The organism is Sphingomonas kyeonggiensis, assembly GCF_014196745.1.
Taxonomy (GTDB): Bacteria; Pseudomonadota; Alphaproteobacteria; order Sphingomonadales; family Sphingomonadaceae; genus Sphingomonas; species Sphingomonas kyeonggiensis.
On record NZ_JACIEH010000002.1, the window covers coordinates 1,381,593 to 1,439,263 of the forward strand.

49 protein-coding genes (1 of these 49 only partly in view) are annotated in these 57,671 nt (G+C 62.7%); 34 read left to right on the forward strand and 15 right to left on the reverse strand.

Annotated features, from left to right (window positions below; genetic code table 11):
- Nucleotides 1–141: 141 nt before the first annotated feature.
- A complete protein-coding gene (locus GGR46_RS14720; RefSeq protein ID WP_183998670.1) occupies nucleotides 142–471 on the reverse strand; it encodes a hypothetical protein in 330 nt (109 codons plus the stop codon).
- Between the two features lie 333 nt (nucleotides 472–804).
- On the opposite strand from GGR46_RS14720, the gene GGR46_RS14725 reads away from it, so the two are divergent.
- The 3 genes from GGR46_RS14725 (at nucleotide 805) to GGR46_RS14735 (ending at nucleotide 3,980) form a co-directional block, all read left to right on the forward strand.
- Entirely contained in the window at nucleotides 805–2,064 is a 1,260-nt protein-coding gene (locus tag GGR46_RS14725; RefSeq protein ID WP_183998671.1) for a ferritin-like domain-containing protein, read from the forward strand.
- A gap of 337 nt (nucleotides 2,065–2,401) precedes the next feature.
- The gene (gene pyrF, locus GGR46_RS14730) at nucleotides 2,402–3,295 is read left to right on the forward strand and encodes an orotidine-5'-phosphate decarboxylase (protein WP_183998672.1); all 894 of its coding nucleotides are present in this window, start codon (nucleotides 2,402–2,404) and stop codon (nucleotides 3,293–3,295) included.
- Between the two features lie 214 nt (nucleotides 3,296–3,509).
- Nucleotides 3,510–3,980, forward strand: coding sequence for a hypothetical protein (locus tag GGR46_RS14735; protein WP_183998673.1), 471 nt, complete (start codon nucleotides 3,510–3,512; stop codon nucleotides 3,978–3,980).
- A gap of 199 nt (nucleotides 3,981–4,179) precedes the next feature.
- On the opposite strand, the gene GGR46_RS14740 is transcribed toward GGR46_RS14735, so the two are convergent.
- Nucleotides 4,180–7,032: a TonB-dependent receptor domain-containing protein gene (locus GGR46_RS14740; RefSeq protein ID WP_183998674.1), complete on the reverse strand. Its 2,853-nt coding sequence runs from the start codon at nucleotides 7,030–7,032 to the stop codon at nucleotides 4,180–4,182.
- 667 nt (nucleotides 7,033–7,699) lie between these two features.
- Here GGR46_RS14740 and GGR46_RS14745 point away from each other — a divergent pair.
- The 11 genes from GGR46_RS14745 (at nucleotide 7,700) to GGR46_RS14795 (ending at nucleotide 23,207) form a co-directional block, all read left to right on the forward strand.
- Nucleotides 7,700–8,191: an RNA polymerase sigma factor gene (locus tag GGR46_RS14745; RefSeq protein WP_221262818.1), complete on the forward strand. Its 492-nt coding sequence runs from the start codon at nucleotides 7,700–7,702 to the stop codon at nucleotides 8,189–8,191.
- Nucleotides 8,188–9,147, forward strand: coding sequence for a FecR family protein (locus GGR46_RS14750; RefSeq protein ID WP_183998675.1), 960 nt, complete (start codon nucleotides 8,188–8,190; stop codon nucleotides 9,145–9,147). The genes GGR46_RS14745 and GGR46_RS14750 overlap by 4 nt, the downstream gene beginning before the upstream one ends.
- Before the next feature lie 131 nt (nucleotides 9,148–9,278).
- On the forward strand, nucleotides 9,279–12,284 hold the full coding sequence (locus GGR46_RS14755; protein WP_343058179.1) for a TonB-dependent receptor: 3,006 nt from the start codon (nucleotides 9,279–9,281) through the stop codon (nucleotides 12,282–12,284).
- 66 nt (nucleotides 12,285–12,350) lie between these two features.
- Nucleotides 12,351–13,325, forward strand: coding sequence for an alpha/beta hydrolase (locus GGR46_RS14760; protein WP_183998677.1), 975 nt, complete (start codon nucleotides 12,351–12,353; stop codon nucleotides 13,323–13,325).
- Entirely contained in the window at nucleotides 13,322–14,431 is a 1,110-nt protein-coding gene (locus GGR46_RS14765) for a pectinesterase family protein (RefSeq protein WP_343058180.1), read from the forward strand. The genes GGR46_RS14760 and GGR46_RS14765 overlap by 4 nt, the downstream gene beginning before the upstream one ends.
- Before the next feature lie 448 nt (nucleotides 14,432–14,879).
- Nucleotides 14,880–16,112: a diguanylate cyclase gene (locus GGR46_RS25845; protein ID WP_183998678.1), complete on the forward strand. Its 1,233-nt coding sequence runs from the start codon at nucleotides 14,880–14,882 to the stop codon at nucleotides 16,110–16,112.
- 304 nt (nucleotides 16,113–16,416) lie between these two features.
- Nucleotides 16,417–16,755 carry a hypothetical protein gene (locus GGR46_RS14775; protein ID WP_183998679.1) on the forward strand — a complete coding sequence of 113 codons (339 nt, stop codon included), beginning with the start codon at nucleotides 16,417–16,419 and terminating at the stop codon, nucleotides 16,753–16,755.
- A 205-nt stretch (nucleotides 16,756–16,960) separates the two neighbouring features.
- Nucleotides 16,961–17,557, forward strand: a complete 597-nt coding sequence (locus GGR46_RS14780) for an RNA polymerase sigma factor (protein WP_307120497.1) — start codon at nucleotides 16,961–16,963, stop codon at nucleotides 17,555–17,557.
- Nucleotides 17,554–18,564, forward strand: coding sequence for a FecR domain-containing protein (locus GGR46_RS14785; RefSeq protein WP_183998681.1), 1,011 nt, complete (start codon nucleotides 17,554–17,556; stop codon nucleotides 18,562–18,564). Before GGR46_RS14780 ends, GGR46_RS14785 begins: the two co-directional genes overlap by 4 nt.
- A 58-nt stretch (nucleotides 18,565–18,622) precedes the next feature.
- The gene (locus GGR46_RS14790; RefSeq protein WP_183998682.1) at nucleotides 18,623–21,541 is read left to right on the forward strand and encodes a TonB-dependent receptor; all 2,919 of its coding nucleotides are present in this window, start codon (nucleotides 18,623–18,625) and stop codon (nucleotides 21,539–21,541) included.
- Nucleotides 21,542–21,560: 19 nt separating this feature from the next.
- Nucleotides 21,561–23,207 (forward strand): FAD-dependent oxidoreductase, encoded by a 1,647-nt coding sequence (locus GGR46_RS14795; protein WP_183998683.1) that lies wholly within the window; start codon nucleotides 21,561–21,563, stop codon nucleotides 23,205–23,207.
- Nucleotides 23,208–23,537: 330 nt separating this feature from the next.
- Here the strand turns inward: GGR46_RS14795 and GGR46_RS25460 are convergent, their stop codons facing one another.
- The 3 genes from GGR46_RS25460 to GGR46_RS25850 form a co-directional block, all read right to left on the reverse strand.
- Nucleotides 23,538–23,681: a hypothetical protein gene (locus GGR46_RS25460; RefSeq protein ID WP_246426095.1), complete on the reverse strand. Its 144-nt coding sequence runs from the start codon at nucleotides 23,679–23,681 to the stop codon at nucleotides 23,538–23,540.
- A gap of 102 nt (nucleotides 23,682–23,783) precedes the next feature.
- Nucleotides 23,784–24,113: a LysR substrate-binding domain-containing protein gene (locus tag GGR46_RS25465; RefSeq protein WP_246426096.1), complete on the reverse strand. Its 330-nt coding sequence runs from the start codon at nucleotides 24,111–24,113 to the stop codon at nucleotides 23,784–23,786.
- Nucleotides 24,013–24,324, reverse strand: a complete 312-nt coding sequence (locus GGR46_RS25850; protein ID WP_343058182.1) for a hypothetical protein — start codon at nucleotides 24,322–24,324, stop codon at nucleotides 24,013–24,015. Before GGR46_RS25850 ends, GGR46_RS25465 begins: the two co-directional genes overlap by 101 nt.
- Between GGR46_RS25850 and GGR46_RS25470 the strand changes: the two genes are divergently transcribed.
- Nucleotides 24,235–24,432, forward strand: a complete 198-nt coding sequence (locus tag GGR46_RS25470; protein WP_246426097.1) for a hypothetical protein — start codon at nucleotides 24,235–24,237, stop codon at nucleotides 24,430–24,432. The genes GGR46_RS25850 and GGR46_RS25470 overlap by 90 nt on opposite strands.
- A 103-nt stretch (nucleotides 24,433–24,535) precedes the next feature.
- Here GGR46_RS25470 and GGR46_RS14805 read toward each other — a convergent pair whose 3' ends face one another.
- The 7 genes from GGR46_RS14805 to GGR46_RS14835 all read right to left on the reverse strand — a co-directional run bounded on the left by GGR46_RS14805 (nucleotide 24,536) and on the right by GGR46_RS14835 (nucleotide 33,115).
- Nucleotides 24,536–24,874, reverse strand: coding sequence for a DUF6481 family protein (locus GGR46_RS14805; protein ID WP_183998684.1), 339 nt, complete (start codon nucleotides 24,872–24,874; stop codon nucleotides 24,536–24,538).
- Between the two features lie 17 nt (nucleotides 24,875–24,891).
- Nucleotides 24,892–25,110 (reverse strand): hypothetical protein, encoded by a 219-nt coding sequence (locus tag GGR46_RS14810; RefSeq protein WP_183998685.1) that lies wholly within the window; start codon nucleotides 25,108–25,110, stop codon nucleotides 24,892–24,894.
- Between the two features lie 79 nt (nucleotides 25,111–25,189).
- Complete coding sequence (locus GGR46_RS14815) at nucleotides 25,190–25,396, reverse strand: cold-shock protein (protein ID WP_183998686.1); 207 nt, start codon at nucleotides 25,394–25,396, stop codon at nucleotides 25,190–25,192.
- A gap of 510 nt (nucleotides 25,397–25,906) precedes the next feature.
- The gene (locus tag GGR46_RS14820) at nucleotides 25,907–28,351 is read right to left on the reverse strand and encodes a S9 family peptidase (RefSeq protein WP_183998687.1); all 2,445 of its coding nucleotides are present in this window, start codon (nucleotides 28,349–28,351) and stop codon (nucleotides 25,907–25,909) included.
- A 52-nt stretch (nucleotides 28,352–28,403) separates the two neighbouring features.
- Complete coding sequence (locus tag GGR46_RS14825; RefSeq protein WP_183998688.1) at nucleotides 28,404–31,454, reverse strand: TonB-dependent receptor domain-containing protein; 3,051 nt, start codon at nucleotides 31,452–31,454, stop codon at nucleotides 28,404–28,406.
- Nucleotides 31,455–31,593: 139 nt separating this feature from the next.
- Nucleotides 31,594–32,568, reverse strand: coding sequence for a FecR family protein (locus tag GGR46_RS14830; protein WP_183998689.1), 975 nt, complete (start codon nucleotides 32,566–32,568; stop codon nucleotides 31,594–31,596).
- A 13-nt stretch (nucleotides 32,569–32,581) separates the two neighbouring features.
- Nucleotides 32,582–33,115 carry an RNA polymerase sigma factor gene (locus GGR46_RS14835; RefSeq protein ID WP_183998690.1) on the reverse strand — a complete coding sequence of 178 codons (534 nt, stop codon included), beginning with the start codon at nucleotides 33,113–33,115 and terminating at the stop codon, nucleotides 32,582–32,584.
- Nucleotides 33,116–33,895: 780 nt separating this feature from the next.
- On the opposite strand from GGR46_RS14835, the gene GGR46_RS25190 reads away from it, so the two are divergent.
- The 4 genes from GGR46_RS25190 (at nucleotide 33,896) to GGR46_RS14850 (ending at nucleotide 35,485) form a co-directional block, all read left to right on the forward strand.
- A complete protein-coding gene (locus GGR46_RS25190; protein WP_221262819.1) occupies nucleotides 33,896–34,162 on the forward strand; it encodes a transcriptional regulator domain-containing protein in 267 nt (88 codons plus the stop codon).
- Nucleotides 34,050–34,691 (forward strand): DUF2285 domain-containing protein, encoded by a 642-nt coding sequence (locus GGR46_RS14840; protein ID WP_183998691.1) that lies wholly within the window; start codon nucleotides 34,050–34,052, stop codon nucleotides 34,689–34,691. The genes GGR46_RS25190 and GGR46_RS14840 overlap by 113 nt, the downstream gene beginning before the upstream one ends.
- Nucleotides 34,692–34,862: 171 nt before the next feature.
- On the forward strand, nucleotides 34,863–35,081 hold the full coding sequence (locus GGR46_RS14845; RefSeq protein ID WP_221262753.1) for a hypothetical protein: 219 nt from the start codon (nucleotides 34,863–34,865) through the stop codon (nucleotides 35,079–35,081).
- Between the two features lie 200 nt (nucleotides 35,082–35,281).
- Nucleotides 35,282–35,485 carry a hypothetical protein gene (locus tag GGR46_RS14850; RefSeq protein ID WP_184162724.1) on the forward strand — a complete coding sequence of 68 codons (204 nt, stop codon included), beginning with the start codon at nucleotides 35,282–35,284 and terminating at the stop codon, nucleotides 35,483–35,485.
- A gap of 136 nt (nucleotides 35,486–35,621) precedes the next feature.
- On the opposite strand, the gene GGR46_RS14855 is transcribed toward GGR46_RS14850, so the two are convergent.
- Nucleotides 35,622–35,813, reverse strand: a complete 192-nt coding sequence (locus tag GGR46_RS14855; RefSeq protein ID WP_183998694.1) for a hypothetical protein — start codon at nucleotides 35,811–35,813, stop codon at nucleotides 35,622–35,624.
- 340 nt (nucleotides 35,814–36,153) lie between these two features.
- Between GGR46_RS14855 and GGR46_RS14860 the strand changes: the two genes are divergently transcribed.
- The 14 genes from GGR46_RS14860 (at nucleotide 36,154) to GGR46_RS25920 (ending at nucleotide 55,851) form a co-directional block, all read left to right on the forward strand.
- Nucleotides 36,154–38,061, forward strand: coding sequence for a hypothetical protein (locus GGR46_RS14860; protein WP_183998695.1), 1,908 nt, complete (start codon nucleotides 36,154–36,156; stop codon nucleotides 38,059–38,061).
- A gap of 264 nt (nucleotides 38,062–38,325) precedes the next feature.
- Nucleotides 38,326–38,649 (forward strand): hypothetical protein, encoded by a 324-nt coding sequence (locus tag GGR46_RS14865; RefSeq protein ID WP_183998696.1) that lies wholly within the window; start codon nucleotides 38,326–38,328, stop codon nucleotides 38,647–38,649.
- Nucleotides 38,650–38,847: 198 nt separating this feature from the next.
- Nucleotides 38,848–39,060: a hypothetical protein gene (locus GGR46_RS14870; RefSeq protein ID WP_183998697.1), complete on the forward strand. Its 213-nt coding sequence runs from the start codon at nucleotides 38,848–38,850 to the stop codon at nucleotides 39,058–39,060.
- 275 nt (nucleotides 39,061–39,335) lie between these two features.
- The gene (locus GGR46_RS14875; protein ID WP_183998698.1) at nucleotides 39,336–41,639 is read left to right on the forward strand and encodes an MHYT domain-containing protein; all 2,304 of its coding nucleotides are present in this window, start codon (nucleotides 39,336–39,338) and stop codon (nucleotides 41,637–41,639) included.
- A gap of 718 nt (nucleotides 41,640–42,357) precedes the next feature.
- Nucleotides 42,358–42,564 (forward strand): hypothetical protein, encoded by a 207-nt coding sequence (locus tag GGR46_RS14880; RefSeq protein ID WP_183998699.1) that lies wholly within the window; start codon nucleotides 42,358–42,360, stop codon nucleotides 42,562–42,564.
- 48 nt (nucleotides 42,565–42,612) lie between these two features.
- Nucleotides 42,613–46,638 carry an RHS repeat domain-containing protein gene (locus tag GGR46_RS14885; RefSeq protein ID WP_183998700.1) on the forward strand — a complete coding sequence of 1,342 codons (4,026 nt, stop codon included), beginning with the start codon at nucleotides 42,613–42,615 and terminating at the stop codon, nucleotides 46,636–46,638.
- A 940-nt stretch (nucleotides 46,639–47,578) separates the two neighbouring features.
- Nucleotides 47,579–49,141, forward strand: a complete 1,563-nt coding sequence (locus GGR46_RS14890) for a PAS domain S-box protein (protein WP_183998701.1) — start codon at nucleotides 47,579–47,581, stop codon at nucleotides 49,139–49,141.
- A complete protein-coding gene (locus GGR46_RS14895) occupies nucleotides 49,138–49,767 on the forward strand; it encodes a response regulator transcription factor (RefSeq protein ID WP_183998702.1) in 630 nt (209 codons plus the stop codon). The genes GGR46_RS14890 and GGR46_RS14895 overlap by 4 nt, the downstream gene beginning before the upstream one ends.
- A gap of 95 nt (nucleotides 49,768–49,862) precedes the next feature.
- Nucleotides 49,863–50,264: a response regulator transcription factor FixJ gene (locus GGR46_RS14900; RefSeq protein WP_183998703.1), complete on the forward strand. Its 402-nt coding sequence runs from the start codon at nucleotides 49,863–49,865 to the stop codon at nucleotides 50,262–50,264.
- Between the two features lie 421 nt (nucleotides 50,265–50,685).
- On the forward strand, nucleotides 50,686–51,144 hold the full coding sequence (locus tag GGR46_RS14905; protein ID WP_183998704.1) for a response regulator: 459 nt from the start codon (nucleotides 50,686–50,688) through the stop codon (nucleotides 51,142–51,144).
- Between the two features lie 105 nt (nucleotides 51,145–51,249).
- Nucleotides 51,250–52,641, forward strand: a complete 1,392-nt coding sequence (locus tag GGR46_RS14910) for a methyl-accepting chemotaxis protein (RefSeq protein ID WP_183998705.1) — start codon at nucleotides 51,250–51,252, stop codon at nucleotides 52,639–52,641.
- Nucleotides 52,642–52,966: 325 nt separating this feature from the next.
- Nucleotides 52,967–53,980, forward strand: coding sequence for a DUF6976 family protein (locus tag GGR46_RS14915; protein ID WP_183998706.1), 1,014 nt, complete (start codon nucleotides 52,967–52,969; stop codon nucleotides 53,978–53,980).
- On the forward strand, nucleotides 53,964–54,431 hold the full coding sequence (locus GGR46_RS14920; protein ID WP_183998707.1) for a hypothetical protein: 468 nt from the start codon (nucleotides 53,964–53,966) through the stop codon (nucleotides 54,429–54,431). Before GGR46_RS14915 ends, GGR46_RS14920 begins: the two co-directional genes overlap by 17 nt.
- Before the next feature lie 964 nt (nucleotides 54,432–55,395).
- The gene (locus GGR46_RS25920) at nucleotides 55,396–55,851 is read left to right on the forward strand and encodes a zinc-finger domain-containing protein (RefSeq protein ID WP_183998708.1); all 456 of its coding nucleotides are present in this window, start codon (nucleotides 55,396–55,398) and stop codon (nucleotides 55,849–55,851) included.
- A 459-nt stretch (nucleotides 55,852–56,310) separates the two neighbouring features.
- Here GGR46_RS25920 and GGR46_RS14930 read toward each other — a convergent pair whose 3' ends face one another.
- Nucleotides 56,311–57,126 carry an NAD-dependent epimerase/dehydratase family protein gene (locus tag GGR46_RS14930; RefSeq protein ID WP_183998709.1) on the reverse strand — a complete coding sequence of 272 codons (816 nt, stop codon included), beginning with the start codon at nucleotides 57,124–57,126 and terminating at the stop codon, nucleotides 56,311–56,313.
- Nucleotides 57,123–57,587, reverse strand: a complete 465-nt coding sequence (locus tag GGR46_RS14935) for a MarR family winged helix-turn-helix transcriptional regulator (RefSeq protein WP_183998710.1) — start codon at nucleotides 57,585–57,587, stop codon at nucleotides 57,123–57,125. The genes GGR46_RS14930 and GGR46_RS14935 overlap by 4 nt, the downstream gene beginning before the upstream one ends.
- Before the next feature lie 49 nt (nucleotides 57,588–57,636).
- On the opposite strand from GGR46_RS14935, the gene GGR46_RS14940 reads away from it, so the two are divergent.
- On the forward strand, nucleotides 57,637–57,671 hold the 5' end (the start) of the coding sequence (locus GGR46_RS14940; protein WP_183998711.1) for a hypothetical protein. Its footprint extends 232 nt past the window's final position; 35 of the gene's 267 nt are visible here — the first part of the coding sequence; it begins with the start codon at nucleotides 57,637–57,639; its stop codon lies beyond the right edge, outside the window.

Genomic DNA, 57,671 nt, shown 5'->3' on the forward strand with positions numbered 1-57,671 from the left:
GAGGGCGGGGGACGTAGAGGATTGCGGAAGGCGGCTTTGCGTCCCAAATCTCGGCCATTCAGCGTGCTCGTGATCCAGCTCAGAAGCAGAAGTTGTTCAATGCATCGGGCGAACGACCGCAAACGCCCCAGTTGCGGACGTTCAGCAAACCGGATCGAGCACCTCAAGGATTGTGCCCACCGCCACCAACTTACCGCCTTCTTGAATGCGCCACTGCTTACCGGCTTTGATCTCCGGCTTCACGGCGGGGTAAATCAGTAAGTCGAGATCGGCCTGAATGGTTTCGCCCGGAGTGACTTGCTGGCCTGCGGGGAGTTCGATGAAGCCCATGCACATATCTCGGTCGTTTGGGCCGAAGAAGTTATGATTGGGCCTGTAGCTGCCTCCGCCTGCAAGCGGCGAAGCCCGACCACCCTCTTCTGCGGAGAGGAAACGGATGCTTGCTCTCACGCGAACCTGATCGTCCATCATCCCAACATTCTGTATGTGAAGGCCGCAGGAAGCAATGGCAGCTAACCACCCACTAGCCGCCGTCCACCCACCGCTTGAGTGAACGACGGCTTTGGTGATAGCTCGCGGATAGTTCGAACGGAAATTGGGGCGCTTTGCCGCCTGACCGCCTTGAATTGCCTCTATCGGGTATGAATGGCAGCGTTTGTCCCGAGGTTCAGTCAACCTGTCGAAAGGGCATAGGGAGCCTGCCGCGTCTGACGAGGAAAACCACTTCCTGGAAGAGCTACAGGCTTCTGGCATGGTGGCCTACCGGTCGCCCGATCGGAGCGGTTGCTCCGGCGAGGAGCGATGATGACCAAAAAATCCGACCATCCGGTAACCCGAGAAGGTCTGCTGCACGCGCTGTACGAAGCGGCGGAGCTCGAGCAGGATCTGATGTGCACCTATCTTTATGCCGCCTTCAGCCTGAAGGATGGCGAGGAGGAGGAGGGATTGCTGCCGCAAGAGGCAGAAGCCGTCACCCGATGGCGGCGCGCGATCATAGCGGTTGCCGTCGATGAGATGAGTCATTTGGCGGCGGTTTGGAACATCACTTCCTCGCTGGGCGGGGCGCCCCGCTTCGGGCGAACGAATTTTCCGCTCGAACCGGGCTATCTTCCGGCAAACATGGTGGTGAAGCTCGCCCCGTTCAGCGAAGAGGTGCTTCAACACTTCATCTATCTGGAGCGGCCGGACGGCTCCGATGAACCGGATGGCGAAAGCTTCGCACCTCCCGAAATAGCGGTGCGCACGCCCGTTCCACTTCGTCTGACTCCCACGGGCTATGACTATGCGACGATCGGCGATTTCTACCAGCGCGTAGAAACCGATCTGCGTTCGCTGGTCGATCGGCTTGGCGAGCGCGAAGTCTTTTGTGGCGATCCGGCACTCCAGCTCAGCCGCACCGAAACCTGGCTGAGGGGCGCAACCGAGGTTGTCGATCTCGACAGCGCACTCGCCGCGCTCACCGAGATCGTGGTCGAAGGCGAAGGTGCTCCTGAGCACCGCGAGAATTCCCACTTCGCCCAGTTCCTCACGATCCGCGACGAATTCCGGGAGCTCAAGGCTGCGAACTCCGATTTCGCGCCGGCGCATCCAGCTGCGGTCAATCCGGTATTGCGCAAGCCGCCGCATCCCGAAGGGAAGGTGTGGCTCGAGAATCCTGAAGCGGTCGCGACCGTGGATGTGGCGAATGCGATCTATGTGCTCGCCCTGCGTCTCCTGGCCGGAGCCTACGCCGTACCGCGGCCGGACGCACGCAAGGCGTTATATACCGGTTGTGCCATTGCGCTGATGCACGCCATCGATGCGATGGGTACGCGCGCTGCGCGGCTTCCCGCCGGGCCTTCGAACCCCGGCTGCAATGCAGGCGTGTCGTTTACGGCGCTGCGGGAAGCATCCGCGCTTCCGCAGGGGCCGAGCGCTCACAAGCTATATGTGGAGCGGATGGACGAGCTCTACGCTGCAGTCGATGCGATGGATGTAGCGGACCCCAAATGCGCCCATGTCGGGCAGATCCTGCAGAGCCAGGCGGCACGCCTGCGCTCCACGCCGGACGATTCGGTCGCCTAACGTCGAGGCGTCAACTTGGACCTGCCCCGTTCCCCCAGTGGGCGTGAGCGGGAGCGATGGGTTCTGGCACTCTCGCCCGGCTCGTGTACGTTCGCGAATTCCGCAGTCAGCACCTACGTTACGATGTCGGCTTTCGGGATCGGCGCACTGCCTCGGCTATGACCGGCTCTGGGGCGCTTTGCTGGCGGAAGGCTTATCGCGGGCCAAGCCAAGCTTCCAGGCCGATCGCCACAAGAGCATCCCTTGCGGCTGTAGGGACGTCAGGCGTAGCACGGCCTATTCGCTGGGCATCTGCCTTCAACCAACGCAGCCTGATAGTCTTAGACAGGGAGCCACAATGGAAAATCGGAGATGGGTTGAAATCGTTGAAGAGAATATTCAACGATTTGGCGACCTCGTTGTCGGCATCGATCCATTCCTTCCAGATATTCCACATGTTCTGCGTCAGGCTGGCGATGCTGAGAGCTGGATTTCGGGCTATGTCGACTTCATCCTCGATACCGTCGAAGGAAGTGTTGGGTTCGTAAAGTTTCAGTCGGCCTATTTCGAATCGCACGGACTCGTCGGATTAGCAGCGCTTTCCGCTGGAATGAAAAGGGCGAAGGCGGCGGGAATGGGCGTCATCTTGGACGCAAAACGTGGAGACATTGGCGCTACCGCTGCAGCATATGCTCGTGCCTATCTGGCGCCGGGTTCTGAGGGCGGTAGCGGAGACTTCGAAGCGGACTGCCTGACAATTAACCCCTTGATGGGGCCCGACAGCCTCGATCCGTTTGTCGAATGCGCAAACCGGTTCGGGAAAGGTCTCTTTGTGTTGTGTCGCACTTCCAATCCGGGCGCGGGCTGGCTCCAGGACAAGATGGCGGGGAACAGGCTGATTTCCGATCGGGTCGCCGATTTGATCGGAGCCCTCTCTTCCCCAGAAACCGGTTCCCTAAGTCCTTTCGGAGCTGTGATCGGAGCAACCGTACCGCAGGAGGGGCGTCGCCTGCGGCAGCTTTTGCCTCGCTCGATTATTCTTGCCCCTGGCCTCGGGGCTCAGGGAGGCGATGCCGCAAGCATCCATTCTCTTCGTGGCAATCGCTCTGGCGATCTACTTGTGCCCGTTTCGCGAGGATTGACCCGCATCGAGGATCGGGATGTTTCGCTGGAGCGCTACCGCGCCGTCATCCAGGAAAGGGTCGATCAGTTCAAAGCGGCGATCGTGTACGATTACCACATGACGGCCTGAACAAGCCACCAGCCTAGGAAGGCCTTAGTCAACGTCCGCCTTCGCGATCGGTTGACCGAAAGCAGCCTGACTGTTTTCCACCCATTCTCCGCCATTCCGGCCCAAATCTTATATGCGAACGGGCGCCGCCGCCCCCCCCCCCCGAAGAGATCAGCACCGCGTCAGAAGTGGTAGGACCGCCAATTCGCGTAATGCTCATTATGGGAGGGTAGTCATGAGTAAGCTCGCAATGTTCAGTGCGCTGGGCATGATGCTCACAGGTGCATTACCGGCGGCAGCGCAAAGCTGGACTCCGCCAGGACCAGTCACACTCGCTGGCAACGTCACCGTTCAGGAACCGTCTTTGACGCTCAATTGCCGCATTGTCGGCACGGGCGCCATAAGTACGAGCGGCACCTTCCGGCTAAACACGCTCGCCTTGCAGCCGGGCAGCTCCCCCTTGTGCCCAGCGATTCTTCTGAGCGGCAACCCATTGCAGGTGATTTCCAGCACGGACGGCATCATCTTCACCAACCTGCAATGGACCGGCATAACCGCCAACTGCGTGGGGAACATGACAGCGGCATATAATTCAAATAGCGGGTTCATCACCTTCAACCTTTACAGTTCTATTCCCGCAACGTCTGGACCTGGGTTTTGTCGTCTGCAGGGCCCAGCTTGGTTCACGCCCGTCGCCCACCCCTGATGAGGTCGGGCGCAACCTGGGGACCGATGCCGGGTAAAGTTCTGAACGACCGCTTTCCACCCTAGTCGGCCGTTCAGCGAGCGCTAGGCCGGATCCGAAGGCGCAGGGCCGCCAACGCCGATAAGCCGCCGTTTTGCGTGCAGTTCAAATAGGAGGTCCGAGCGCGCGGTGCGCCCGGACCCTATTGCCTGCGCCGACGTCAGAACCCGTACGAGAGACGCAGGTAGCCGAACTGGCCCGGCAGGTCATAGGTGGTTGGATCGAAATTTGCGCTGTCGCACGTGAAGCATTGCGGCGGATCCCGGTCGAACACGTTGTTCACCCCGGCCGTGAGCCGGAGGCGATGATCCATCCAACCCGGCGAAAAATAGAGCTGAACGTCCCCATAGAAGACATTGCCCATGCGGTGCACGCCGTCACGCTCATCGACCGCTGAGATGTATCGTCCGGTGAATGAAATGCCATAGGCCGGCGCCGACCAGTCGATCGTGCCGTTCAGCTTGAACTTCGGATAGGCCTGATCCGGGCTGCCCCGTTCGGTGCCGGCATATTCTTGCGTCGGCGCATTGAGGTCCGAAGGCGGCACGATGTTGTATTTGATCAGATGTGCCGCGTTGACGTTTAGCCCGACCGATCCACCGCCGAACTGGGCCGAACGAAAGGCCAGGGTCCAGTCGATGCCCGAGGTCTCGATCGCGTTGAGGTTGAGCAACCGTGCATTGATCGAGGCCACCGCACCGCTACCGGTTCGAGTGATCGCAGCACAGCTGACCGGATCGGCGTTGAACGCACAGCGCGAGAGCGTAAGCGTCGCTGGGACAGAGTCGATCGCATTGCGCAATTTGATGCTGTACCAATTGACCTCGAGGCTCAGCGCGCTGGCAAAGCCGCCGCGCGCCCAGCTTGGGCTATACACGCCGCCCGCGGTCCAGGTCTCCGCGGTTTCCGGCTTCAACGCGGTGTTACCTTGCGAAAAGACGCCGAGCTGGCCGCCCGTGGGTTCGGCATAGCTTCCATTGGCCGGAACGCCGTTGGCAATGCAATTGGAGCGGACCGTTGCGTTTGTCTGGAAAGAACCTCCCGGTGCGCTGGTACACGGATCGTCGATCGTCGCGTCGAAGCGTGAGGGTCCGGCATAGAGCTCGCCGATGCTAGGCGCGCGCAGACTTTCGGCATAGCCGCCACGGAAGAGCAGGTCCGGCACCGGCTTCCAGAGCCCCGAAGCCGTGAAGGTGGTGTTGCTACCGAACGATGAATAGTCGGAATAGCGCACCGCACCGCTCAGTTCGAGCGAATGAAAGAAGGGCGTGTTCGCGAGCAGCGGCACGCGGAGCTCGCCATAGACTTCGTCGACATTGAACCCACCCCGCGCCGGGCTGGTCGGCACGTCCGCGCCAAGCCCCGCGACGATGATCGGATCGGGATCGTAGCTGGCGTGCTGGTCCCGATGCTCATAGCCGAGCGCGATGCCCACCGGACCGGCCGGCAGGTTGAATAGCTCGCCCGACAGATTGGCCGTGAAGTCCCATAGCCGCTGGCTGCTCTTGTCCCGCTCGTCGAAGGTGACGTAGTCGAGCATCGCCTGAGTGACCGATCCAGCACCACCAAAGATGTTGAACGGTACGCAGCTGCCAGTGCAGGCTGCCACCGGCCCGAGCGCGCGGGCGAGGTTCGCCGCGTTGACGTTGCCAGTGAACAGCTGGTGCGCGTCGTTGATCCCGTAGACGCCATTGACGTCCCAATACCATTTATGGTCGCCGAGGTCGAAGGAGCCGTCGAACGTGAGCGTGGCGGAGAGCGTGTCGACGGTTTGGCTGAACACGCGCTGCCCGGCCTCGACGAAGCGGCGGCGCACCGTCGAATAATTGGCGGGCGTCCCGTTGGTGCCCGAGGAGAGCGTGACTCCGAAGGGATTGTAGGGATTGGTCACGTCGATCGAGATTGTGTCGAGCAAATTGCCGTTGCCGGCGTCGGGCCCGACGAACAAGGGAAGGAACGCTGCCTTGGTGGTCGACTGGCGGTGGTTGGCCACCAGCTTGGCGCGCATGTTGATGTTCTCGCCAATCTCCTGCTTGAAGTTGACGAAGCCGCCGTAGCGCTCAGATGGTGTCAGCAAATAATTGAACGGGGCGAAGTTGAAGGAGTCGGTCGCCGAGGAATAGGCCCTGAAATCGGCGGGATAGACCGGCGTCCGCCCGATGACCGGGGCTTTCAGCGTCAGGCTTTGGCCGAGCACGTCGAAGCGGCCGTTGGGGATCGCGCTTGAGCAGCCTCCCGCGGCGCAACTGGTCGCCCCCGGCGTGGGGAATTGGGAGATCGAGCGATCGGCCGTGCTGACGGCTTCCTGCTTGGTATAATAGCCACCAAATACCAACGATGTCCCGGTATCGAGGGACTGGATGCCGTAGCTCGCTTCGTAGTTCTGGGTGTGGCCGTCGCCCTGGCGGTAGGTCCCGAACTGCGCCGAGGCGCGCAGGCCCTGCTGCGCCTGCTTGGTGATGATGTTGACCACGCCCGCCACTGCATCGGTGCCGTAGAGCGGAGAGGCCCCGGACTGGAGCACTTCCACGCGCTCGATCATGCTGGTGGGCAACGCGTTGAGATCGACGGAGGCGGGAATGCCGCCTGCCGCCGTACCGTTGACATAGCGCAACCCATCGACGAGCACGAGGGTGCGCTTGGCAGCGAGATAGCGCAGGTCAATTTCCGCCGAGCCAGAGCTCACGCCAGTTCCATCGGGCGGACCGCCGATATTGCCCGCGTTGTTTACCTTGGTGTTCAACCCCCCGCCGGCACTTGGCAGGCGCTGAAGCACGTCGGCAACCGAACTAAGGCCGGTGCGGGCGATAGAAGCTTCATCGACTGTGGTCACCGGCTTCGCCTGATCAAGCGGACTTCGTCGGATGCGCGAACCGGTGACGACAATTTCCTGATCGGTCACCTGTACATCATCGGTCTGTGTCGTCTGTGCCTGGGCGGGCATCGCCGCCAAGGCGGTCGCAAGCGCCGCAGTTGCGATGCCGGCATTCTTCCACAACTTGATATCGCGCATGGTCGATCCTCCACTGAGCCTTGGCGAGACATCCTCTTTTTGTCGTTGGTCACAGGAGAGAAACAAACCCTCGGCGTTTGCGCAATGGCAACGGGGGCACGTGCCGCGATCAATCGCGCAGTGTGGCTTTGGCGTGACAGCGGCGAGGGAAGCTCGGGAAGAGGCGGCGCGGAGCGAACCGACCGGGATTGGGTCGGAAGACGAATGGCTGCTGGCTGCTTCTGCTATGACCGGACTTGAAGCCGACAGTCGCCTATCGGCCCAAAAACCGCTGGCCTGCTCTCGTCCAACCTGCCGGTCGGGAGTGCGCCCGATTTCGCCCGCTTCCGAAACGAGGTTTGAGCACATAAGCTGGCCGTTCGTTCGAGACGCTCGCGACGGCCGCATGAATGCCGGAGTTTGCAAACGCCCAGCCTGTCAGCCTTAGCCTACAAATCGCCAAACTCCGCGCCGGCTAGTGGTCATGATATTTTGCAACCAAACAAACTATCTTTTCCTAGGGGGGAAATTCTCTTCCCATGTCTCATAGATTGCAGAACGGGAGTTAATCTCGGCAGGGGAGGGGTTTACGCAAGGGGCAGCGGACAAGCAGCTCGCGCAGCGGCGCCGGATTGCGACCTGGGTCGCACGCGAGATCGTTCCCCATGCGGGGCGAATTCGTCGATGGCTGGCGCGCTCGCGCCTTTCGCCTGAGGATGTCGACGAAGTTATGCAGGAAGCCTATTGCCGCATCGCCATGCTGCCCTCGGTCGATCATATCGATCAGCCGCTCGCCTATATGTTTGCGACTTGCCGCAACCTGCTAGTGCGCCGCCTCAAGCGCCAGCAGGTCGTCGTGCTCGAGGCGCTGAGCGAGATCGAATCCTGGGAAGACGAAACCAGCCCCTCGCCCGAAGAGCAGGCGGCGCGTCGGCTGAGCTATGAGCGCGTACTGGCAATTATCGGGGCGCTACCCGAGCGCTGCCGCAAGGTCATTGAACTGCGCAAGATCGAGGGATGGTCGCAGAAGGAAATCGCCATGCATCTGGGCATGACCGAAAAGGCCGTCGAGAAGCAGGTCTGGGTCGGTGTCCGCGCGATCAGGAGCGCCTGGGTTAGGGCCGAGACGCGGAGTGAGGACCTCATGCTGAGCATCGAGCGCAAGGAGGCGCGGCGATGACGGCATCCTCCATGGCCGAGGCTCGCGACATCGCGGCGCATTTTATAGCGCGCATGGATTCCGGCACGTGGAGCGAGTCCGACGAGGCCAAGCTTCAGGCGTGGCTTTCAGAAGATCTGAAGCGCCACGGGTTGTTGCTCGAGATGCAGGCCGAGTGGTTGGCGCTCACGCCCGCTGTGGAAACGTCAGCCCTGACAGCTCCGGAAGATCTAGGCGAGCCGGAGGCGGGGTCGCGACGATGGGCGCGGCGCGGCATCCTCGGCGGGATCGCGGCTTCCGCCGCAATCGTGTTCGGTGGCACGCGATGGGCGGAGGGGCCGTCCGAATTCTCCACGCGTCTGGGCGAGATCCGCCGCCTGCCCCTCTCCGATGGATCGGTGATGACCATCAACTCGGGCAGCAATCTCAGTGTCGCCATGGAGAAGCGGTCGCGTCAGGTGGAGCTGGCCCAGGGAGAAGCCTGGTTCGAGGTTGCCAAGGACGCGCACCGGCCCTTTGTCGTGACCGCGGGCAATGTTCGGGTTCGCGCGGTCGGTACGGCCTTTTCCGTGCGCCGCCGCGAGACGGGCGTGGAAGTCCAGGTCACGGAGGGCGTGGTGGAGACCTGGTCCGACGGGGACCGCAGCCTGCGCATGCGATTGAAGGCCGGCGACCGCGCCATGCTCAGTGCCCATGCCGTACTCGACTATGAGACGGACATTTCTTCTTCGGTCGACCGCTCGCTCGCCTGGAGAAGCGGAATGATCGATCTGGATGGCCGCACGCTCGCCGACGCGGCCGAGGAGTTCAACCGCTACAACACACGCCAGATCATCATCGCGGATTCGCGGGTTGCTCGGGAGGAACTCTCGGGCCTGTTTCGTATCAATGATCCCGAAGGCTTCGCCGAGACCGTGAAGACCAGTCTCGGCGTGTCGGTCGATATGACGCAATCGGAGATCATCCGGATAAAATGAGGAAATAAATTCGAGACGGCGGGAAGGATTTTTCCATAAATCGTCTCAAATACAAGTGCGGGGACAATACTCCGCCAGAAAAAATATAGGGGAGGAAGATGAATATTTCCACTGTTCGTGGAGCCCTGCTCGTGTCTTCGGCAATCGTCTGTGCGGCTGTGTCGCCGGCGCGCGCTGAGGCCCAGGTCCGCCAATTCTCGATTGAGGCGCAGTCCGCCGATACTGCGATCAGCCAGCTTGGGCGCCAGGGCGGTATCCAGATCGTGGCGGCGCGTCGCGTGACCCGCGCGGTGCGTACCAATGCCGTGCGCGGCGAGATGCGTGCGGAAGAGGCGCTGACCCGGCTGCTCGCCGGTACGGGGCTGACGGCGCGGCGCACGGGCCCGACTTCCTTTGCCATCATTTCGAGGACCCCGTCGCCGACACCGCCGGGCGGCGGCGTGCCGACAAGCTCTGCCGCGGCCGCTCCGAGCCAGACCGCTCTTGCCCAGCGCGTGTCGGCGCCCGGCGCGGCGCCGCAGGACGCCGGGCAGGAGGCATCCGCCGCGGAAGAGGCCATCGTGGTCACTGGATTCCGCGGCAGCCTTGCCAAGGCACAGGACCTGAAGCGCAGGGCCATCAACGTCACCGAGAGTATCTTGGCCGAGGACATGGCCAAGATGCCCGATCTCAATCTCTCGGAGTCGATCCAGAGGCTGCCGGGCGTGGCGATCTCTCGCGAAGGCGGTGAAGGCCGCAACATCACGCTGCGCGGCTTCTCGCCGGATTTCACCCGCACCACGCTGAACGGGATGGAAGTGCCGGCCAGCAGCGACGGCCTCGATTCCGGCGGGTTCACCATCAATGCCGGCCGCGCGTTCGACTTCCACGTCTTCGCCTCGGAACTGTTCAACCGGATCGACGTCCAGAAGACCCAGCGCGCCTCGATCGAGGAAGGCGGCATCGCCGGCACGGTCGATCTCTATTCGGCCAAGCCGTTCGACTTCAAAGGCTTCCACATCGTCGGGTCGGCCCAGGGCGGCTATAACCAGATGACGCGCAAGGTCGATCCGCGCGCGACGCTGATGATTTCCGATACCTTCGCCAATGATACGATCGGCATCCTGCTATCCGCGGCCTATTCCAAGCGCACGGTTTATCAGGAGGGTTTTGCCAGCGTCCGCTGGACCTCGCCCTTCGTCAATGGCGACAGCTGGGCCGACACCAATCCGACGGTTACCGGCACGCCGACCAATTGCGGTGCGGCCGACCGGCTCGATTGCCTCTGGGCGCCGCGGCTACCGCGAGCGGATTTTTTCGGCAATGACCAGAAGCGGCTTGGCCTGACCGGCTCGCTCCAGGTGAAGCCCGTCGACGGCATGAAGATCAGCTTCGACGTGCTCTATTCCCAGCTGGACAACGACCGGTACAATTACAATTCGATGGAGTGGCTGCTGACGCACGGCACGGCGGGCAACTTCGTCGGCCAGACGCCACTGTCCTTCACCATTGCGCCTGACGGCAAGCAGCTCATAGCGGCGGCCTTCAACGACGTGACCTCCTGGTATGAGAGCCGGCACCAGACTTCGACCTCGAAGTTCCAGCAATATGTGCTTTCGGGAGATTATCAGCTCTCCGATACGCTCAAGTTCGACGCCATGGTGGGCACCGCGCGCGACGCTGCCGACCGTAGCGAGCTGCGCTTCTACGCGCGCTCGGTCCCGCATTATTATGCCTATGACTATCGCGACAGCGTCGATGTCGCGAAGGTCAGCTATGGGAATTACGACCCGAACAACGTCGCCAATTTCATCGATGCGACGACAGCTGCGAACCGGCTAAACAATGTCGTGAAGGACAATTTCACGGCCAAGGCCAATCTCACGTTCGAAAAGGGTGCATTCACCGCGCAGCTGGGCGTCGCCCATAACCGCCGGCTGGTCCGCTACTCCGAAGCACAGGGCGACCTGCCGGGCTTCGCGCCGCAGAAGTACCTGACCAGCTTCCCGATCGAACATTTCGGGGACGGCGTCATCGATGGCGGCCTGCCCACCTTCGCGGTGATCGATTTCGACAAGATCGCGAGTTCGGGGCTGATCTCGTCGAACTATCCGACGAACCTGGGCGCGGGTTGGGAGGTCACCGAGAAGACGACGGGCGGCTATGGCGAAGTTAGCGGCGAAATCCCGATCGGTGCGATGAAGCTGCGGCTAGATGGCGGCGTGCGCTATGTGCGGACCGATGTCGGCTCCAGCGCCGTGATCGGGACCTCGCCGGTCACGGTCGATCGTCACTATGACAATTTCCTGCCGTCTTTCAACGCGGCGCTCAACATCACGCCGGATCTGGTAGCGCGCTTCGCCTATGCCCGCTCGATGACGCGGCCGGGCCTCGCGGCACTGAACATTGCCGCACCGGTGTTCGAGTATACGACGCGTACAGTGAGCAATCTCGGCGACCCCAACCTCAAGCCGTACCTTTCGAACGACTTCGACCTCGGCCTCGAATGGTATTTCGGCAAGGGCGGCCTTATCGCGATCGGCGGCTTCAAGAAGAATATCGTGAGCTCGCTGACAACCTCGGTCGTCCAGCAGGCGGTGCCCACCGAGTTCTGGGCCGCGATCTATGCCGATCCGCGCTACAGCCCGTCCTACAATGCCGATCCAAAGACCGCGCAGTACACCTTCTACAAGACGGTGAACTCGCCCGGCGGCAACAGCGTCACCGGCTTCGAGGCGACGCTCAACCTGCCGTTCACCTTCCTGCCGGGGCTGCTCTCGAACCTTGGTTTCGCCTCCAACTACACCCATGTCTCGGCGCGGGATTCGACGGGCCTTTCGCCCAATTCGTATAATTTCACCGGCTATTACGACACCGGCAAGATGGGCCTGCGCGTCTCGGTCAACAAGCGCGACGACTATCTGCTGAGCGAGCCAGGCGGCAACGGCCATGTCCAGGAGCGCAAATACGGCCCGACCCAGGTCGACCTCTCGGCCTATTACAACCTCACCAAGCGGCTGAGCCTCAACGTGCAGGGCATCAACATCACCAACGAGAAGGAGCGGATCTACGGCACCGGTGACGGGTCGCAGTATCTGGTCCGCGAATTCTCGAAGACGGGTGCGCAGTGGTTCGTGGGCGCGCGCTACCAGTTCTGACACTTTCGGGGCCGTCGGGCGCCTCCCGCCGACGGCCCTCTTTTTCGCTTCGCCGGGGTATTTTACATGCCGAACCTGAGCCTGCTGCCGCTGGCGCTCCTGGCCGCTGCCATGAATGCCGGTGACGTTCCGTTGCGTGACGTCGATGACAGCTACACGATCGGCCAGCGCTTCGAGCAATATCGCGACAAATATCCGGGCATCGCTTGGGCTCCGGTGACCTGGCGGGAAGGGCAGTCCGTGCTGTTCGACCGGCCGTACAAGAACAGCGGCACGCGTGACCTGCATATCGACATCTTCAAGGCGGCTCCCGAAGCGCCCGCCAGGCATCAAGGCATTGTCCTGGTTCATGGCGGTGGCTGGAGTGCCGGCAACAAGAACCATTTTTACGCGCTGGCCAATTTGCTGGCGCAGCGCGGCTACACGGTATTCCTGCCCGAGTTCCGCCTGTCGCCCGAGGCACCCTATCCGGCGGGCATGATCGACATTGGCGACGCGCTTGCCTGGGCACGAGAGCACGCCGCCGAGCTAGAACTCAGTCCCGACAGGATTGCGATCGGTGGTGCGTCCTCGGGCGGGCAGATGGCATCGCTGCTCGCCTATGCCGGCCCCTCCGGCTTGTTCGGCGAAGGCCGGGACCGGCGCGCAAACGCCCTGATCGATCTGGACGGCGTTCTCGACTTCACGCTTCCCGAGACGCTCAAATATGAGGATGCCGCCAAGGAGGCTTCCCCGGCCGCGCGCTGGCTGGGCGGATCCTATGGGCGGGCAGCATCGCGCTGGCGTGAGGCGAGCGCGGCCAGTCATGTCGGCCCGAACGCGGTGCCGACCCTCATTCTCGGCAGCGGCATTCCCCGCTTCACCCAGGGCAAGGACGAGGTGTTCGCCGCGCTGGACCGATACCATGTCGCGCACCGCGAGTTTCACTTCGAGAACGCGCCGCACGACTTCTGGTTGTTCGAGCCTTGGCTTCCGCGAGCAGCCAGCGAGATCGACAGCTTTCTCAGTCAGGTCGTTGCGAAGAAGGGGAGGGCGAAGTGATCCGGAGGGGCTTTCTTGGGCTGGCGGCGGCGGTGATCTTTCTTCCTGCTTTTGCCCCGGTGCCGGGGCCGCGCGAACTGACCGTCAGGCCGGTCTGCGGCAAGGCGGCGCGATCCTGCTATCCCTCGATCGCGGCGGCCCTGGAGGCTGCGACGGCCGATCGTTCGGGACGCTGGGTGACGATCCGGATCGCGCCCGGCGACTATCGCGAGAAACCCGTCGTGACCCGTGACCGGGTGCGACTGATCGGAAGCGGGCCGGGTAAGACACGGCTGCATTTCGATGCGGTGGCCCAGACCGCCAAGGCCTATCATCGCGCCGGCTGGGGGACTCCGGGCTCGGCGACGCTCACCATCGATGCGAAGGACGTGAGCGTTACCGGCATCACGGTCGAGAACCGCTATGACTATCTGGCCAACGACCGATTGGCGGACGGGGATCCTCGCAAGATCGGCAATCCCCAGGCCGTGGCCCTGCTGCTCGACATCCATAGCGATCGCGTGCTGCTCGATCGAGTCGATCTGCTCGGCTATCAGGATACGCTGTTCGCGAACGGGGGACGCGGGCTGATCCGAAACAGCCTGGTCGCGGGGAACATCGATTTCATCTTCGGCAACGGGCAATTGCTGATCGAGGACAGCGAGATCCGCTCACGCCGGCGCAGCGCACCTTATACGCCCGGCGAATTCCAGTCCTTCATCGCCGCACCCTCGACCCAGCTCTCGCAGGAACATGGCATTATATTCTATCGCGCGCGCCTGACGCGCGAGGCGGGGGTACCGGACGGCGCGGTGGCGCTGGCACGGCCCTGGCACCCGACAACAAGCTTTGCCGATGGCCGCTATGCGGATCCCCGTGCGGTGGGACAGGTCTCGTTCATCGACTGCATCATAGGTCCACATATCCATCCCGACCATTGGACGGAGATGAAGGGCACCGCGCGCGACGGCACGATGCGCGACGTATTCCGCGCCCAGGATTCGCGCTTCCTGGAAGTCGGGTCACGTGGCCCCGGGTCCCGGAAGCGGGATATCGGTCTGACCTGGAATGGCGAGGTTGATATTCACAGGATCAGGGCAGCGTTTTTCCGCGGGTGGCGCTTCTAAATCTAAGCTGGCAATCGCATATTGGATTTCTGCACCTGGCCTTTGAAAAGCTGTGGGAGATCGCCCCATGCCGCCGCTCGCGCCCGGCGGCGATCGTGTGGCTACGTCAGATATGCCCCTCGACACGCCATGCAAATCCGAGGTTTGCGGCCGTTCCAACCGACCCCGAGGCTGGAACAGCTGCCCGCCTTGGGAAAGGTGCTGCGCGGGTTGGCGGGTTCCGTGGCGCGCGAGAAATGAGCGTCATTGCTCCCTAAGTGACGAGGGATAGCGTGCGGCCTGGCGGCATGGCCATCGCTCTCTGGCCGCACCGATCCTTACAGGGATTGATTTCCCTCGCCCGCTCCCCGTTGTGACCCACCGATGCGAGGGGCACGCTGTCCGGCTTGCCAAAGGGTTTGCTATATAAGGGGATGAAGGCGCCTATATCCCGAGAGAAGAGAAATTGGTGACGGCATTTGCGAGTATCTTGCATGCTGGAACGTTGCTGGTGGTCAATGCGATCCTGGCACTGCTGTCAGCGGCGATTTTCATCGTTCTATATGCAACGCGGCCGAAGGTCGCTGCATCCAAAGGCGTCCTGCTCTGGGGGCTGGGATATGGCGCGATTGCGCTTGGTTTCTGCATCCTCATTCTGCCTGCATTCAAAGTCGAATTTTCCTATTTCGTTCTCCTTGCCAACCTCCTGATTGATGCCGGGACAATTCTCACCCTGTTCGGCGTCGCGATCTACCTGCAGCGTTGGGGGTGGGAGCTCTGGGCATTGCTCCCGGCGGCTATTCTCGGATGTATCGAAATCGTCCTCGTTATAGCGGGCGGCGAAAGCTACCGCGTGATGGTTCCGCTGGGTGCTGGATTGCGCGCGATTGTCACGATTGCGACGGCCATCGCCCTTTGGCGATGCGCGGATGACGCACGCCAAATGGCGGCCCGCTTGGCCAGCGTTTTTCACTTGGTCTGGGCGGCCATGCTGGGTTTGCGCATCATCTGGTGGCTCGGGCACCCCATCGCCGATACGGCGATGGATCCGACTTCGACTTTCGGACTTCTGTCACGCCTGTTGCTGACCTGGGCGATTACGCCAAGCTACTTATGGATGCTAACGCGGGAATTGGATGCAGAGCTCATCCGGCAGGCGCGTCAAGATCCTCTCACCGGCGTGGCAAATCGGAGGGTGATCTGGGCCGAAGGGGAAAAATGGGCAGGAACGGGCAGCCGAAAGCGTCAGTATCTGGCAGTCCTGATTATCGACATCGACCATTTCAAGGCTGTGAACGATAATTGGGGGCATGGTGTGGGCGACGAAGTGCTGGTCGGGGTTGCGCATAGCTTGGCACAGCATATGCGGGACGAGGATCTGTTGGCCCGCATCGGAGGGGAAGAGTTCATGGCCCTGGTACGCCATGACGGCCCGAGCATCGACCAAGCCACAGATGCCATCAGGGCGATAGCGGAAAGGCTTCGTCAGGCCATTGAGAAAGACGCATTCCCTTTGCCTTCCGGTGGGAATCTGGTTTGTACGGCCAGCATCGGCTACGCGATATCGTTGCGCGGCCAATATCAATGGAAGGATATTGTGGAGGCCGCCGACGGAGCGCTCTACGACGCGAAGAGGAACGGGCGTAACCAGGTCATGGGCAGCGTTTACGAACCGAAGGCGGTACACGCGAAAGCCGACTGACTCCATGGCTGGCTACGCGGCATCGGGCTGATCGAAATCGGCCGAGCGAACAGGATCCGGCATCGTCTGAAGCTATGCGGAGCTGCCTATCGCCGGGGTAAGGCACGGACCGGTACTTCCAGAAGCGCTACCTGGCACACTCCCTTGTGAAGCCCTCGCCTGGCTCCGATGTGCGTGCCGTCGGTCGCTTCAGACCACAAGTCTTGCTGCTTACGCTCGGTGGAGGCTCCTGGACCGTTGGCAGGCGCACGGTGGGCGCGTAGGGTCGGGATAGCGCCAATTTCCGATGTTTGGACTGGATAGCATGTCTCGGTCTATCAACCTGCGGACGGTCCAGGCATTCATGGCCCTAGCTTATGGGCTGCTCGCCGCCATCGCGGTTGCACGCGAGCCGAGCCTTGTCTCCGCGTTCCTTGCGGTCGGGATGGCGGTCGGTGCCTATTTGACCGGAAGGGCCGTGCCCGATGTCCATATACCCGCGACGATGATCCTGCGTGTTTGCGGCATTGGCGCAGTCGTTCTGGTTGTGGGTCTGGCTACGGATCTGTTCGGCAGTTCGCATGCGCTTGGCTGGGCGATGGCGGTGATGGGATATTGTGCGGGCAACAGGCTGAAAGCCGCGGGTGTCCGCGTGCCGGCCTAACACTCGGGAGGCCTCCGGGGCTCAAGGGTCGATGGGAAGGGCGCGCTGCGTCCCTTTGTTGGTTCAGCGATGCTCCCTTACCTGGCACGTCAGCCTCGAGCGGATTCATGGGCCCATTGGCGATATCGTCCCTCGCGATGCGGCATTTTTCGATTACAGTTCCGGGGACCGTGATTGTCTTGGTTCAGCGAAGCTGCCGCATTCCGTGGCGCAGATCGGATTTGACCATTTGGACAGGGATGCGGCAGTCCGAGCCTGGTTCTGCGAAGAGGTGCTCCCTCTGGAGGGGGCGCTGTTGCGCTTCATTCGGAGGAACTGGCCGACGGCGGACGATGCGACCGATCTGATGCACGACGTCTACGAACTTGCGATCACAGGTGCCAGGACCGCCATTCCTCAAAACACGCCAGGATATCTGTTCACGGTCGCGCGCAATCACCTGATCAACCGCGCAAAGCGGGCGCGGATCGTGTCCTTCGATCTCGTTGCCGACCTCGAAGCCGTAGCGGCGGGCATAGACATGTTCGAAGCCGAACGACAGCTGCATGCACGCGATGCGTTGCGGCGGGTTCAGGCCGGAATGGAAAAGCTGTCGCCTCGCGTGCGGGAGATCGTGTTGCTGCGCAAGGTCGAGGGTCTCGACGTCGCCGAGACCTCGCAAAGGCTTGGCATTGGCAAGGACGCGGTCAATCATCAACTGGCGATGGGCATGAAGGCACTCGCCGACCATATGCTGGGAGGTGCTGGAAAGATCGTGCGGCGCAGATACACCGCGCGGCGGACAGGAAGGGGTGAAGCGTGAGCGACGCCGGTTCCGCACGCGATCGCGCCGCCTCCTGGGTCCTTGCGCGAGAACAGGATGGCTGGTCCGACCAGGACCAGGCGGCGCTGGATGCCTGGCTCGAGAAATCGGACCTGAACAAGGCTGCCTATTGGCGCCTGGAACATAGCTGGCGCCAGGCCGACCGTATTGCCGCGCTCGGGGGCGATCGTCCCGCAACTCCGCGTCGGCGCACATTCGTTCCGCGGCTGGGACCTGGAACTTGGGGAAGTCTGGCTGCCCTGGCTGCCTCGCTGGCAGCGATTGTGGGCATGGGCTTCCATGGCGGACATCGGAATATGGTGGGAGCCGACAGTGTCGCGACTGCCACGTTCGCGACGGAAGTGGGCGGGCACCGGCTGCTCGGGCTGTCCGACGGCAGCCGTGTCGAGCTGAATACCGACACCAGGGTCAGAACCGCGATCGGCGGAGGACGCCGCGCGGTGTGGCTAGACAGGGGAGAGGCATTCTTCGAAGTCGCGCATCGCGATGGCCTGCCATTCGTCGTCCATGCCGGCTCACGCGAGATAACGGTCCTGGGTACCAAGTTTTCCGTACGCCGCGTCGGCGACAAGGTCACGGTCTGGGTGCGCGAAGGCCGGGTGCGTGTAGACAATGTGGAGCATGCGAGCGCGGCACGTTCGTCGATCGTCACTACCGGGGGCGTCGCGCTGAGCGATGGGGCGGCGACGCTGGTCACGGCGGCTTCGCCCGAACGTGTCGAGCAGGCACTGTCCTGGCGTGATGGCATGCTGGGGTTCGACCATGAGCGGCTCGGGGACATCGCGCTCGAGTTCAACCGCTACAACCGAAAGAAGATCGTCATCGACGATGCAGCGGCCGCGAACATTCGTATCGGTGGCACTTTCCCCGCCTCGGAGCCGCGTGCCTTCGCGCGATTGCTTCGCGACGCCTATGGACTCGAAGTCGCCGAAACGGACACGGAAATCAAAATTCAGAAAACGGGATTACAGCTGCCGGATCGTTGATTGTCTTATTCCCCGGAGACGGGCGGCTATGGAGCACCCGCACATTAGGGGGATGAGGATGAGGTTCACCAGCCTCGCTGCAGCGCTTGCTGCCAGCACCTGCATGTTTGCGATCGCGGCGCCAGCCCAGGCGCAGCAACGAAGCTTCGACATACCGCAAGGCAGCCTGAAGGGTGCCCTTGACGCGTTTGGAAGGCAATCGGGCAGGCCGGTCATCTACCGGGTGGAGGATGTCAGCGGCATCAGCACCGCCGGGTTCCGCGGTGCGGCATCTCCCGAACAGGTTCTGGCCGCGCTGCTGCGCGGCACGGGCCTGGGCAGCCGGAACGGCGAAGCCGGAGCTTTTGCGATCGTCCGGGTGGGAAACGGACAATCAACAGGCGCTAGTTCTCCGTCCCAGGCAAGCGTCCAGGCCGGGCCGTCGGACGAGGCGCCGGAACAGGAGATCGTCGTCACCGGCATCCGGGGATCGTTGCAGCAGTCGATCAATGTAAAGCGCGGTGCCGACAGCATCGTCGATGTGATCACGGCGCAGGACATCGGCAAGCTGCCCGATCAGAATGTCGCGGAATCGCTGAGCCGGGTTACGGGCGTCCAGATCAGCCGACGCGAGGGCGATGGCTCCACTTTCACCATCCGCGGCATCTCGCAGAACCGGCTCGAGATCAACGGCCGCAACTTCATCGGCCCCGGCAATGGCGGCAACGCGGCGCTGGAATCAATCAGCCCGGAGATCCTCTCGTCCATCGTGGTCATCAAGTCGCCCACCGCAGACATGCCAGAAGGCGCGCTCGGCGCCACCGTCAATTTGCGGACCAAGCGGCCGCTTGAACTCAACGACCTGGCTGTTGCCGGGCGAATCCAGGGCGCCTATGCCGATCAGGCCGACCATGTCGGCTATCGCGGGTCGGCTTTGGTCTCGAGCAGGCTCAGCGACCGCTTCGGCATCCTCGCCAGTGTCGCCTATTCCGATACGAAAACGCTCGGATATACCTTCGACAGTGGCGGATGGACCCAGACGGGAGCAATCGACGGCAATGGCGATGGGATCGACGATCCCGGGCTGTTTCGTCCGAACCGCTTCATGGCTCGCGTTTTCGATCGCACCGAGAAGCGGCTGACCCTCAACGGCACCGCGCAGTGGCGGCCGACCGACGAGCTGGAGATTATCCTCGACGCCACCTACAATCATCTCAAGCGGCGCCGGAACAGCGTCAACTATCAGGTGCTGTTCAACAACAACGATACCGCCGCAACCGTGAACGACAAGGGAACCGTCGTTGCCGGGACCTTCTCCGGCGTGACGGTGCGCCCGCTCATCTATGATGAGCCGACCGACCTGAAATCGACGCTCCTGGGTGGATCGGTGAAATGGGAAGATGATCGCGCGCGCGTCACTCTCGACATGTCCTACAGCCGCGGCAAGGGCAGCGATGGCGGGCCAGGCGCGTCCTTCGCTTATGTGGTCGTCCCGCGCGCGGGCAATGTTGCCAATGCGAGCTATGACTTCCGTCGCGGAAACCCCGTGCCGGACCTGTCTATCTCCGCCAATTTCAACCCGAACGATCCGACGCGATATCAGCTGCTGTCGATCTTCGACTATGATGCCGTGACCGACAACAAGGGCTACGACGCTAGGCTGGACTGGAAGTACAAGACCGAGTGGGGCATCCTCGCCTCGGTCGAGACAGGCATGCGCTATGAGCGCGTGGAGCTGCTCGCCGCCGATCCGCAGAACCTGCCGGTCGCGGCGAGCCTCCTCACCAGGGGGGACCGTAACGGCGATGGCATCCTCACCGTCGACGAACTCCCGGGCCTAAGCTACGGCAAGGACTATGGGCCGTTCTTCCCGAGCGCGACCGGCAGTTTCCCGCGCGATCTTCTCGGCGGCACGCTCGACAAGCAGGCGGCGCGTGAAGGGTTGGGACTGGCCGCGCCCAATCCCTACGACACCAGCATCACGGTCGGGCCCACCTCCATCAAGGACGTGACGCAGGAGACGCTCGGCGCTTATGTGAAGGCAAATTTCGAGGGTGCCCTGGGCGCTGTGGACTATACCGGCAACGCCGGCATCCGCTACATCGAGACCGCCCGCTCGACGCTGGGGTATCTGTCCGCCACCCAGACCAATGTCATCAAATCGGACTTCGGCTACTGGCTGCCGAGTGCCAACCTGGCGATCAACTTGAACAAGGACCTGACCCTGAGGTTGGCCGCCGCCAAGGTGGTGGCGCGGCCGAGCCTCAATCAGGTGAGTGCCAGCTTCGTTCCCAATACCGTCTCGATGACCGGATCGCGCGGCAATCCTTCACTGCGCCCCTTCGAGGCCATGCAGGCCGATGCCACGCTCGAATGGTATTTCGCACAGGCGAGCTCATTGACCGGCGCCGTCTTCTACAAGAAGGTCGACTCCTTCACCGTGAACACGGTCAGCCGCGAATTCGTCCCCGGATTCTCTGAACGTTTCGGCCTGTTCGACATCTCGCAGCCCCAGAATGGCGAAGACGGCAGCATCAAGGGGTTCGAGGTCGCCTACCAGCAGGCACTGCGTTTCCTGCCTGCGCCGTTCAACGGTCTCGGCGTCCAGGCCAACTATACCTATGTCGACAGCCGCACGCCGCTCCGGGACGCGATCACCGGCGCGCGCCTGCCGCTTCCGGGGCTCTCGCGCGACAGCTTCACCCTGATCGGCTATTTCGAGGACAAGATCTTCTCGCTGCGGGCGGCCTATACCTATCGCAGCGCCTATCTGAACAGCGTCGGCGCCGCCGCGAGCGGCGGAAACAACTATGTCAACGGACGCGGGCAGCTCGACGCATCGGTTCAGGTCAACCTGACCCCGAATTTGCGCCTGACGCTCGAGGGGATCAATCTCACCAAGGAGATCGACTCCCAGTATCTGGGGGAACGCGATCGTCTGACCTTCTCGGCGCGCGAGGATCGCCGCATCTTCTTCGGCCTGGCCGCGAGCTTCTGAACAGGGACGAGAGGGGAACATGATCGAACGCACACTTCGCCGCGTCCTGGCTGTCGCCTGTGCCGCGCCTTTCGCCCTGGCCCTGGGCGTGCCGGATGCGGTGGCGGCGCCAAGGCGTGCCGATATCGTGATCTATGGCTGCACCTCCGGGGGCGTGATCGCCGCCATCGAGGCACGGCGCCTGGGGCGATCCGTGCTGCTGGTGTGTCGAGAGGACTATCTCGGGGGCATGTCGACCAACGGCCTGGGATGGTCGGATACCGGCAATCATCGCGCGATCGGTGGCCTGTCGCTCGAATTCTATCGCAAGGTGAAGCGCCATTATGACGACCCGAAGATATGGGTGCACGCGCCCCGGCCGGCGCGCGCCGAGAACTTCGTCGACGGCGAGGCGATGTGGCAGTTCGAACCCGGGGTGGGCGAACGGATCTACGAAGACTGGGCGCGCGCCGCGGGGGTGACGATCGTCCGCAACCAGCCGCTCGACCGCTCGAAGCGCGGGGTCGAGCTCGCGAACCGGCGCGTCGTCGCTTTCCGTTCGAAGACGGGGCAGCGGTTCGAAGGCAAGGTCTTTATCGACGCGACCTATGAAGGCGATCTGATGGCAGGCGCCGGGGTCCGGTTCACGGTCGGCCGGGAGGCCAATGCGGCCTATGGCGAGACGCTGAATGGCGTGCAGCTGAAGAACACCACCAACCACCAGTTCACGCTCGACATAGACCCCTATCGCGTTGCGGGGGATCCTTCCAGCGGCCTGCTGCCGCGGATCAGCGCGGAGCGCCCGGCGCCGGATGGCAGCGCGGATGCCAGGATCCAGGCCTATACCTACCGGATGTGCCTGACCGACGTGCCGGCCAATCGGGTGCCCTTTTCCAGGCCGCGGGGTTACGACGCCGGCCAATATGCGCTGCTCAAGCGCTACATGGACGCGGGCTATCGCGACTTCTTCCGCAAGTTCGACCGGATTCCGAACGGCAAGACCGACACGAACAACTTCGGCGCCTTCTCCTTCGACAATATCGGCATGAACTATCGCTATCCCGAGGGTAGTGACGCCGAACGACAGGCGATCGCGCGCGAGCACACGCGCTATCAGCAGGGACTGCTCTGGTTCATGACGCATGATCCCGGCGTGCCGGCGGATATGCGCGCGGAGATGTCGAAATGGGGCCTCTGCAAGGACGAGTTCACGCGTAACGGCCACTGGCCCCGCGAAATGTACGTGCGCGAGGCGCGCCGCATGGTGTCCGACTTCGTGATGGCGGAGCCGCACCTGCGAGGCACAAGCCCGACGCCGCGGCCGATCGGGATGGGCTCGTACAACATGGACTCGCACAATGTGCAGCGTATCGTCGACACGCGCGGCTTCGTCCGCAATGAAGGCAATATCGAGATCAGTCCCGGCCGGGCCTATCCGATAAGCTATGACGCGATCGTCCCGCGCAGAGGCGAGGTCACCAACCTGCTCGTACCCGTGGCATTGTCGGCCTCGCATATCGCCTATGGGTCGATCCGGATGGAGCCGGTCTTCATGATCCTGGGCCAGTCGGCATCGGTCGCAGCCTCGATCGCTATCGATGACCAGTTGTCGGTGCAGGATATCGATTACTCGAAACTCCGCGCGCAGCTTACGCGTGAAGGGCAGATCCTCGAACTGGTGCAATAGGGCCGACACGGCATCAGGTCGGCCCTGAATCTGTCCGGGTTCGATTGATGCCCTCGTCAAGCCGGAAGGCGTCGCCTCCGCCAATCGCTGCCAAAGGTCGAGGCGGCAAGGTGGGGCCGAACATGCAATATTCGGCGATGGCCTGGCGAGGTTCGGACGGCCGTTCCCGGGACTTCGGAGCGCGCGTTGCGCCCTGGGGCGACGGAAAGCAGTGGCCCTGAGCGACGGTGCTCTCGTCAGGCGACCTTGGTCGACTCGCAGTCTTTTGCTGCCCCTTTCTAGCCTTGCGGGGGAGGTGTCCACATCTGTCTTCCACAAAGCGCCATGTGCTCAATCGAGAAAGACCGCCAGCTCCTCCGGGTGGCCCTGCGGGGACAGCTTCGCCAGATAGGCGAGGAACGCAGAGACCCGGGGGCTCAATAGCTGGCGCGAGGGATAGAGCCGCCCATAGGGCAATGTCCGGACCTTCGACATCGCCCCATTTGACCAGCCAGCCTGCGCCCAGGTCACGGCGGACCAGCGACAAGGACAGGCGACCGGCCCCGACACCCTGCAATATTGCATCGCGAACCATAGTCATCGAGGCGAGCGATAGTCGGGCACGACCGGGATCGTGCTCGCCGTTCCATTCCTCCTCAGCGTCCAGCCGGTTCGCGGATCGGCGGATCCTCGCGCCACTATCGGTGCGGGCGCACTCGTCTCGGGAAAGGCGAGGGAGGGCGCCGTCACGACCAGCCGCCGATCGTGCAGAAAGGCCCGGCTGATCAGGCTCTCATTGGGAGGCGGGTTGACGCGGATGACCAGGTCATAGCCTTCCTCGATCATGTCGACGGGGCGGTCGTCGGTCGTCACCTCGAGCCGGACCTCGGGATATTCGAGCGCGAAGCCTGCCGCGATCCTGCCCATCGCGATCTGGGGAGAAGAGGAGGGGCGCGCTGATCCGTAACGGTCCGGGCGGACTGTCGCCGCCCGAGGCGATCGTCGCGGCGGTTTCGTCGAGTTCGGTGAGCAGCGCGCTGGTCCACGCATGAAGCAGTTGAACCTCCTCGGTGAGCTTCAGGTCGCGCGCGCCGCGTTCGAACAGGCGCAGGCCGAGACCGGCTTCCAGCTCGGACACGCGCCGCGACAGGGTTGCCTTGGGCCGGAGCCGAGCAGGGTCAGCAGTATCAGGATCGACCCGGTTGAGACGACAAGATCGCGCGAGCACCGTCGAATTGCCCCTTAGTCTCGGGCGCAAGCGGCGACTGGAGTGCCACCGCTTGCGGATGTGTTCGATGAAACCGCGGTCGGGCGGGCGCGGTGTCTCAGGAAGTGACGGTGTGAGCAGCTTAGCGCGACGACTTGCGCTCCTTGCGTGCAGCGTAACGCGCATCGCGCGCGGCCTTGCGGTCGGCCTCCGTCCGCTCCGGCGCCACCGGCGTCGCGGCGATCTGGGCCGCCTCAGCCTTGCTGGCCTGCTTATGCACTGCGGCCAGAGCACGCGCGGCACGTGCAGCCGTCCGCTTTTCGGCCTCGGTAGCTTCCCGTGCCGCGCGCCGCGCAAGGGCGGCAGCTACCGTCGTCGCATCGGCCTGCGGCTTCGATCGCAGTAGGGCGAGCGCCCTACTCCTGGCCGTTGCGGCAGCCGCGGTACGTTCCTGAAATGTCGGGGTCTTAAATGCGGGCATAATTTCTCCGATATCCGTTACAGACGGCCCAGGCGCGTGGCGGTTCGGACAACCTTGCCCGTGAGTACCTTCGACCCGTAGACCTTGGCGATTTCCGCGGCATCCTCGACATTGTTCATCACAAGACGCGTTCCGCCGGACTGAAGTGTTTCGATTGCGCTGATGCCGATCTTGCGCTTGGCGCAAGCGGCGATGACATGGTCTTGCGTCGCGTTCAGGTTGATCGCTCGGGACATGGCGCATTCCTTCATGAGTCAGGCCACACCCTTGCGCGACCTGCGGTTGGCTGGGCGAGCGCGAGGCTCGCCCGAACCGTCAGGCGGACTGCAGGTTCACAGCGGAGGTCTTGCCGCGGCGATCGGTCTCCAGCTCGTAGGTAACGCGCTGGTCCTTATCGAGCGTGCGCAAGCCCGCGCGCTCGATCGCGGAAATGTGGACGAACGCATCGTCGCCGCCCGTCTCGGGCGCGATAAAGCCGAAGCCCTTGTCAGGGTTGAAGAATTTTACAGTTCCGGTGATCATATGGGTATCCTTTGTCCCATGTATGGCGGGCATGCGCCAAAAGCAGCGCATCCCGGCTTCGAAAGCTAGAAAGGGACAAGGGGAGAGCCGAAGCGGCCCGATATCCGTCGCACGCGACGTCAGCAGATCGCATATAAGGATGAGCGGCTGGGTTTATAAGGGCGCTCGCACGAAGAAATAGAACCCGCCTCCTTGGGCGGTTTCACCCTGCACCGCCCCTCCACCGAACCGTCTTGTTCTTTCGACGGTCGCGAATGGTTTGCGCCCTATCAGCGCTTCCCCGATGCGCCGGCCGCGCGCAGCCCGGGCCATTGGTCCTCGAAACGGACGAGACCTCCGAGGGACACCGCTTCACACCGGTCGAGGGGCCTCGACTTCTAGCTGTCAAAGGAGGCGAACATCCATTGACTGCTTTCCGTTTCATCCACCGCCATCGATGGCCATGCCGAAAGGCCTGCATTTATTGAGTTCTCGGTCGGCGATCGTTGCCTATGCGTTGGAGGCTTGGCGCTATTGGGGGCCGGCATCTTCAAGTGGATTCCGAGACGCATCGAGGAACGCAAAGACATGTGCCCAATAGTCGCGTAGGTTCGCCGGGCTGATCAGGCTGTGGCTCTCGCCCTTGTAGCGCAGCAGCATCGCGTCCTTGCCAAGGCGGTAAAGCGCCAGGAACATGCGCTCGGCCTGTGCCGCCGGCACATAGTCGAGGTCGGAGGTGACCAGCAGCACCGGCACCCGGATGTCCTCGACATGATAAAAGGGGCTGTTCTTCGCATAGCGCGCGAGCGCGGCCCAGGGCGGCACACCCATCCGGCCCTGGCCGCCTTCCGACCAGCCGATCGGGATGGTCAGAGAGATGCCGTTATCTCCATAGTCGATGCGCGGGTCCATCGCGCCATAGACACTGGTGAGGTCATAGATGCCATTGGCGGCGACGACGCCGGCGAAGCGGTCGCTGAGCGCAGCGGTGCCGAGCACCGTATAGCCGCCATAGCTGTGCCCAACTAGAAGCGGCTTGGCGCGCGATATGAGGCCGCTTGCCTGCGCCGCATCGACCGCGTGGGCGATTTCCGCGACGATCGTGGGGAGCGGGTCGCCCGGGCCGGGCGCGAGCGGGATGCTGGGTTGGAGCACCGCATAGCCATGGCCGACCAGCAGCTGCGGATGGGTCATGATCGTCGGCATCGCGGGCCGGGAGTCGGCGGGGGGCGTGGTGCCATAGGGATAGCCGGGGTAGGGGACGACGATCAGCCGGGGCGGCGCGTCGGATCTGGGCGGCAGCAACAGCCAGTGATTGAGGGTCGTGCCGTCCGCGGCCTTGCTGTGCAGCAACACGCGCTTCGGCGGCTCGACCGCAGATAGATGCTGGTTGATCCGGTCGAGCACGCGCTCAGTACCACGCTCGCTCCAGCGCAGCGTGCCGACGCCGTGATCGTCCTCCCCATAGCTGAGGAGCCCGCCCGAGGGCGTCATCGCCAGCATCATGCCGCCGTGCGCGATCCTGTCGCTCTGAAGCCGGCCCGTCTGGTCCTCGACCAGGACATGGGCGGCATCGTTGGTGCCGAGCAATGCCATGGCCCGCGCCGGGATGGCATTGATCCAGCGGCGGGTGCCGAGGCTATGGCCATCGAACAGCAGCGGCCGTACCGTGCGGACCGGGCCGTCGGCGACGTGTTGGAGCCCGCCGTCCCAGTTGCCGCGCCACAGCCCGCGTACATCGCCGGCATAGAAATGTGCCGTATCGGCGGCGGCCAGTTCGGCAGGCGCCGTCGGAAAATCGGCCGTAATCGCCCGCGCGCCGGTCTTGCCCTCGATACGGTACCAGTCGCGCCGATGGTCGGTGCTGCGCTCGGCGAAGACCAGGGGGCGGTCGCCAGCCCAGCCTGCGGGTACGAACCGCGCGCTGCCGCCGGCGATCTGCGGCACGGCACGGAGCGTCGCCGGCAGCGGCGTGGAGATGGTGTCGCTGCGCGCGTCGAACCGGTAGAGCTGGCCTTGTGCCCAGGATTCGCCATCGGCGCGGGCATAGAAGAGCAATTGCGCGCCGGTTGGGGACCAGTGGAGCAAGCTCGGCAGGATATCGCATCCCGGGCAAGGCTGCCGCGGCGTGCCGCGCGCCAGGTCGAGGATCGTCAGGCGCTGGCGGCGTGGCTCGAATGCCGGGTCGATGGCAAGTGCCGGATCGGGCTGGACTGGCCCGCCCTTGTCCAGCAGCGCGAGCTGACGATGGTCGCTCGAGAGCGCGAGGTCGAGCACATCGCCCTGGAAGCGGGTGCGCGTGGCGCCCGTTGCGAGGTTCAACTCGACGACCCGGCGGTCGCGATAACTCGTGCCGCGCGCCAGGAAACGGCCGCTGCCGAGCAAGGTCGAGGCTGGTTTCTGTCCGCGAGCGGTCTTCGCCCAGCCGGCGGCGGCGAAGCGCTGGGCGTTGACGGGGTTCTGGAACAAGGCGGGCAACCCGCCATCTGCCAGCGTCACGACGAGCAGCCGGTCATCGTCCAGCCAGAGCGGGGCCGGATGCGCGTCGGGCAGGTCCGGCACCAGGTCGAGCCAGCGCACTGCGCCGCTCGCCAGTTCGACCACGCCGAGCTGGAGGCGGTTCTCGGCGAAGCGGAAGACCGACAGGCGGCGGCCCGAAGGCGAGAAGTCGCCTGCCCAATAGCCTGTCTTTGGGTCCTGGGCGAAGAGCGGGCGGGCAGGCGCCTTGCTGGCCAGGTCGATCACGAGCAGCTTCGAGACCAGCCGCTTGACGTTCCAGTCATAGCGAAAGTCCGGCGCGCTGTCGAAGCGCGCGCGCCGCTCGACGACCGCGAACTGGCCGCCGGGCTCGACCAGCACTTGCCCATAGCTTTCCAGCCGCAGCAGGTCGTCGATCGTATAGGGCCCGACTGTCGCCGATCGACTCAGTGTCGGGCACAGCATCAGGCATAGCGCGGCCATCCAAGTGAAGCGCATGGTCGATTATCCAGGTTGGTGAAGGGAAGGCGCGCGGGCCGTTAGGACTGCGTCACCATTTCTTGACGACCTGCAGCGACACGAACCGGCCGATCGGGTCGGCATTGGCCGCGCCATAGCCGAACCCGCTCGGCTGATCGACGAAGGGCGGATCGGCATCGAGCAGGTTTTGCGCATTGAGTGCGAAGCTGAGCCCGATGCGCTCGAACGCCTTGGGCTGAATGCGCAGCTGCGCGTCAAACGTCGTCCATCTGCCGACCGGGCGCGCCGGGCTGCTCACATCATCGAGGTAGCCACTGACATGGTTGAGCGTTACCGAGACGCCCCAGCCTTGCCTGTCCCAGCCGGCCGAGGCCCGCAGCCGCCAGGCCGGCGGGTTGGCGATCGTGCCGACCTGCTCTATCCGCGGCGCCAGCGGCGTGATGCGGCGCTGATAGTCGAACATGTGCGAGGCATTGGCGCTGAGCGTGGCGGTGCCGCCGGCCAGGTCGAACGATCCCGCTGCCAGCAGGTCCATGCCCCGCACCACGAGCTCGCTCGAATTGACCAGCCGTCCGTCGAGGATCGCCTTGTAGAATTCGGGCGGGAAGAGCCCTGCGATCAACGAGCCGGGCGCGTTGATCAGCGCCAGCAGCCGTTCGCGGTCGGCGGGGTTCGCGACGGGATCGACCCGGCTGATATAGGGCGAGAAGATCATGTTGGAGAGTGCGTCGCTCAGATTGTCATAGGCTGGCCGCTCGATCCGGTTCTTGAACTTGGTCTGGAACCAGGTCGCCTCGACATGCCAGCGGCGTGCCCAGTTCGGCTGATAGCGCAGATTGAGCGTCAGCGAGCTTGCGGTCTCGGGCTTGAGATCGGGGTTGCCGCCATAGAGGGTCACGACCGGGGTCAGCACGCCCGCCGCGTCGCGCAGCTGGACATAGGAGACGCTGAGCGCATCGCGTACCTCGCGCAGCACCGGTGCCCGGAACGAGGTGCCCCAGCTCGCCTTGAAGCCGAGCTCCGTGCTCGGTTCCCAGACCAGGCCGAGCTTGGGATTGGTGGTGCCGCCAAAGTCGCTGTAATGTTCATGGCGCACGGCAGCGGAGAGCGTCAGCCGCCTAAGGCCCGGCCGGCCATTATCGGGCCCGAACAAGGGCACCGCCAGTTCGGCAAAGGCCGCGGTGATGTCGCGCCCGGCATGGGTGCCGGTCAGCGCGGTCGGCTTGGTCCCGGAGAAGAAATTCTCGCCGCTGCGCTCGAAATGCTCATGCCGGAAATTGGCGCCGAAGGCCGCCTTGATCCGCCCGCCGGGCAGGCGGAACAGACTGCCGTCCGCCTTCAAATTGGCGGTATCCATCACGCTGATCGTGGTGTTGCGCGCGAAACCCTGGCCGATGAAGTCGAGGATCGTCTGGCTGTTGACCAGACCATCGCCATAGGGGTTGAAGAAGCCGTTGGTCGCTGTGCTGAATGCGGTACCGGGATCGTCCGGCAGCGATCCGACGGCTTCCGCGAAATAGGTCGAGTTCACCACATTCTCATAGGCGGTATAGGTCCGCTCCCGGGCGTGGCTGGCATAGGTCTCGGCTTGCCAGTCGCCAAAGGGCGCAACCGTCGCCCCCGCCGTGGCGCTCCACGACGTCACCGAGCCCGGTTGCCGGATCGGGCCGATCTCGCGGGTGAAGGAATAGGCGATCAGGCTGTAGGGCGACCCGTCGGGGCTGACGAAATAGGGGTTGCGGGCATCGACCTGGGCAAGCCCGGTCGAGGCCTGGCCGTTGCTCTCGAAGGACCGGTGCGCATAGCGGCCCTCGGCGAACAGCTGCAGCGTGCCCAGATCCTGCTCGGCGCTGAGATAGGCCGCGTGTCGGTCCTGGCGCGGCAGCAAGTCGGTGCCGACACGGAAATTCTCGAGGTTCTGGCCTGCGGAGAAATCCTTTGGGCTAAGGCCGGTGCCGTTCTGGCCGGTGGGAATGGCAAAGGCCGGCTCGATAGCGCCCGCCGGTGTGATGGTCAGGATTGTGCCGGGATTGGAGAAATAGGAGCGCCAGTCGCTGCCGCCGAACGGCCGCAAGTCGGGCGATCGCGTATAGGCACGCTGGTCGGTGCGCAGCCGGCCACGGTGCATATATTCATAGGCCGCGAGGACATGGCCCGTCGACCAGCTCGCGCCGAGCACCTGGCCGATCTGGACCTCGCTGGCGCCGCCCTGCGTCGCAGTGCCGAGCCGCAGCCGCGTCTCGCCGCCGTCCAATGTCTTGCGCAAGAGGATGTTGACGACGCCGCCGACCGCGTCGGAACCATAGAGCGCCGAGGCGCCGTCGGTGAGGATCTCTATCCGCTCGACCGCCGCGAGCGGGATCAGCGAGATGTCGGCAAAATCGCCTTGCCCGCCCGAGCCCGGCAGGCGGCGGCCATTGACCAGCGTCAGTGTCGCGTCGCTGCCGAGCCCGCGCAGATTGGCGCTGGTGCCAAGGCCGATATTCTGGGTGGTGCGGTCCGCCCCGGTCAGGCTGGTGTCCTCGGTGCCGGTGCCACCGAAATTCTGCGGGAGCGCTGCGATCGCCTCGCCGACCGAGCCATGGCCAGCCCGGTCGATGTCGAATCGGTCGAGCACGACCATCGGCGACGCCCTTTCCGAAATCCCGCGGATGTTCGACCCAGTCACCAGGATCTTGGTGTCGCCATTTTCCTCCTGCGCCGCGCGCAGCGCGGGTGCCGATATGGGCGTGGCGGGCATCGGCGTGGCGCGTTGGGGGCGCGCCGGCTTGGCGGCTGCCCGGGGCGCAGGCACCCGCCGCTGGAACAGTACATAGGCGTTGCCCGCGCGCCGGACCGCGATGCCGGTCCCGCGCAGCAGTTGCGCAAGCGCTTCGTCATCGCCGTAGCGGCCATCGAGTGCCTGGCTGGTTAGACCGGCGACGAGCGTGCTAGGATAGAGAAGCTGGCGATGGGTGATCCGCGCATAGGTGGCCAGCGCCTGGTCGAGCGGTCCCGCGGCGATGTGGAATTCCTGCTGCGCGCGGGCCGCCCAGGCCGGGCCCGGTGCGATCATCGCGATCGCAGCCGCCCCCATCAGGCTGAATCGCGTGCTCCCCGCGATGATCGGTTCTTTCCTCACGGTCTTCTCCCCTGCGCGCCGGTATTCCCGGTCGGTCACTCAAATCGCGTGTTTGTGCCGCGATTGAGGAAGCAACGCGGCGGGGAAGGGGGGACCCTGGCTGCTTCGCAGAATAAATTTTGCGGGACGGCTGGGCTTGTCAATTACGCGACAGAAGAATCCGATTCTCCTGTGTTCTTTTCTTCAGGTCGAACAGCGCGGAGACCGCCGCGACGAACGAGTCCATGTCGCCGGTCTCGAAGCTGCCGTTGACCTTGGCCCCGGCCAGCGACGGGTCCTCCAGTTCGATCCGGGTCCGGCTATAGCGGTTGGCCTCGGCGATCGCATTGGCGAGCGGTGTGGCATGGAAGACGAGCCGGCCGGTGGTCCAGCTGGTCGCCGCCTCGACATCGACATGGCTGACTGCCAGCGCGCCTGCCGGGCCGATTGTCGCGCATTCGCCAGCGGCCTTGAGCAATGTCGGGGGAACGCCGGCACCGGCATCGACCGAGACGCTGCCTTGCGTGAGCACGACCTGCACGGCTTCGTCGCTGCGGTGCACGTCGAACTGCGTCCCCGCGGCGCGGATCGCGGCCTTGCCGGCGCGGACCTCGAAAGGCCGCGCCGGATCATGCTTCACTTCGAAAAAGGCCTGTCCGCGCTCGAGCGTCACCCGGCGCCCGGTATCGCCGGCATCAACGTGGAGTCGGCTGTCGGTGTTGAGCCGGATCCTCGAGCCATCGCCCAGGCTGACCACCAGTTGCTCGCCGGTCGCGGTCTGATAGGCGCGCGCCATCGGCAGCAGCAGCCAGCTGGCCCCTGCCGCGACCGGTGCCAGGGCGGCGCCCGCCAGCACCACCCGGCGGCTCGGCCGCCAGCCGCGCGCTTCCGATTCCATCCGCTCGAGCCGGGGCCGGGCGAGCGCGTCGCGCGCCGCCGCGGCGATGTCGGGATCGTCGCCGAGCGCGCGTGCCTGGCGCCATAAGCTCTCGATCTCGGCATAGCGTGCAGCATTGCCGGGTTTGCGGCGCCAGCGATAGAATTCCTCGAGCTCCTCGGTGGTGACCGAACGGTTGTTGAGCCGTGCCAGCCATTCGGCTGCCTGCTCGTCTGCGCGCTCCTCGTCCGTGCCCATGACGTCCCGCCGTTTAGTCGCGCAGCCTGGCCGCGCACATCGCCAACGCTCGGGTCATCCGCCATTCGACGGTCTTGACCGAGATGCCAGCATGGCTTGCGATCTCCTCATAGGTCAAACCGGTAAAGCGACTGAGTACGAACACGTCGCGATAAATCGGCGGCAAGGCGAGGATCGCCTGCTTCATCTCGAGTGCCTCGTGCTGCTCGGGCAGGACCGAGGCGAGGCTCGCCTCGCCTTCCTCGTCGAGCGGCTCGGCCAGGCCGCCACGCACGACATTGCGGCGCATCTGGTCGCGTGCCAGGTTAACCGCGATCCTGAGCAGCAGCGCCTTGGGGTGGCGCGCCGCATCTTCCGGCGCATAGCGCCCCATGCGGACATAGGTCTCCTGGACAATGTCGTCGACATCGAGCGCGGTGGTGCGCAGCCGCCAGGCGAGCACGCGGTTCAGCCAGCCGGCGTGGCTGCGATAGAGATGTTCGAGCAGGCTTGCCTGCGCCGCCTCGGGCGCCTCCGCGTCCTGCTTGTCCGGGCCTGGGCCGGCCATGGCATCCTCTCCCCAACGAGACAGGGGCGACGGCCATGCCGAAAATGGAAATCCCGGGCAGCCGCGGCGCGCGGTCATGGACCGGCACGACGTTGCGGACCCGCGGGCAGCATTAGGCGCGCGGGTCTCGTCGATCTTGCACAGGGGTTTCCACGCCCCTGCCGCCGATGCGTCGGCGGCATGCCCATGCTGGCGCATTGGCGGACTCCTGGCAACTCGTGCCGGAAAGGGAAGGGGCCGGGTGTTGGAACCTCCTGTGCAAAAAGGCCCGCTTGTTGTGGCCGCCCCACGCCCTGCCGCATGTGCGGCGCCCTGGGCTCGAGGACGGTCCCTATTGGGCGGCACCCGGCATCCCGGCCTAGGATGGGATGCCGGGGGGCAGCAAGCCACAGAAGGGGTCGGGTGTTGGAAACCTTTGTGCAAAGGCCCGCTATTTAGGACTGACCCGCTGCCATTACCCTGGCTCCTGGGAACGCCCCTGATTCACGGCACCCGACCGTGTGACCCTGCGCAATTCGGCGATGTGCGGCAAGCGCGACCTTGGCGCGCGCGGACCAGCCGACTCGTGCGCGAAAGCTGCCAGGGCCTTGGCAGCGTCATTCCGCGCCAACGGAAGGATTTGCTGGGAGTGCGCCGAATTTTGGCGGGCGGTGCGCAGAAAGTTGCGCATCGTATCTCCGCTCCGAGTCGCGCACGGGCCGCGGCGCGACAAGCCCGCTGCCGCATGCTGCGTTCGCCGCTTGAGGATGGCGACGGGCAAGCATCGCGATGTCTTCGGCTATGGGTGAGGATTGGCGTGACGCCGAGAGCTATCGGCCGCTGCTTGCGCTTGATCGCCATGGCTTCGCCTGGGAGTTCCTGCGCCGCAATCCCGCCTATCGCGCCGAAAGCGCCGCGCCCTCGGTTCTGTCGCGATCTCGCCTTGGTGGGAGCCTTGAGCATTTGCACGCGCCGGCGGGAGGTGCGGCGCGCTGGGGGCTGTGGTTTCCAGGAGGCGCCCGAATGCGACGCGCTCCATGCGCGGATACTCTGGCGCGCCGAGCATGATCGCGGTGTCGTCACCGTGGATGCGATCCCGGCGGAGCAGGGGAAGGACAGCCTCGATATTCGCCGTGTCGGTGTCGATGTGCTGTTGCTGTCGCCCGATGGTGGATCCCGCCAACTGCTGCTCAGCGATGGCCCGCGCCATATCCACCTCGCGTTGCGCGAGGGCAGCTTGCTCGATGGTCCGGTCCGGTTGCGTTACGCATTGGAGGGGCTGGCGGATATCGAGCCCAAGCTGCTCACCGTGCGGCGCTTGGCGGGGCTCTGGCGCCTTGGGCGAATGCCGGCCGAACTGTTCCCGCGCGATCCCCGTGCCCGGCGCTGGATCGAGATGCTGCGCGCGCTTGACGCATCGCGGGACGGCGCCAGTCAGCGTGACATCGCCGCCGCGCTGTTCGGGGCCGGGGCCGTGCGTCGCGATTGGCGGGCCGCTTCCGACTATCTGCGTCTGCGTATCCAACGCCTGGCGCGAAACGGCGAGGCTATGTTGGATGGTGGCTATCTTCGATTGGTGGCCGCGCGTGTCGGTTGAGTGCTGTTTGAGCTGAGGACCGCGGTTGGCGCGTTGGGCGCCCGTCGGACGTCGGTCGGACATCCAGCCGCGCCTGCGGCACAGCCACGGCAGTCGCCAGCGCAGGTGACTTCGGCCGCAGGCGACGCTATCCCGGCACGCATGAGGGAACGGCACCAGACGGCCCTGCGCATGCGAGAGGACGGCGCAACATTCCAGGCGATCGGCGAGGCCCTGGGCGTCAGCCCCAGCCGGGCGAACGTGATCTATCAACGCGCGCTGGAGGTGCAGGCGGAAGTGGCGGCCGGGATGGGCGTGCGGGCGATCAGGATCCTGCGGCACTATCGAGGCGATCTGCACGAGCTCGCTCCTTCGCCGCGCGAGACCCTCGTGGCGCGTGCACGCTGCTGATCCAAGAGCCGAATTGCCTCCGCCGGCACGCGTATCAGATCATCGCCTGGCTCACGGCCGGCAACCGCGAGAAGCCCTGATCAGGCGCGTGCGCGAGATCGCTGCCACCGCGAGGTGAAGTTGCGAGCAGGGCCACCGCTTACCATATTTCCGCGTCGCAGAGACTGCATAGCTCTACTTGAAGAAGGAGGGTGAACTCGATGCTAGTGGCGGCGCAACAGGCTATCGTGCGCAAGGCCGGAGCTGCGAAAGCCGTGGTCCAACTCGTCGGCCAATCCGAATGTCTGAACTTAATCGTCAAGGCAGCTGATGAGTTCGGTATTTCAGCCGAACCTGCTGCCGGGGATTTCCACATCATTGTTATTCCGTGGTCGGCGATCACGACGCTATCGTTCGACAGATGAAACTCGATGCGTCGCCGTGAGCTCCGCGGCGCTCTCCGGCGGCGCTTTCCAAAAACCGGCCGTTCCGCTTTCACCCATTGTCGGCCGCTCCTGGCTGGCGGGCCCGATCCGAAGTGAGCGAGCAGTTCACACGCGGTTAGCGTACGTCAGGCCTCGTTGGGCGCCGCTGTATCTGGTTGTCGATCCAAACTGCTCCCGACATGAGCAGGGCAGCGACCAGCACCACTGCGGCATATTTCAAGGCTCCGGCCAGCGGAATAGCTGCCTGAATGGCATCGACAAGAAACAGCGGGAGCAGGATCGCAGTCAAAAAGGCGAAAGTTCGCATGGCTGTCATCCGCTGTGCCAAACTACGCTGCTTCTACCTTCATTCTCCGAAATTGTCGAACGACCGCTTTCCACCCATAGTCGGCCGTTTGGCGGTGGGGCGGCCAATCCAAAAGCGGTCAGGCTGCAAACGCCCCATTTGCCGCCATTCCTGCGCAATGTGTGAAATCCCATTTGCCGCTGGTCGCGCCGGGTGCGACCAAGCTGTATGAGCGAAGCGATATATGGGCCGATCCTCATGCTATTGGGAGCGTTGTAGCTCGGGTGGTGCGAAATAACCTTGTAATGTAGGATTTCCATCGTTCTCCTTATGTTCCATTTTGAACAGTAAGGAGTAGCATATGGCAACCGTGGAGAGTTTTTCGTCGCTTGCGAACCTCAAGGCGAGCACGGCGACGGGCGCGGCGTGTCTGGTTGGCGTGAGCGGTGTCCCGGACGGAGTCTTCTTCTTCACGTCCGGCGATTTCACCGGCCAGGCCGATGACCAGAACATCGTGAAAGCCGACAGTACTCCACTCGCCACCGGCGCGTGGGTTCGGCAGAGCGGAAAGGCTGTAGCCGAGAAATACCCGAACGTTGCGGCGCCCTATCTGAACCTGCACGACTATGTCCTCGACAATGGTTCGTACAATGTGATGGGGTTCGTGCCGCAGGCGGCCAAATCGGGCATCCGCGACGGGCAGGGCACCGTCGAGGTCGATGGTGCGATCCGGACCGCGATGCAGGCGATCAGGGACGAGCGCGGAGGTGGCCAGCTGTGGATGCCCGCCGGGCACTTCAGGGTCGGGGCGCCCATCGTCGCGCCGCAGGGCGTGGGCATCACTGGTCAGAACTCCAAGGCCACTTTCCTGCACAACCAGGGGACCGGAGGCTGCCTGATATATGGTACGGGGACCAGCGACAACGACCCGGACTTTGAGCGGGTCCTGATCGAAGGCCTGGCGATCATCGGTACCCCCACGAGCGGGAAGGCGATCTGGGGCCGCAAGGCGACCACGATGTTCTGCATTCGCGATGTCTATATCGAGGGCGGCAACAGCCCGGTCGTGCTGGACAGCTGCTATTCGCTGATGATGGAGCGGGTGCAGGTCCGCAGCGCGGAGACAGGCGACAATATCGCCCTGAATGCGATCAGCCATGACGTGACGCTGTTGCAGGTGTCTTCGCAGGTCGCGAAGGCCGGCGCCGGCATTGCGATCCTGGGATGCTACACGCCGCGCATCTATGGCGGGAAGGCCGAGTTCAACCAGCATGACCAGGTGCGGATCGCCAACACGCGAGGCATGACCATTCGCGACATGTACATTGAGGGAATCCAGCCCAGTTCGACCGGATATGCGGGCATCCACGTCACCAATGCGGATGCGGTGATTGTTTCGGGCGGATTGTTTGACGCGACGCAAGGCAGCACGACGCTGAGCGGGACGATTTCGGGTTTCACGCTCACGGTCACGGACATCCAGCTGGGCACTCTCTTCGTGGGGGCTGTGCTGACCGGCCCCGGTATCCGCGTCGGAACCAGGATTACCGGCTTGGGCACTGGCACCGGCGAGGAGGGGACCTATACGGTGGATCTCTCGCAGGAGGCAGGTTTCACGGCAGCCCGGGCGACCGGGCCGATGGGAACCGACGGCACCGGCACCTATGTGAAGGTGAGCGGCGGGACTTCCGCCCTGCGCATGTCCGACTATGGCTTTGTCAGCGTTGCCGCGAGCCAGCATCATGTGGATTTCGGAGCGTCCGCCTATGGCTGCGAGGCAATGATTCCGTTCGGTGCCCGCTTCGTGAACGCCAATCCCGATCAGAACTTCGTCCGATTCCGGCCCGGTGAGGACGCGCCGTTGCTCGCAACCGTCTCATCGCCGCAGGCAATCGTCCATGATGCGACGACGACGATCAGCTTCGACGTCAAGACCAAGGACGTGCGCAACGAATGGAGCGGGAACAACACTTTCTCGCCGGCCGTCACCGACATCTATCAGATTCGGGGATTTGTTCAGCTGGCCGGCCTGGTCTGTACCTCTCAGGCGAACGCCATTCTCTACAATGTCACGGACTCCACGACCGTATCCCAGCTGGTCCGCTATCTCCCTACGGGCGCGCCGTCGGTGGATTTCGCCTTCGAGGGGAAGCTGGAGGCCGGCAAGAACTACCAGATCCGCCTCTATTATTCCGATCCTGCGTCCGTCACGCGGTATACGTCCGGCCAGGCTTCCTCCAACCAGCTTTCGATTCAACGGGTCAGATAGCCCGCTGCCTGATCGAGCAGTACTCTAACTAGGCTTCGATACAGGGTCATGGAGCCTGAGCGCGGCTCCATGACCATTACGACGCTAGCGGTGGGAGTTCGCCTTTCCTGGCTGCTTTCAGTCCTTGCGGATGAGAGCCGCCAGGCTGTTTTCCACCCATCGTCCGCCGTTCGGCGGTTGGACGGCCGAGCCAGAAGCGGTCAGGCAGCAAGCGCGCCACAAGCGGACGTTGACGGGGGCTAGCGGTCCCGCGATCCTACGATCATGCATCAAGACATCGTCGCAACTTTCCTCGCCCTCTCATCGAGAGGGAAAATCGCGGTTCTTGCTCGGGCCATTCACATGGAGACAATTCATGTGCGAGCTGCGCATCTAGATTATCCCGGCGACGCGGTAAGACCCTATCGGTCGAGTGAGTTCATCCACCGTTTGTCCGGATCAATCTTAGGACTGACGCACAATCCAGAGCTGGGCGAGAGCGAGGCGACCTACGCGGCTCTATCATTGGTCGAAGGGATTGAACCACGCGGGCAACATTATCTGGATGAGCTCGGCGAATGGATCACAGACGCTCAGTCAATGTCCTGACTGCCACTTTCCGCCCATAGTCAGCCGTTCGACCGGCGCCAGGTCGGTCCAAACCGGGCGGGCTGCAAGCGCCCCAATGTAAGGCGTTAGGATGGGCAAGCGGGCGATCCCGAAAGCTGCCGTTTGTCACCTTCCTAGTGGCAGCAATTGGGAACGACCGAGATTGAGGAGGCAATGGGAAGGGAGTTGCTGCGAGTTATGAAGCGGGCCCTCCGCGAGCGGTGCAATGGTTCCAAGGCGGACTTTGGCAAACCACGCACTGCTGCGCCGCCGGCACGAGCGCGGTGGGATTCAAGGCAGCATCAGCTCCGCGAGGTGGGCATGACAGTCTGCCAGTTCGAGATGGCGTTCGCGCAAAGCAGCCTGGGTCGCCCGCTTTGCAAGCTGCCGCTCGCGGTCAGCCCGCTGTAGATGATATTTCCGATCTTCCGACACTTGGGCGTCGCGCACGGAATCATAGTCACCAGCACGCGGTCTTGAAGGAAGGCTCATACGGAAACGCTCCCTTTACGGTACTCGGGGCTATGATTTTGGCCCCTGAGATGAACGTCTGCAGTGTCGTTAATCTTGTCGGTGCTGCGCCGTAGTCGGGCGCCTTGGCAACAAGTAACCAGACTGGAACTGTTCTTGTGAATAAGGCAATCACGGGTAACTTTACAATGGATGGGCCGGCGAGTGACCAAGCGATGATCTTGACCAGCATGCACAATCCCGTGCTCGTTTGCATCTCGATCCTGATCGCCATCGCCGCCTCCTACACGGCGCTCGACCTCGCGAGCCGGGTGCGAGCATCGGAAGGTTGGCTGCGACAGACCTGGCTCTGTACCGCCGCGATCGGCATGGGGGGCGGCATCTGGGCCATGCACTTCGTCGCCATGCTCGCTTTTAGCATGCCGGGCATGGAGGTCGGCTATGACGTCGAACTGACGGTCGCGTCGCTGCTCGTCGCGGTACTGGTCACCGGCATAGGCTTCGCGGTGATGAGTCATGCCCGTGGTGCTATCGCGCCCCTGATCGCGGCAGGCCTGTTCATGGGTCTCGGGATCGTTGCCATGCACTACATAGGCATGTCGGCGATGCAGACACGAGCTACGCTGCGCTACGACCCGGTCTGGCTGACCCTCTCTGTCCTGATTGCGATCGTCGCGGCAACCGCGGCGCTCTGGTTGGCGTCGCGCGAAAGCAAGAGCGTCGTTCGCCTTGGGGCAGCGGTCTTGATGGGCACGGCAATCGCCGGAATGCATTTCGCGGGCATGCGCGCCGCGACCTTCACTATGACCGCAGGCGCGGGCATGGAGCACTCGGACGCCAATGCGACCCAGGCGGGCCTGGCGGTGAGCGTGTCCGGCGCTGCCTTTCTCATCCTGGCGCTATCGCTGGTCGCGGCGATGTTTGATCGGCGATTTGCCCTGCTCGCCCAACGCGAGGCCGAGGCGCTCCGCCAGAGCGAGGAGCGGTTCCGGTCCTTGTACAAGGGCACGCCGCTCCCCCTCCATGCACTCGACCGGTTCGGAGTCATCGAGCATGTCAGTGACGCCTGGCTCGAGCTGATGGGCTACACGCGGGACGAGGCGATCGGACGCCGCTTCGTCGATTTCCTCACCGAGGCCTCGGCGAGCCAGTTTCAACGAGACTGGCCAGAACTGATGCGCAACGGCTCGGCCCACGCGCGCGAATATCGCGGGGTCACCAAGAGCGGCGCGCTTCTTGAGCTCGTCTCCGCCGCCAGGGTGGAGCGGGACGGCGCCGGCAACTTCCTGTACGTTGTTGGCGGGCTGACCGACGTGACGGCGCGCCATCAGGCCGAGCAGGCCCTGCGCCAGGCGCAGAAACTTGAGGCGATGGGGCAGTTGACCGGCGGCATAGCCCATGATTTCAACAATCTTCTCGCGGTCGTGCTCGGCAATCTGGAGTTGCTCCGCAAGCGCGTGCCCGAGGATGCCAAGGCCTTGCGGCTGCTGACGAGTGCTTACGAGGGGGCGGAACGCGGAGCGGCGCTGACCCAGCGGCTACTCGCCTTCGCCCGCCGCCAGGACCTGCGGCCGGAGCCGGTCGACGTCCCCGCTCTCATCCGCGGCATGGCCAATTTGCTGCAGCGCTCGCTGGGGCCGCGCGTGAAGGTCGACACCCAATTCTCCGTGGGCCTTCCATTGGCGCGCGTGGACGCCCATCAGCTCGAGATGGCATTGCTGAACCTGGCGGTGAACGCCCGAGATGCGATGCCGGACGGCGGCTACCTCGACATCGCAGCGTTCGAGACCGTCCTCGCCGAAGGCGAAATCGCCAACCTGCCAGCAGGGCTCTATGTTCGCCTGATCCTGACCGACACCGGCGAGGGCATGGACCCGGAAACCCTAGCCCGCGCGACGGATCCGTTTTTCACGACCAAAGGCGTGGGCAAGGGCACCGGCCTTGGCTTGTCCATGGTACAGGGCCTTGCCGCCCAGTCGGGCGGCAGCCTTGTGCTGCGCAGCGCGATCGGCCAGGGCACCTGTGCCACTCTCTACCTTCCGACCGCCGAGCGAACGGCAAGGCAAAAGGCAGAACCGGTGCGTCGCGAGGACGCCGAAGCAACCTTGCCGCCCATGACCATCTTGGTGGTTGATGACGATCCGCTCGTACTCGCCAACACGGCAGCGATGCTCGAGGACCTTGGTGCGATGGTGATCCCGACTGCTTCCGGAAGTGCAGCGCTGGCCGAACTGCAATGCAGTGCCGTCGATATTGTCGTCGCGGATCAGCTGATGCCCGGGATGACCGGCCTGGAGCTGGTCGAAATGATCCGGGAGGAGCGGCCCGAGATGCCCGTGCTGCTCGTTAGCGGATTCGCTGATATCGATCGCGATGCACTCAAGGATATTCATGTGCTCGCCAAACCATTCACGCAGGAGGCTCTGGCCCGCGCGGTCCTCCTCGTGAAGATATCGACGCTCAATTTCCCGGTGCAAGCGAGATCGCCGACATCGCTGCCGCACGAGCCCAAAGCGTAAGAGACAACGACGGGAGCGCGCTGACTGTGACCGGATGGTATTCGGACCGCCTCAGATCTCTGTTTCCCATGGCAGCCGCCTGCAATCTCGCGAGGTGGCTAGCCCTACGCGCCTCGTCTTAACCGAAAAGTCGCGAGCGCGCAGACCTTCAAAGAATCGAGAATGGCATCTCCGCCGCGACGTGCGCGATCCTTTGCCAAAGGCCCGCCGACCTGCCCTGCACCAACGTCAACTCGTGTGGGCCGAATGCCTTCTCCAACTGGCCGAACTTCGACCGATGCGTCATCAGTTGCAATGCCCGCACGCGCGGGGCGACAGCTCAATGGACCTGCCTAGCGTCGCCTGACGGCGGATATGGATGGGAAGCGATCATCTTTTCGGATGAACGATCTGTTGGGCGTAGCGCTGTTTACGTTTGCTAAAAGGAGACAGTGATCGTTTGGTGAGCTTTGGCGCCAACGGCAGCTATCCCGCGGGCGTACCCAAAAGCGGCCCGTCTGCAACCGCCCCAATGCCTGCCGTTCCGGGTCGCGGTCGCGCTTCCCGACGATCGTTTAGCGGAGCAGCATGGTGCTATCTGCGCTCAATGTGGTCGTCGCCCCCGAAATAGACAGACCATAACGGTGCCATCCCTCTCTTGGTGCTGCGGGGGGAGTCTGCATAATCGGTCGATAGGGCGGGCATGCGATTCTCGCATTTTTTGGGAAGGGGGCACCGCATGAAATTCTTCGTCGCCTTGGGCATTGCCGCCTTGGCGGCTTCGGCGGTTCAGGCGGCCGAAACCATCACTTACAACTATGACGCCAAGGGCCGGCTTGTGAGGGTCGAGCACTCGGGCTCCGTGAACAACGGTGTCAAAAGCACGCATACTTACGACAAGGCCGACAACCGCAAACGGGTACAGGTGACTGGCGCACCGAGCTGATCTCCAAAGCTGCCTTCCGCGAAGCCAACCATAAAGCAGGAAAATCTGATGAAACGGATGCAATCTGGCCGCTCGCGCGGCCGGAATGGGCAGCGCTTTGCCCTGTCGGTCACTACCTTTCTTACGAACGTGCTGGCGATCCCAGCCTTCGCACAGTCCGCGCACCCTAATCTCGATGCCAATGGTGTCGACGTCACGACTGACAGGTACGTCCTGCAGTTGCCGATTGCATCGATCGGCTCTGGCCAGGCGGAACTTCCGCTGCTTGCGCTCGACGGACAGTACACCAACTGGTCGAATATCTATCTGAACGTGACGCCGGTCGGAGGGACCACACGCTACAGCGTGGTTGATGGGCAGCGCTTCGACAATTTCAACGGCGCCGGTTCGTCGTCGGTTTATGGCAGCGGTTCGACGATTTCCAGTGACGGCACCACTTATCGGACCTCAGACGGAGTCGAGATCGTCTTTGGCAACCCCGCCGGCACCTATGGCGGCAAATCGAATTTGTGCGACGTAAACAACCCGACCAATTGTATCCTGCTACCGATTTCGATCACCGGGAAGACGGGCATGACAGTCAATTTTGACTGGGAGATCTTCGCGGACTGCTCGGATGTTCCAATCGGGTCAGAAACAGGCCCCGATTGCCAGTTCTCCTGGCGCCTGACCTCGGTGAGCAACTATGCTGGCTATTCGATCGGCTGGACCTATGGGCTTAGCAGTGGCGCGGGTACGCCCGGTTGGTATCATCCGCTCACCGCCGCTTTGAGGAAAGGCACGACGACAGTCAGTACGGTCAGCTACGCCAATCCCTCCCCCGGCGTCTACACGATCACCAAGCCAGGCGGCGGCGCTTGGCGGATTACCGGCAGTATAGGCAACATCACCGGCGTGCGGCGCCCCGGTGCCGCAAGCGATACCACCACGGTCACATATTCGGGCGGTGCGGTCTCGTCGGTGACCATTGATGGGATCGTGACCGGTTACAGCCGAAGCGTCTCCGGCTCCACAGCAACCATGGTAGTGACCGACGCCCAGTCGCATTCGACGACCCTTGTATCGGACCTTGCCAAGTACCGAGTCACGTCCATCACCAATGCGCTCGGCAAGACGACGAGTACGGCCTATGATAGCCTGAGCCGCCCCACGGAGATAACCAATCCTGAAGGCGACAAGGTTCAGTACACCTATGACAGTCGCAGCAATGTCACCGAAGTGCGGCGTAAGGCAAAGCCCGGATCCGGGCTTTCCGACATTGTGACCAGCTCGACCTTTGCGCCGAACTGCACGTCCACACCTTGGTGCAACAGTCCCGACACGACCACCGACGAACGCGGCAACCAGACAGAGTATGCCTATGATGGCATTACCGGGCTTCTAACCAGCGTCTCGCGTCCGGCGGCGACGAGCGGCGCCAACCATCCGCAGACACGCTACAGCTACATGACCAACAGCGCCGGCATCGCACTGCTGACCATGATTTCCGAGTGCCGGAACGGCACGCCGCCTAGCTGTATCGGCACAGCGGACGAAGTGAAGACCACGATTGCCTATGATGGCGCACTCAACGTTACCAGCGTCGTGAAGGGCGCAGGCGACAGCTCGCTGAGCGCGACGTCCACTGCAACCTATGATGCCGCCGGCAATTTGGTGACAGCGGACGGTCCGCTTCCCGGAGGCGAAGATACGGTCACGTATCGCTATGATGCCGATCGGCTGCGGGTCGGCGCCATTTCGCCTGATCCGGACGGCATCGGCGCGCGCAAGCGGCAGGCGGTGAAAGCGACCTACACGCCCAACGGTCAGCTCGGTGCGGTTGAGGTCGGCACTGTAGTCGGCACGGCTGATACCGACTGGGCCACATTCGTGTCCGTTCAGCAGTCGACGGCAAGCTATGACGCAAACGCCCGCAAGATCCGCGAGGTGCTTACGGCGGGCGGCACCGTCTACGGCGTCAGCGAATATAGCTATGATGCGCTTGGCCGCCCAGACTGCACAGCGACACGGATGAACAGCGCCGCTTGGGGAGCGTCGCTGGCCGCCTGCACACCGGCAACCACGGGCAGTGCCGGCTCGGACCGGATCACTAGGAACAACTATGACCCGACGGGCCGCAAGTCGAAGGTGCAAACTGCATATGGCACTACCGACCAGGCTGACGAGGCGACAACATCGTACACCGATAACGGCAAGGTGGCGAGCGTTACCGATGGAGAGGGCAACAAGACCAGCTACGAATATGACGGATTCGATCGGCTCTCGAAGACCTATTATCCGGTGCCCGCGCAGGGCGCGGCGACGAGTTCGGCGAGCGATTATGAGCAGCTGGGCTATGATGCTGCGAGCAACGTCACTTCGCGCCGCCTGCGGGATGGTCAGACGATCACCTATGGCTATGACAACCTCAGTCGTGTCACCAGTAAGGTGACGTCTGGGAGCGCCTATCTCGATTGGGATGTGGCCTATGGCTATGACCTGCTCGGACGGGTGACCAGCGCTACGGGCGATGGGTGGGCGGTGAATGCTCTGGGCTATGACGCGCTCGGGCGCGTGGTAACCGAGCAGAATTACAATGCCACCACCTATCACGTTTATGACTTGGCCGGCCGCCAGACCCGGCTGACCTGGAGCGACGGCTTCTATGTCGATTACGACTATAGCGTGACCGGCGAGGTCACCGCGATCCGTGAGAATGGCGCGACTTCAGGCGCAGGTGTGCTGGCAACCTATGGCTATGACGATCTTGGTCGTCGAGCGAGCGTGACGCGGGGCAATGGAACGACGACGAGCTATAGCTATAGTGGCGTGTCACAGCTCGCCTCGCTGACCCAGGATTTGGGTGGCAGCGCCTATGATTTCACGAATAATTTCAGTTATAATCCGGCGGGGCAGATCACGTCGCTGACGCACTCGAACGATGCCTATGCCTGGGGCGGGCACTACAATGTCGATCGTCCCTATTCGGTCAACGGCCTCAACCAGATGACGGCCGCTGGCGCTACCAGTCTTGGCTACGATGGGCGCGGCAACCTGACCAGTTCGGGAAGCGCCAACTATGGCTACACAGCCGAGAACCGGCTGGCCTCCGCGCCTGGTGCAATAATGGTTTATGAGCCAGGCGGCGGGCAATTGCTTCAGTACGCCACCAATGAGGACACGCGCTTCGCTTGGTCAGGTAGCCAGATGATCTCCGAGATTAATGTTCCGAGCCTGGCAATCACCAAGCGCTACGTGCCGGGTCCTGGCGTCGATGAAACCGTGGTGTGGTATGAGGGCTCGGGTACAAGCGATCGGCGCTGGCTCCATGCGGACGAGCGTGGTTCGGTGGTGGCCGTGACCGACGGTTCGGGCAACGCGATCGGCATCAACCGCTATGACGAATATGGCATCCCCGCTGCGAGCAATATTGGACGCTTCCAATATACTGGGCAGGCATGGATGCCCGAGCTCGGACTCTATTACTACAAGGCGCGTGTCTACTCATCGACTTTAGGTAGATTTATGCAGCCCGATCCAATCGGATACGAATCGGGTATGAACCTTTACAATTATGTGAACGGAGACCCGATCAATCTTACTGATCCCAGCGGCCTTTTGTTTTGCCGCACGCAGTACTATGCGAGCGCTTCCACGCTTGAAGGATATCCGGGAGCGACGCTCGCGACGAGCAAATGTGAATATGGCTCAAGCGATTTTATCTTACCCAGAGAAATTGGTCTTGAGGTTGGCGGTGGCGGTGGCGGTGGGGACTCGCAGGATCACTCAAAAGGCGATCCTCCCCCTGACAAACGTTTAGGAAGAGCGCTGCGATTGCATTTATGCCTCTCCGCCGTAGGAATAGGCTCCCTGAAGGAATTAGTCAGTTGGACTAATTTGGTTGGCACTGGAGGAAGCACTGCCTTCGAATATTCTAAGGGCGCAACCGCGGCGAGAGGCGGATTCACAACTGGTGGCGGGTTTAACGCAGTAAGATCATCGAGCTTAGGCCTGCTTGTATCATCCGGAATAACCATGATTATTGGCGGGTATAATGGATATCAAAACAGCGAAATCTGCAAAAAAGCCAACTGAAATTATTGCCAATATAATCAGTTCTGCAATCTGCATAGCTTGCTTTATATTGGCCAGAAGGTTTGGACTTTCATTAATTATTTCTATTTTTATTGCAGTTGCAGTTGGCTTTTTGCTTGGGCTGATATTTTCCTTCAGTCAAAGGCTGCGCATGTCCAATCGCAATGATTCGTGACATGGCGCCTCCTATGGCGAAGAAGCTTGGTTCGCCCGAAAAGGTGCCGCCCAACACGCGATGTGAGCTGGGCATGTAGCAAATTGCGATTCACATCATAGTCGAACCGAGCCGCCGCCCGATCTCTCCCGGATCGGGCGGCGGCACCTCGGGATGGCGGCCACGTCGTCGCGCGTGGCCGTCTCGATGCCGCAAAACTTGTGATTCCGCCCATCGGCGCAGTCGTCAGGGCTCTAAACACCGCACCACGCTAGCAGCCGTGCCGGGCGAGCTCTGCATCGTCGCGAATGTCAGCCTTCGCATGCGACTCCAATAATGGCCGCTTGAGCAGAAGACTGGCTGATACCGGACTGGCAGCTAACCACCCATCTCGGACATTCAGCGGCCCGTTTCCGTTGGCTCAACGCAAACGGCGGCTATTGGGTGGAAAGCAGAATAGCAGATTTGCCTTTCGCTAGCCGAAAAAGCTGCGATCAAACGGCGCCCGTGAGCTACTTATCTCACCGCGATGCACCTTCTCCTTTGCTGGTTATTGGCACCGTAGGCGGAGATGCGGTCGCTGGCGCCCCCAAGAAGATCTTTGTCGAGTATGGTGATGACCTCGACTGCTTATGAATTGCCTTCTCTGTGAACGCTTGCAAGGGAGGTAGTTAACTGGCGAGCCGGTAAGGGAAATTTCCGGATACATCTATTTTCGATCTTTTGGACGTCAAAGATAACCATTTGAGACGTGACTGCGAATTTGCAATTCGGTAATCTGTTATAATGCCGCCTATTTCACCCACCGGCGCCACCACGGTTGACCGCCGGGCTCCTGATGCAGATTTGCTAGCGGCATTTGTGGAGAAGGTCGCAGACCGGGCATTGATCCTGTTCGACGCGAGTGGCCGGGTGACGGGGTGGAACAGCGGCGCGGAACTGCTGACCGGCCTGCCGAGAGGCGCTGCGCTGGGTCGGGACCGGGCCTTTCTCTACAGCAAGGAAGATCGCGAAACCGGCAAGCCCGCGCGCGATCTTGCTGAAGCGGCGCAAAGCGGTGGTCGGCGCGAGGAAGTGCACCGCGCCCGCAGCGACGGCTCGGAATTCCTCGCCGATGTGTCGCTTACCGCGCTGCGCGGCGAAGACGGCGCTTTGTTGGGCTTTGGAGAGGTCTTCCACGATATTTCCGAGCACAGGGCCGCCGAGGCCGCTGAACGCAAGGATGCCGAGCAGGCCCTGCAACGCAGCGCGCTACATCTGCGCTCCATCCTTGCCACCGTGCCCGATGCGATGATCGTGATCGACCAAGTCGGCACCATCCTGTCGTTCAGCGCCGCCGCCGAGCGGCTGTTCGGCTACACTGAAAGCGAAGTCATCGGCCGCAATGTCAAGATGCTGATGCCGCAGCCCGATCAGTCGCGGCATGACAGCTATCTGGAGCGCTACAGGACGACGGGCGAACGCCGGGTCATCGGCAATGGGCGCATCGTTGTAGGGCAGCGACGCGACGGCACCGATTTTCCGATGGAGCTAGCGGTCGGCGAGGCCCGGTCCGAAGGCCATCGCATCTTCACCGGCTTCATCCGCGACCTGACGGAAAAGCAGCGTGCCGAACTCAGGTTGGAAGAACTCCAGTCCGAGTTGATCCACGTCTCGCGCTTGTCGGCGATGGGCACCATGGCATCGACCCTCGCGCATGAACTCAACCAGCCTCTGACCGCGATCGCCAACTATCTCGAGGCCAGTCGGGCATTGATCGATCGAGACGCAGCGCAGTACAAGGATATGCTGCGAGAGGCGGTAGATGAATCCTCGAAGGAAGCGCTGCGCGCCGGATCCATAGTCCGCCGCCTCCGCGACTTCGTCGCGCGCGGCGACGTGGAAAAGCATGTCGAGAATCTGCCCAAGCTGATCGACGAGGCCAGCCGCCTCGCGCTGATCGGGGCGAAGGAGCGCGGCGTGAGCGCATCCTTCGCCATCGACGAACGCGCCGACAGTGTCCTGGTCGATCGCATCCAGATCCAGCAGGTGCTGGTCAACCTGATCCGCAACGCGATCGAAGCGATGGCGGAGAGCGATATACGCGAGTTATCCATCACAACCCATGCCGCGCCGAAGGGCATGGTCCGGGTCTCGGTCGCGGATAGCGGCACCGGGATTGCGCGTGAAGTGATGCCGCAACTCTTCCAGGCGTTCACCAGCACCAAGGATCGCGGGATGGGACTGGGGCTATCCATCTGCCGCACCATCGTCGAAGCGCATGGCGGCCGCATCTGGGTCGAGGCTCGTCAGGGCAGCGGCACCATCTTTCATTTCACCTTGATGGAAGCGAGGACTGAACTCGAATGAAGAATGGACGCGTCGTCCATCTCGTCGACGACGAGGATTCGGTGCGGCGCGGCATCCGCTTCCTGCTGCGCACCGAGGGTTTCGAGGTGGAGACCTATGAGACCGGCGTCGAGTTCCTGAGCAGGGTGCATGAGATCGAAGCAGGTTGCGTCCTGCTTGATGTACGCATGCCCGAGATGGATGGCCTTGCTGTGCAGCGATCGCTGAAGGAGCGCCGGATAACGATGCCGGTTATCGTGATGACGGGTCATGGCGACATCACTACCGCGGTGGCCGCGATGCGGAACGGCGCGGTCGATTTCATCGAAAAACCATTCGAAAAAGCCGTGCTGCTCGCAGGCATCGATGCCGCCTTCCACCGCCTGGATCCGTCGGCATCCCGTTCCTCGCCGCAGGAAGCGGCGCGAGCGCGCCTGATCGCGCTCACCCCACGCGAACTCGCCGTGCTGCGCGGCTTGGTGCGCGGCCTCCCCAACAAGACAATCGCCTATGACTTGGGCATTTCTCCGCGCACGGTGGAACTGCACCGCGCCAACCTGATGAGCAAGCTCGACGCCCGCAGTCTTTCCGACGCTTTGCGCGTGGCCTTCGCAGCGGGTATCGAAGACGATACCGAAGCGACATAGATGCGCCTAACCTCGGAGGTTTCCGGAAGGACGACGACGCGAATTTCCGGCATGGCCTTTTCATGCCCACTGCATCTCCTCCGCATCGCCGCATATTGCTGCTCGAGAACGATGAAGCTGTGCGCCGTTCCCTGGCGATGCTCTTGAAAATCAGTGACTTCGAGGTGCGCGGCTACGATCGTATCGCATCTCTCATTGCCGATCCCATGATTACCCAGGCGGAATGGATCATTGCAGGCGATTCGGTGTCCGACGGTACTGCGATCGAGGCCCTTGCCGCGTTGCGCGAGCGCGGCTGGTTCGGGCGGGCAGCGCTGATGACGGCGACCCATTCCGTCGAATTCGAACATGCAGCTCGCGCATGCGGCTACGGGACAGTGCTGGCCAAACCAATTCTGCAGCGGGAATTGCTCCACCTGCTGACCGATGGTGACCGGATGCCTATTGCGGCCGGCATTGCGCCGCCCCGACAATCACAGCCCGCGTCACGAGTCTGAATCGGGATATCCACCTGCGATCAGGTTGAACTGCGGCGTTGCTGTTTCGCCACAGGGGGCTCACAGTCCTCGCCTGTCCGCACGCGACAGCTTCAAGCGCTGGCATCGCCCGTCAAGCCACATCCCCGACAAGTGGCGATCGATCCCGCTGCCCCCCCCGGGCCGCCGGATAACCGCATCTCGCGGCTCAGCTTGATAGCCACCGCTGCCAAGAGACTGCTTTCAAATGGCCCCGATCCTTGTGGAGCGGTGATAGGGGCTTCTCCGCGCGGAAAGAGATAGCGCTAACAGATGTTAGATATGATAAGTATTGATCTATTCAATACCAGTTGCGCTTCCCCTCCGGATAAATGCGATCCGCACTATCTCTGGCTACCGACCTTCACATTGCCATGATTGTATAAGGGCAAGGGAGGCTTGAATGCTCGACACACATGATGCTCGCTTGCTGGTCGTAGACGACTCGCGAATGATACGCCGTATCGTCGTCGGCATGATCCACGAATTCGGCATAGCCCAGGTCGATCAGGCAGGCGACGGCAACGAAGCGCTCGAGATGCTGCGTCGCCGTCGCTACGATCTCGTCATCTCCGATTGGTGGATGGAGCCGGTCAGCGGCTTCGAGTTGCTCCTCGCCGTTCGCCTCGACCCTGCGCTGGCCAAAATACCTTTCCTGATGATCACCGCCGAGCGCGATTTCGGCGAAGTCATCAACGCCAAGAGCGCGGGCGCCACGGACTATCTGTTGAAGCCGTTCACCACCGAGACCCTGAACCGCAAGCTCACGCGCTTCGTCTCGAGCGACGCCCAGAACCTGGCGGTATTGCCGGCAGCGGCACGTCGCGTGGGATGGCGCGAGGACGCCGACGAGATTTTCTGACACAAACTGGAAACAATTCGAATTCGCCCCCTATAAACTGAAGAGCTGCAGCGCGCCGACGCGAGAGGGGGGCAGCATCCACACAAACAATAGTGAGAGGCACCCATGCTCTGGTTTCGCGAAAAGGCCCCGATCAGACAGAAGACGCTGGTCGCATTCGGCTCGCTCGTCGCGCTCATCGCCTTCCTCGGATTGGCAGCGCTGGCGCGAGGCGACTTCGTCATGGCTGGTCTTGGCGTCGGCGCTGCGCTGGTTGCCGCGACGATGTCGGCGAGCTACCGCAAAGCGATCTGCGATCCCTATGTGAACACGGTGGTTCGCATGGAGGGGCTTGCCGCAGGCGACCTGACCAGCCCCATCGCCTATACGAACCATGAAGACTGTGTCGGGCGGATGACGCGCGCCATGTTCACCTTTCGTGACATCGCCGAGAAGCAGATGCGCGACGCCCAGGAGCAGGCGCAGATCGTCGAAATCGTCGGGGAAAGCCTGGCACGGCTCAGCACCGGCAATCTGACGGGTGAGATCGTCGCGGACTTCCCTGCGGCCTATGCCAGCCTCAAGACCAACTTCAATTCCGCGCTCGGGAGCATGCGCTCGCTGATCGGAACGGTGCTCGAGAACGCGCAGACGATCCGGACCGGCTCCGGCGAGATCGCGCAGGCCTCGGAAGACCTGGCGCGGCGGACCGAGGCAAATGCCGCCAGCCTGCAGGAAACCTCGGCGTCCGTGACGCAGATGGACGAACGCCTCAAGGAAAGCGCCGGTGCGGCAGCCCGGACGCTGGTCCGCGCCGATGATGCGATCGCGACGGTGTCAACTGGGCGCAGCACCGCAGACGAAGCCGTACAGGCAATGAACCGGGTCAGCGAGAGCGCAAAGGGTATCGACAGCGTGATCGAAGGCCTCGACAAGATCGCGTTCCAGACCCGCGTGCTCGCCATGAACGCCGCCGTCGAAGCGGGCCGCGCCGGCGAGGCCGGGCGGGGCTTCGCCGTGGTTGCCGATCTTGTCTCAGCGCTCGCCATGCGCGCAGAAGAAGAAGCGGGCCGCGCCCGCGAGCAACTGACAGCGACTCAGACCGATATCCTGGCCGCGGTCGACATGGTCCAGAAGGTCGATACCGCGCTGGTCGATATTTCCCAGAATGTCGAAGAGGTGCATGACCTGTTGGGCTGCATGGCGAACGACAACCAGGCGCAGTCGGCTGCCATCACGCAGATCAATGTCGCCATTGGCGAAATGGACCAGGCTACGCAGCAGAATGCCGCCATGGTCGAGCAAACCTCGGCAGCCGCCCGCAACCTGAGCGGACAAGTGGTCCTCCTTGCGGAACAGGCCGGCAGGTTCGAGATCGGAACTCCGAAGGCGGGGTCTGCCCATGCTGCGGAAGCCTCTGCGTCGTCGGCAATGCGTGGACTGTATGCGCGTCCACGCCCAACTCACCACCGAGCGGTAGCCAGTCATGCTCAGAATCATGATCGGGTAGCTTCGTGACGGAAACGTAGCGGAATACGGCTCGCTACTCCCGCGCACATTCAGATAGTCGCGGTCTGCGGTCGGGGTAAGTGGCGAGCCGATCATTGTGGAGCGTGAAGTGGACATACCTCTCGCCGACAATATCCTCTGGGGGCGCATAATCTCGGGCATCTCCAACCCGGACATAAGGACCCTGGCCACCCGGCTGCTCATCACCCGACTACGGATATCCGTAAGAAATCGGGAGACGAGCCTACCGGATGCTGTCGCGGAGTTGCACAGCTTCTTCCTTAACAACAAATTTGCGCTTCGCGACCTTGCCGCAATTACGGGTGCCTGATCCATGAAGAATGCGTTTCTCACCGTCGAGGCGACCGAGGCTCTAATCACCTCCGGCGCCACGCTCTTCATATCAGGCCCAGAAAGCCTGCTACGCCGGTTGCCGCGCGGGAAATGGACCGGTGCCACGACGGTCTATTTCATCCTTGAGGACGGCGGAGCTTCACGAGAGGATCGGTTGTTTTGCACCCATTTTGACGAAGCTGCGGCGGTTCGCACCGCCATCCTATCGGGCGATGAACTCGCCGGGCTGGTCGAGCGTCGCTACGAGCACGGCATTACCTGTGTCGTGGTGCCCGCTTTCAGCGCCACGCTGCAGCGCTACGCCGCCGAGGGACCCCGCCTTTCCGGTCTCTACAACCAACCGGTTTTCGGCTGGGTCGCCGGCGTTCATCTGGATCGCGTCGGCATAGATAGCGCTAAGGTATTTGATGGTGTGACCGGCACAATTTCCGAAGATGGTCTGGCGGCGCTGTGGATCGCGCTCCCCGACACGATCGAAGCCGATCTCAACATCGTCAATCTGTTCACCGCCGGCGAGGGGAGCGAGTTCAGTTTCGCTGACGGCGGCTTCGAGATAGCGGACTGCCTGATCGATGGAACTCCCGCCAATCTGGCCTGCCATATCGTCGAACAGGGGCTCGATACCAGGCTGCCACTTGTCGCCGACTATGCCGGAGCGATGATCAATGTCTCGTTCCAAACGGTCGATGCAGATAATGGCAAGGTTCATTTTTACGCGCCAGTCGTGCCAGGCGTGACCTATCGCCAGGCAAGCCCCGTCGCCGATTATGCCTCAACTTATGCTGAAGCAGCGAACGGCAGAAGCGCCGAGGGCATGCTATCCTGCAACTGCATCCTCAACTATCTCTATGCAGGCCTTGAGGGACGCTCGACAGGCGGCTTTGTCGGGCCGGTCACCTTTGGTGAATTCGCTTACATCTTGCTGAACCAAACCCTATCCTGCCTTTCACTCCAAGAAGCGCCGACTGGAGGGGACCATGCCCATAGAAGTTGAAGAGCAGGCGAAGGCAAAGAACGGATTGTTCGTGTACGTCATTCCGCCGATCGATCTTTGGTTTGGCTGGAAGAACCTCGCTAAAGTTCGCGCGGACGGGCATTTCCCCGACGAAGGAATGAGTTCTATCCGGCACAACCAGAGGAAAAAGGCGTGGCGGATCGAAACCGATCGTCTCCTTTTCGAAGGGCGGAAGTGGGCTCAACAGAATCTCGACTATGCCGGGGACATCGAGCGCGGGCCATTTTTGAGTTTTCTGCCGGGGAAGGCGGAGATCGTGCCGCTGGTCGCCTGGGAAAGTGTCGATCGAGAATTGGTGTTTGTCGCCTCTCCGGTGCCCCTTCCTCATCTGGATGAGCTGCAGAAAGAGGTCGCGGAAGTTCGTGCGGCACCGCCAGCTCAGAAGGACAACAGCCCGTTCGGCCGGTCACCTTTTCCCCGCGAGGAATGACGTGTTCCCGCAGGCCTCGTTTGATTGGCACCAAGCAGTCTGAACGTCCGAAATTGAGGCACATTCCCGACCGGCGAGTTGCTCTAAGAGCTGCCAAGCTGCTGTTGGGCCGTTTGCAGCCTGACCGCTTTTGGATCGGCCGTCTCACCGCTGAGCGGCCTCTAGTGGGTGGCTTTCAGACCGACAGCTTTTTGAGAGCGGGAATTGCAATAGCTGTCCGTAGGCGTCGCCGGCCGCGAATGACCGCTAACGACCCGGTTTGCGCTATCCGATGCCAGCTTCCAGGCACGCGATGACAGCAAACACCGGATCCTCGCCGCACGCCTCGAGCAACCGATCAAGATGATTTCAAAGGAGGTCGCTCCTTACCTGCCTTTGGAGCAGCAAGCATCTCTTACAAACCTGCGAGCCACTCCCCATATTGGCGTTATCGCGCGCCCTGCCTGAGCACCCGCGCGACTGAGAGACCTCGTGCTCCCGCTTCGTGGGACACCGCGCATGGACATCAACTATATTCTTCGTCGGGAGCAGATCTCCCTTTACAACGCGTCGGTGGCGAAGTCTGCGTCAGCGCGGATAGCCCATGAAGGTTTGGCCAGAGAGTATGGCCGCCTGTTGGAAGGAAGCACCTTCCCCCACCACAATCCGCTCAAGCTACGGTTTAGGCCCGTGCCCGCCGACGACGCAGGTCGATGGGACGACGACGGGGGAACTATATCCTCGAAGTGAACGGCATGAGGATGGGCCTTGACGGCGGAGCGGGGCAGAAACCGCGCCCGATGTCCGCAAACGACCGGACCAGGTTATTCGCCGGCCATTAGGTGTTCCCTGCAGGCTGCCGGGAATGGCGAATTGATCTCGGACAACCCGGATCGGTGGCATGCAGGCATCCCGCGCTTCGAAACTGCAAGCGACAGGTTACGGAGAGATCCGGTACTCTCGCTTGCCGCAATGGAGCGGCCCGATGACAGTTCAAACATTCCGCGCGTCCGATTGGACCCAGACGGCAGTTGAGTTTGCAACCAGAGCCTTTCGCAGAGATCCGTTCAGGTGGACAAGAACGCGGCGGCGGGAGCTTCACGATGCCATCGATGCATGGAGTCATGAGGGCGTGCGCGCACCGAAGTTAACGGCAGGACCTGCCCATTCCGAAGATTCGTGCGACGTTCCAGAATATCTGAATGATGTCGGCGCGAGCACAATTTGGATCGGTGCGCTCGCTTTTTCCTGCGTCGGCGCATCGCCGCCGAACGATCATCCGCACGTCTATCTGAACATCAAAGGTGCGCGAGATATCCCCTGTCCATATTGCTCAACCCATTTCTCATTTCGCGCAGGCCTTGGTCGGTGTGAGACCGATCCGCCGGGTTGCTATCGAAACATGCTGGGCAACAGTGCCAAATCGCAGTTGCCTCGCTAGATCCTGAGCGCATTCCCTTCTGATATCGCATGCGACGATTTCACCTGGAAACTAGCGGTGGGTTGGACCGCAGGATTGTGAGCTCGAGAGCAGTGACATTCGGACTGAACGTCCGACATTGGGGCGTTTGCCGCCTGTCGGCTTCCGGATCGGCCGTCTCACCGATGAACGGCCAGCTATTGGGTGGTTTCCTGCCTGGCTGGTTTGGGGAAGGCTGAAAGTGATAGCTGCCATGGCCTCGATCGCGGCGGCGTGGCAGCTATCGACCTACTTCTTGCCGTTCGCTCCCGCCCAGCGCGGCACCTTAGATCAGCCGTTAAATTGCCTGGACGGTTCCTGGATAGGGCCTGGCAGCACGGCGTTCTTTAGCTTTCCGACGGCCTAGGGAAGGCGCCGTCAGCGGGTCTGGGGAAGTCCAAGCAGGTTCCGACCAGCTGAGGCTTGCTCGCTTGCCGGCCGTCAGAGCAACTGCTGCTCAGCCGCGTGGAAGACGGTCCGAATCGTCGGCCGGAAGCCGAGACTGCGCGCGAGCGCGGTATCGACCTGCATGGCCCAGGGCTCGGCCAGCGGCCGGGCTGATGCCGTCATCTCGCCCCGGCTGAGTGCAATCAGGTCGAGCATCGATGCGGGGACGTCGTCCGCAATGTTGACGACATGTCCGTCGAATTTACCGTCGAGAGCCAGCACCATCGCCGTTGCGATATCGCGATGGTGGATCGTGCTCATCCGCATCGCGGGATGCCAATTCGCGGACAGTAGATGCGCGGGCAGCTCTTCGAGATGCCCATCGCCATCGCCGTAGACGAACGGGAACCGCACCACCGTCCAGGTCAGTCCGCTTTCGCATAACGCCCGTTCTGCGGCCACCTTGCTCGCCGGATAAGCCTGTGTCGGGGCGACGGCATCGCTCTCGCACCCTGGTCGCGCCTGGCTCTTGTCATAGACGTTGCTGGTGCTGGCGAGGATGAACCTGGCGTGCGGCGCGTGGGCGCTAGCCGCCGCCATCAGGTTACGCGCGCCATCGAAGTTACTCTTCCAGATCAGCGCCTCGTCCCCTGTGCGAAACACCGCAGCCAGGTGGATGATCGCGGTCACGCCCTCTACCGCCCGGGCAAGCGACTCGGTATCGAACAGGTCGCCTTCTACCGCATGCGCGCCGGCGGGCTTCGGTCTTCCGCCACGAACCATCGCCCGGCAATCATAACCTGCTTCGAGAAGGCGCTGAAGAAGACGCGAGCCTACAAGCCCGGTGGAACCGGTGATCAGGATAGTCATGGGACGCGTTCCCTCTTTGTGAAGGCGTCCAGCCGTTCCGTTGCGAGACGCAGCACACGTACGGCGGCTTCGATATCGGCGTCGCTGACACCGCCAAAGGCAGTCTCATTAATGACTGTGGAAAGCTCCGGAAGGGTGTCCCACAGCTCCATGCCGGTAACCGTCATGCGCAACAACTTGCGACGCTGGTCCGCCTCGTCGATAACCTGTTCAACCCATCCCTTGCGAACAAGTGCCCTGACAATGACCGTCAGCGTTGAGCGCTCGATCTGGAGAAGCCGCCCCAGATCGCGCTGCATGGTGGGGCCATGATGGACGAGCTGGTGGAGAATATACCACTGCGTCGATCCCAGCCCGGATGGCCGCAGCATGGCTTCCATCGCCGCGCGCGCCGCGAAATAACAGCGCTTCGCCCATGCTCCAGCTGCCCCATGATGATCTTCGATTATTCTGCTAGCCATCTAGCTAAAATGCTAGACAGCTAGCGGATTGTCAATCCGTCGGAGCTTGTTGCTGCGAGGGCTGCTGCTCGCCGCATTGTCGAA

What these genes read in the sequence shown, in the direction of transcription:
- GGR46_RS14905 (WP_183998704.1), top strand. Translation starts at nt 50,686, where the DNA reads ATGCTCGACACACATGATGCTCGCTTGCTGGTCGTAGACGACTCGCGA.
- GGR46_RS14735 (WP_183998673.1), top strand. Translation starts at nt 3,510, where the DNA reads ATGAGTAAGCTCGCAATGTTCAGTGCGCTGGGCATGATGCTCACAGGT.
- GGR46_RS14775 (WP_183998679.1), top strand. Translation starts at nt 16,417, where the DNA reads ATGTCTCGGTCTATCAACCTGCGGACGGTCCAGGCATTCATGGCCCTA.
- GGR46_RS14790 (WP_183998682.1), top strand. Translation starts at nt 18,623, where the DNA reads ATGAGGTTCACCAGCCTCGCTGCAGCGCTTGCTGCCAGCACCTGCATG.
- GGR46_RS14725 (WP_183998671.1), top strand. Translation starts at nt 805, where the DNA reads ATGACCAAAAAATCCGACCATCCGGTAACCCGAGAAGGTCTGCTGCAC.
- GGR46_RS25920 (WP_183998708.1), top strand. Translation starts at nt 55,396, where the DNA reads ATGACAGTTCAAACATTCCGCGCGTCCGATTGGACCCAGACGGCAGTT.
- GGR46_RS14930 (WP_183998709.1), bottom strand. Translation starts at nt 57,126, where the DNA reads ATGACTATCCTGATCACCGGTTCCACCGGGCTTGTAGGCTCGCGTCTT.
- GGR46_RS14720 (WP_183998670.1), bottom strand. Translation starts at nt 471, where the DNA reads ATGATGGACGATCAGGTTCGCGTGAGAGCAAGCATCCGTTTCCTCTCC.
- GGR46_RS14880 (WP_183998699.1), top strand. Translation starts at nt 42,358, where the DNA reads ATGAAATTCTTCGTCGCCTTGGGCATTGCCGCCTTGGCGGCTTCGGCG.
- pyrF (WP_183998672.1), top strand. Translation starts at nt 2,402, where the DNA reads ATGGAAAATCGGAGATGGGTTGAAATCGTTGAAGAGAATATTCAACGA.
- GGR46_RS14845 (WP_221262753.1), top strand. Translation starts at nt 34,863, where the DNA reads ATGCGAGAGGACGGCGCAACATTCCAGGCGATCGGCGAGGCCCTGGGC.
- GGR46_RS14805 (WP_183998684.1), bottom strand. Translation starts at nt 24,874, where the DNA reads ATGCCCGCATTTAAGACCCCGACATTTCAGGAACGTACCGCGGCTGCC.
- GGR46_RS14875 (WP_183998698.1), top strand. Translation starts at nt 39,336, where the DNA reads ATGATCTTGACCAGCATGCACAATCCCGTGCTCGTTTGCATCTCGATC.
- GGR46_RS14750 (WP_183998675.1), top strand. Translation starts at nt 8,188, where the DNA reads ATGACGGCATCCTCCATGGCCGAGGCTCGCGACATCGCGGCGCATTTT.
- GGR46_RS14865 (WP_183998696.1), top strand. Translation starts at nt 38,326, where the DNA reads ATGCATCAAGACATCGTCGCAACTTTCCTCGCCCTCTCATCGAGAGGG.
- GGR46_RS14850 (WP_184162724.1), top strand. Translation starts at nt 35,282, where the DNA reads ATGCTAGTGGCGGCGCAACAGGCTATCGTGCGCAAGGCCGGAGCTGCG.
- GGR46_RS14835 (WP_183998690.1), bottom strand. Translation starts at nt 33,115, where the DNA reads ATGGCCGGCCCAGGCCCGGACAAGCAGGACGCGGAGGCGCCCGAGGCG.
- GGR46_RS14830 (WP_183998689.1), bottom strand. Translation starts at nt 32,568, where the DNA reads ATGGGCACGGACGAGGAGCGCGCAGACGAGCAGGCAGCCGAATGGCTG.
- GGR46_RS14760 (WP_183998677.1), top strand. Translation starts at nt 12,351, where the DNA reads ATGCCGAACCTGAGCCTGCTGCCGCTGGCGCTCCTGGCCGCTGCCATG.
- GGR46_RS25190 (WP_221262819.1), top strand. Translation starts at nt 33,896, where the DNA reads ATGGGTGAGGATTGGCGTGACGCCGAGAGCTATCGGCCGCTGCTTGCG.
- GGR46_RS25460 (WP_246426095.1), bottom strand. Translation starts at nt 23,681, where the DNA reads ATGTCGAAGGTCCGGACATTGCCCTATGGGCGGCTCTATCCCTCGCGC.
- GGR46_RS14740 (WP_183998674.1), bottom strand. Translation starts at nt 7,032, where the DNA reads ATGCGCGATATCAAGTTGTGGAAGAATGCCGGCATCGCAACTGCGGCG.
- GGR46_RS14915 (WP_183998706.1), top strand. Translation starts at nt 52,967, where the DNA reads ATGAAGAATGCGTTTCTCACCGTCGAGGCGACCGAGGCTCTAATCACC.
- GGR46_RS14920 (WP_183998707.1), top strand. Translation starts at nt 53,964, where the DNA reads ATGCCCATAGAAGTTGAAGAGCAGGCGAAGGCAAAGAACGGATTGTTC.
- GGR46_RS14890 (WP_183998701.1), top strand. Translation starts at nt 47,579, where the DNA reads ATGCCGCCTATTTCACCCACCGGCGCCACCACGGTTGACCGCCGGGCT.
- GGR46_RS14795 (WP_183998683.1), top strand. Translation starts at nt 21,561, where the DNA reads ATGATCGAACGCACACTTCGCCGCGTCCTGGCTGTCGCCTGTGCCGCG.
- GGR46_RS14810 (WP_183998685.1), bottom strand. Translation starts at nt 25,110, where the DNA reads ATGTCCCGAGCGATCAACCTGAACGCGACGCAAGACCATGTCATCGCC.
- GGR46_RS14895 (WP_183998702.1), top strand. Translation starts at nt 49,138, where the DNA reads ATGAAGAATGGACGCGTCGTCCATCTCGTCGACGACGAGGATTCGGTG.
- GGR46_RS25465 (WP_246426096.1), bottom strand. Translation starts at nt 24,113, where the DNA reads ATGGGCAGGATCGCGGCAGGCTTCGCGCTCGAATATCCCGAGGTCCGG.
- GGR46_RS14860 (WP_183998695.1), top strand. Translation starts at nt 36,154, where the DNA reads ATGGCAACCGTGGAGAGTTTTTCGTCGCTTGCGAACCTCAAGGCGAGC.
- GGR46_RS14910 (WP_183998705.1), top strand. Translation starts at nt 51,250, where the DNA reads ATGCTCTGGTTTCGCGAAAAGGCCCCGATCAGACAGAAGACGCTGGTC.
- GGR46_RS14885 (WP_183998700.1), top strand. Translation starts at nt 42,613, where the DNA reads ATGAAACGGATGCAATCTGGCCGCTCGCGCGGCCGGAATGGGCAGCGC.
- GGR46_RS14935 (WP_183998710.1), bottom strand. Translation starts at nt 57,587, where the DNA reads ATGGCTAGCAGAATAATCGAAGATCATCATGGGGCAGCTGGAGCATGG.
- GGR46_RS14855 (WP_183998694.1), bottom strand. Translation starts at nt 35,813, where the DNA reads ATGCGAACTTTCGCCTTTTTGACTGCGATCCTGCTCCCGCTGTTTCTT.
- GGR46_RS25470 (WP_246426097.1), top strand. Translation starts at nt 24,235, where the DNA reads ATGAAGCAGTTGAACCTCCTCGGTGAGCTTCAGGTCGCGCGCGCCGCG.
- GGR46_RS14870 (WP_183998697.1), top strand. Translation starts at nt 38,848, where the DNA reads ATGAAGCGGGCCCTCCGCGAGCGGTGCAATGGTTCCAAGGCGGACTTT.
- GGR46_RS14820 (WP_183998687.1), bottom strand. Translation starts at nt 28,351, where the DNA reads ATGCGCTTCACTTGGATGGCCGCGCTATGCCTGATGCTGTGCCCGACA.
- GGR46_RS14815 (WP_183998686.1), bottom strand. Translation starts at nt 25,396, where the DNA reads ATGATCACCGGAACTGTAAAATTCTTCAACCCTGACAAGGGCTTCGGC.